This is a genomic window from Erysipelothrix piscisicarius, assembly GCF_003931795.1.
In the GTDB taxonomy this organism is placed as follows: domain Bacteria; phylum Bacillota_I; class Bacilli_A; order Erysipelotrichales; family Erysipelotrichaceae; genus Erysipelothrix; species Erysipelothrix piscisicarius.
On sequence record NZ_CP034234.1, the window covers coordinates 1,555,232 to 1,612,902 of the forward strand.

Genomic DNA, 57,671 nt, shown 5'->3' on the forward strand with positions numbered 1-57,671 from the left:
TTGATCATTTTTAACAAGAATTGTTGTACCATTTTCATAGCTTTCTAACTTATACGCACCTACTACAACAGTTGGTTTGTATCGTTCAGTTGTTGAAACATATTCAACAGCTCCTTGAATTTCTTCAGGTGTGTTGTCGAATGCGTTTCCTTCAGCATTTAATTTAGCATCCTTAAACCAAACATGCATTGGTTCAGGTGAGATATCAGCTTTACTTGCTTCAAAGTAGTATGGCAAGTTTGCTTTATCGATTGTTAATGAGAATGTATTGTCGTCGATTAATTTAACCCCTTCGAAAACTTTTGATTCCCCTGTGCTATATGCGTTATAACCTAAAAGTTCATCTCCGGTACTTTCCATTGATGCAACTTTCATCCAAGCTGGATGTGCACGGAACAACATAGCCATAACGTAGTCTTTAGCTGTGATTTCTGTTCCATCAGAGTATTTATTGCCACCTTTGATTTTGAAGGTATAAGTTTTATTTCCTTCGCTGTCTGCTTTAACTTCATGGCTTTCTACGAAGTTAGGATTTGGCTTGATCTCTGAAGTATCGCGATCAATATAGAAAACGCTTGCACCTAAGTGCATTAAGTTAGTTGCCCATCGGTCATAGGCATTCGATCCGAACCCTTCCACAAAATCACCATTTTGTGAAGCAGGGGCCGCAACCGTTAATGTACTGGATGAACCTTGTGATCCACAACCAGTAAGAACCAATAACGCTGCAACGAATGCAATCATTAATTTTTTCATGGTAATTCTCCTCCTTTTGTTGTCAAACATTGATACAGATAAGTGATACTGTATGAATGTATTATATAGGATACAGAAAATTTGTCAATTGATTTTTCAGTATATTATCAATTTTATGAAAATAAATCATAAAATCTCTGAAACAATTTACATTTGCTGTTATTCTATGAAATATCCACTGTTTAGTGCGTTTAATGACGAATATTTTAAGTTGTATGAATATTTATCATGAAAAGTAATTCTAATATATCACAAAAAATCCATAGTTTGGCGTGAAGCGTCCGAAATACCTGAAACAACTTTCAGAAATTAATACAAGATAATACAAAAAAACTACAAATTCGAATGAATAAAATAAGGATGCTTTCGCATCCTTATTATATAGATTAAATATGAATTGGCAATCCGAGTGAAATTTCAGATGCATCCATAACTGTTTCTGATAGTGTTGGGTGAGCATGGATTGTTAGAGAAAGATCTTCAACATTCATGCGTGCTTCAACAGCTAATCCGATTTCAGCAATAATATCACTTGCTCCAACACCGGCTACTTGTCCACCAAGTAGTAATCCTGTGTCTTTTTCTGATATAAGTCTTACGAATCCTTCAACTGCATTAAGTGAAAGTGCACGACCGTTTGCACCAAATGGGAATTTTGATACTTTAACTATTAATCCTTGGTCTTTAGCTTCTTTTTCAGTTAATCCAACAGTTGCTAATTCAGGGTCTGTGAAACATACCGCTGGAATCGCAACATAGTCGATTTCTGAAGGTTGGCCTGAGATTGCTTCAGCAGCAACTTTTGCTTCGTATGAAGCTTTGTGCGCTAATGCTAAACCTGGAGTTACGTCACCAATAGCAAAGATATGTTTTTGGCTTGTACGTCCTTGTTTATCTACAGTAATAAGTCCACGTTCGTTTGTCTCAACACCGGCAACTTGTAAGCCAAGATCATCTGTGTTAGGACGACGTCCAACTGTAACCATAACGTAATCTGCTTCGATTGTAGCGGGTTTGCCATATACTTCATAACTAACAACAACTCCATCTTTTGTTTCTTTAGCATCTTTTGCCATAGCATTATTTACGATTGTAACGTCTTTTTTCTTAAATTCGTTTTCAACAAGTTTAATCATGTCTTTATCGAATTGAGGTAAGATTGAAGGCGCTCCTTCAAGAATTGTAATTTCTGATCCTAAATTAGCATAAACACCTGCTAATTCTGAACCAATATAGCCTCCACCGATAACAACAAGTTTCTTAGGAATTTCTTTTAAGTTTAATCCACCTGTTGAGTCAATGATACGTTTTCCAAATTTAAATCCTTTGATTTCAATTGGACGACTACCTGTTGCAATAATACAGTGTTTAAATGTATATGATTGAGCTGACTCATCATTTACAACACGTAATTGATGCGTGTCATTAAAGAATGCTGTACCACGGATGATTTCAACTTTATTTTTCTTTAATAACATAGCAATTCCAGATGTAAGTTTATTAACAACTTGCTCATCTTTCCATGCTTGTGTTTTTGTAAAATCAATTTTAACATTTTCGGCTGTAACACCAAATGTTTCTGAATTCATTGATTCTTGGTATCGATGACCTGCATTAATTAACGCTTTTGAAGGAATACATCCAACATTAAGGCAAACGCCACCAATATTATCTTTTTCAATAATTGCTACTTTTTGTCCTAATTGAGCTGCACGAATTGCCGCAACATATCCACCAGGACCTGAACCAATAACAATTGTATCTAATTCAAGAGCTAAATCTCCTACTACCATGTACTATTCCACCTTCCAATTAAGATTCCATCAATAGAAGCTCAGGATTGTTTAACAATCTCTTGAGTTCGTTCATGGCATTTTGTGCTAGGGCACCATCGATGATACGGTGGTCGAAGCTTAATGATAATGCTAACATATTTCCAACGCCGATTGTTCCATCTGCTAGAACAACTGGTTTCTTATCAATACTTCCTACACCCAAGATCGCTACTTCTGGGTAGTTGATGATTGGTGTAAACCAGAGTCCACGTGCTGATCCAATATTACTAATTGTAATTGAACCATCGCGCATATCTGCTCCAGCTAATGTATTATCATTTGCTGCGGCTGCCAATGTTGAGATTTCTTTAGCAACTGTAAAGATTCCTTTTGAATCAGCATTTTTGATATTTGGAACATATAAACCGTGAGGTGTATCTGCTGCAAAACCAATGTTAATGAAGTTTTTGTAAACAATTTCTTGTGTTGAGTCATCAACACTTGAATTTAAGATTGGGTATTTACGCACAACTGCAGTTAGCGCCTTAACAATGTAAGGTAAGAATGTTAGTTTAACATCTTGTGCAGCTGCAATTTCTTTGAATTTCTTACGGTGATTTACAAGTTCTGTAACATCCACTTCGTCAAATAATGTAACGTGTGGTGCTGTTGCCTTACTTGTAACCATTGCTTTAGAAATTGCTTTACGTGTTGGTGTCATTTTTTCACGTGTAGTTGATCCTGTAACAACAACTGGAGCTGGTTTAGCTGCAGGTTTTGCTACTGGTGCTGTTTCAACGGATGGTGTAGCTTCCACGACTGGAGTTTCAACTGCTGGTGCAGCTGCGCCGCCTGCGATAAATGCTTCAACATCTGATTTACGGATATGTCCGTGTTTACCTGTTGCTGTAACAAGTGTTAAATCAACATTATTTTCACGTGCAAACTGACGAACCGATGGCATTGCTAGAACGCGTCCAGCAATTTTATTTTGTGCAAACGATTCACCATTTCCCGCAACAGCATGGCTTGCAGTTGCAACTGGAGCTGCTGTTTGTGCAGGAGTTGATGCTGGTGCATGTCCTTCTGCCGCAAATTCAACGAGTGGTTGTCCAACTGTTGCCACTGTACCCGCTTCAATCATGATATTCATAATTTTTCCAGATACTGGGGATGGGATTTCTTGAACAAGCTTATCATTTTGAACTTCTAATAGTGGTGCATCTTCTTGGATGTCATCACCGACTTTAACGAACCATTGTACAATTTCACCTTCAGCGATACCTTCACCCACATCTGGCATATTAAACACAAATGATCCGGCAGCTGCTGCAGGTGCAGGTGCTGCTGTCTCTTCTTTAGCAGGTGCAGATGCTACTGCGCCTTCTGCTACGATTTCAACGAGATCGTCACCAACTGTAGCTACAGTTCCTGGTTCGACCATAATTTTTGTAATTGTGCCTGATACTGGGGATGGGATTTCTTGAACGAGTTTATCGTTTTGAACTTCTAATAGAGGTTCATCTTCTTTAATTGTGTCGCCTTCTTTAACGAACCAACTAACGATTTCTCCTTCAGCAATTCCTTCACCTACGTCAGGCATTTTAAATATAAATGACATTATGCACTTCGCCTCCTAAATTAATCAAAGTTAACAATTTCACGTACTTTATTAGTGATGTCTTCTTCGTTTGGTAACCAATCGTTTTCAGCTAAACCAAATGGGAAAATTGTATCTGGTGCTGCAACACGACCTACAGGTGCTTTTAATGTAAGAATTGCGCGTTCTGCGATTTCCGACATAACATGTGCGCCTACTCCGGCTTGACGTTGTGCTTCTTGTACAACAACTAAACGTCCTGTTTTCGTTACAGATTCGATAATTGTATCTAAGTCAATTGGTGAAACTGTACGTAAGTCGATTACTTCTGCAGAAATACCTTCTGCTGCAAGTGTTTCAACAGCTTTCATTGATTCACGAACCATTGCACCATAAGTAATAATTGTTACATCATTACCTTCTTTAACAACATTCGCTTTTCCTAAAGGAACTGTATAGTATCCTTCTGGAACTTCCTCACGGAATGAACGGTATAATTTCATGTGTTCTAAGAAAACAACAGGATCGTTATCTTCAATAGAAGCTAAAAGTAAACCTTTCGCATCATATGGGTTTGATGGGATAACCACTTTAATTCCAGGTGATTGTGCCATTAGACCTTCTAAGTTATCTGAATGGAGTTCAGGGGTGTGAACTCCACCACCAAATGGTGAACGAATAGTAATAGGCATGTTACGTGTGTTTCCTAAACGGTAACGTGTACGTGCCATTTGTGCAACAACTGAGTCCATTACTTCGAATACAAAACCGAAGAATTGGATTTCAGGAATTGGACGGAATTTTTCTAATGCCAATCCGATTGCTAATCCACCAATACCTGATTCAGCTAATGGTGTATCAAATACGCGGTCTTCACCGTGTTTTTCTTGAAGTCCGTCAGTTGCACGGAATACTCCACCGTTTTTCCCAACGTCTTCACCGAAAATCAATGTATTTTCGTCACGTTCAAGGGCAATATCAAGCGCTTCAGTAATGGCTTGAATCATTGTTAGTTGTGCCATTATTTGTTACCCTCCTTGTTTTCAAAATATTCAATTTGTTCTGCAATAGTATTTGTTGGTTCTTCGAACATATTCTTCAAGAAGTCAGAAACTTTTTGTTTTGGTGCTGAATCAGCAAGTTTAACAGCTTCTTTGATTTCATCATCAATTTGAGCAATCAATTCAACTTCTTTTTCGTCGTCCCAAAGACCTTTTTCTGTTAAGAAATTACGCATTCTGATCAATGGATCTTTTTTATCCCATTCATCAAAACTTGCTTGCGTTCTGTATCGTTTTGGATCATCACCTGAAAGTGAGTGAGGACCGAAACGTGATGTCAGTGTTTCAATTAACACTGGACCATTTCCTTCAATTGCCCAATCACGTGCTGCTTTTGTTGCACCATAGACTGCTAGGGGATCCATACCGTCTACTTGAACACCAGGGATACCCGCAGCTGCTGCTTTTTGAGCAAGTGTAGGTGCTGCTGTTTGGACGTGACGTGGTGTTGAAATCGCATATCCATTATTTTGAATAAAGAACACTACAGGTGCTTTAAATGCTCCCGCATAGTTAAGACCTTCATAAGTATCACCTTGTGATGATCCACCCTCTCCTGTATATGTAAATGCTACTTGTGCTTTTCCACGTTTTTTCAGTGCAATTCCAGCTCCTGCAGCTTGAATAATTTGTGCACCAATAATAATTTGTGGTGGCATTGCATTGAAATCTTCTGGATAGTTGTTTCCTTCAACGTGTCCACGGCTCCATAAGAATGCCTTATGTAGTGGTAATCCGTGTTTTACTAATTGAGGAATATCACGATATCCTGGGAATAAAATATCCCCTTCATTAAATGCAAAGTGACTCGCCATTTGACTTGCTTCTTGTCCAGCTGTAGGAGCGAAGAATCCAAGACGTCCTTGACGTGCTAATGTAGTTGAACGGTCGTTTAATGCTCGTGACCATAACATATTTTCAAAGAGTTCTACTAACTCCTCATCTTTTAAGTCTGGTAACATTTCTTTGTTAACAACTTTCCCAGTTTCATCAAGAATCTGGAATGTTGGGTAAAGCTTTTCAACATTTTTCAGTTGAGCAGCGAAATCCAACGCTTTATCTTTCTTAACTTGTGCCATTGAAATTTCCATTTCCCTTCTATATCTTGCTTAGGTCATTAAGTGGTAATGCCTAATTACAGTTTAAATGTAACACGTAAGCGCATTTCATTCAACGATATTGCTACTTTCGAGCAAAATTCAGTTGATGTTTAAATCTAATCAAACATCAACTCTAATAATTCCTCTTTTGTGATATTACCAAAGTATTTTCGTAAATCCATTTCCGAAAGCACGGCGTCGACATCGCTTTGTTTGAAACGAGCACCTTGAAGGCGCGCTTCGACATCCGCGACATCTTCTAATCCGAGGTAATCTCCAATAAATCGAACGTGATCGATATGGCCTTCGCTGACATCCATCAAGACTTCAACACGTCCGCCCGCAAATCGTTTACTGTTTTTAAGATTAAACTCTGGTGATGCACCATAAATCCAATCCCATGTGCCAAATCGGTTGATTGCCTCATACTCGATTTTCGCAATTTCTTCAGGTGCGAGAATAATTTCTTCATCTTGCCCCTTATTCGATAAAAAGTATTGTAACTCATCCCAAAAGGTTTTAAGATCAGTCCCTTCAGGTAAATGTTCCTTAATATTGGTTACACGTGATCGCACTGATTTTACACCCTTTGATGTAATTTTATCAGGATCAACATTTAACGCTTGAACCATATCCTCAATATTAACATCAAACAACAACGTACCATGGTGCATGAGCTTTCCATTTGCCATGCGTTGTGCATTTCCTGAAATCTTAAGTCCATCAATTAAAATATCATTACGTCCTGACGCCTCCGCATTGATACCCATACTTGCAAGTGCATCAATAATTGGCTGAACATACTTTTTATAATTGACTTTTCCTGGGTCATCCACATTAATCACAAATGTAAAATTAAGATTTCCAAAATCGTGATACACTGCACCACCACCTGAAACACGACGTGCAACTTTGATTTTGTTATCCTCAATAAATTTCTGATTAATTTCTTCGACGGTATTTTGATTTTTCCCAATAATTACCGCTGGCCCATTTTGCCATAGAAAGAAAAAATCCTCATCACAATTGATGTGCTTCATCGCATACTCATCAAGTGCTAAATTAAAATAAGGATTTGTTGATGGATTTTTTAAGTATCTCATACTTGTTACCTCACTCTCTATCTCCCACATCCACTTTCATTTTAAAGACCATTGCGATATAATTCAACTAAAGTGAATTTATATTTCACATTCACTTCGTTATCGTTTTGACAACTAAAAAGGAGATTAAATTATGGAATTCACATTACAAACACCCGCTATGATTTTTCCTGCAATTTCTCTGCTCATGCTCGCTTATACAAACCGTTTTGTCGTGCTTGCTGGGCTGATACGCGATCTTTACGAAAAACATCAAGATTCCCCAAATAAACAGATTCTCGCTCAGATAATTAACCTTCAAACACGGATGAAATACATTAAATCCATGCAGGTCCTTGGAGCTATGAGTTTTATTGGGGCTGTGCTTAGCATGCTCCTTACGCTCTTTGTACAATATAACGCAGCCATGGTTACGTTCTCTCATATAGTATTTGCACTCAGTTTAGTTCTACTTGTTATTTCATTGGTCTATTTACTAAAGGAACTTTCTATATCAATAGAAGCACTTACCATTCAGTTACAAGATATTAAAAATAAGAACGAAAACAATTAGCACTTATGGAGTAGTAAACTAAAAGTAGACAAGTAAAAAAGACTTGTCTACTTTTTTGTGTAATAATAAAATCAGAGATAAAACGGAGGTATTAATGATGGGAAGACCCAAAGGTGGATTAAATAATAAATGGACTTATGAGGATCGTATTAAAGTCGTTACACGTCATATTGATGAACATATAAGTGCTGCGAAACTATCACAAGAAACAGGAATACCTAAAGGAACGATTAATGGTTGGATTGATCGATTCATGCGTGATGGTAAAGAGGGTTTAAAAAACAAGAAAAAGACAGGAAATCATTTTTCTGCGCTTCATACGAGTAAATCATTAACTGAGCTCGAACGACTTCAACTCGAAATTCTAAAACGAGATATTGAGATTGCACGATTAAAAAGGGTACCAGGTGAAAGGAGTTGGTGTAAACAAGGAGTTCGTTACTTTAAAGACAAGAATTCCAAATAGCACATGACTTATCTTTTAAACATCCGATTACGTTCATTCTTAGATTTATGAATTTGAACCGATCTGGTTATTACAAGTGGTTAAAGCATAAGAATGATCTCAATATTTATGAACAAAAGAGCGATTCTTAGCTTTGTGATTAAAGACTGGCATCGCCGTTTTCCAAGTTATGGTTATCATGATATCGCTGCAGTCATGAGAAAGCAAAGTGATTTAGGGATTGAATTTTCCGATAATTTAATCCACAAGTGTTGCAAGTTTTAAATATTAAATCAAAAGTTAAACACTATTCCTATAAAACCTGGAACACAAAGTCGAATTTATCCTAATATTATAAAGAATCAATGGAGGCAACCAAACCTTTAGAAATTATTGTTTCAGATATGACACATATTCGAAACAAAGGGATTAATTATGAATGGACTTTAATGGTTGATACCTTTAACAATGAAATTATCAGTTCTGCATTATCGCGTACAACTGGTGATCCTAAGCCTTACTACAAGTGTCTCGAGGATCTCCTTGCGCTACTTAAGGATAATAAAAAAACAGCTCCCACGATTCTTCACACAGATCAAGGAGCTGTCTACCACTCTAAAGCTTTCGCTAAAGCGCATGAAAATTATAACATAATTAGATCTATGTCGCGAGCTGGAACACCTACAGATAATCCAATTATCGAATCATTAAATGGATGGATTAAAGCAGAAATGGCGTGTGATTATCAATACTGGTCCGTAGATAACTTTGAAAATTTTATCGAAGAATATGTACATTATTTCAATTTTGAAAGACCTGCTTACTGTTTAAATTACAAAACCCCTATCCAATATAAAATGGATAAGGGTTTCTAGTCTTTTATTAATGTCTACTTTTGTTTGACAACTCCACATATTATGATCAGCTTTTCTTTTATCCAAATACTACATTAACAATTTGTTCTGTAGCATTACCACCATAGGTGACATGATTTTCTTTCATTACCTTAGTTTTCGCAACTTGTTCTTCATAATTCATCGATTTGATGTGTTCGATAAGATGCGCTTCATCACGAATGATACCACTAGGAATCACTGTCTCTAAGTCAATATAAAATCCACGTTTTTCAGAATACGCTTCATAGTCATAACCAAAGCAGATTACAGGTCTTTCAAGGACACAATAATCAAAGATAATACTTGAGTAGTCTGAGATAAGGATATCTGAAATCATCATCAAGTCGTTTACACGAGGATACATCGTTCCATCATAGAAGAAATCATCAAAGGTAACTCCCATCAATTCATTGGTATAAGGATGCGTTCTTAAGATAACAACATATTCATCACCCAAGGCCTTTTTCCAAACGTCACAGTCAATGGGTGGTTTAATTTGATAACTCTTACCGAAGTCTTCACTATCCCGCCATGTCGGTGCATAGAGAATCACTTTTTTATCTTCAGGGATGTTTAAACTTCGTTTAATTTCGATAACTTTATCCGAATCCACATGGTACAATTCATCATTACGAGGAAGTCCTGTAGGGACCATTGACTCTGGACGTGCATTAAAGTCTCGATAATAGATGGGTCTTTCATTTTCCGCACTATAACAAATATAATCCGTATCGGACCAATCAAAATCGGTTCGACCCGCTACCGCATTGCCCATCTCATTAATTGCTACACCGTGCCATGTATTGAGAAAGACCGTCTTTTTCTTTTTAAAATGCAAGCCGCGTTCAATATTAACACTTGTAATCCAATACTGTGCTTTCAACGCAGTTTTAAAATATTGCCACGTGTCCGCTTTAACAAGATCGGCACCGTCGATTGTTTGTGTAACATCATCAACCGCCCATACAAAACGATACTGTGCGTATTTCGAATCTTTTTTCATATATTCATAAATGGCACGGGGACTATCGTTATAGCCGCGAGAGTTTGCAGATATTAAGATTAAATTTTCTTCAGTACGAATAAACAAACCAATAAATCGGAAGACCATGGACAGGGTCTTTGTAAATACGATTAACAAGACTTTATTGTGTTTTAATATATAATCAAGTTTTTTCTTCATTCATAACCTCCTTGAAAGGTTTTATATACATGGGGTATTATACTATAAATAATCAACAATTCCTATTCTCTTTGAAATAAAGAAAAGGTGCATCACACACCTTTCCCCAATTAAATTAACTCGATTGTTTGAATGATTTGAGGCTCAAGTGGCTTATCATTTCGATCACGTTTAACATGAACGATTTCATCAACCACTTCAATACCATCCACAAGTTTACCAAAACTTGCATATTGACCATCTAAATGTGGTGCATCCTCAGCCATAATAAAGAATTGACTTCCAGCACTGTTTGGATCCATAGCACGTGCCATCGATAGAACCCCTTTACTGTGTTTTAAGTCATTTTTAAAACCATTTGATGTAAATTCACCTTCAATTTCATATCCAGGACCACCCATTCCTGTTCCATTAGGGCAGCCTCCCTGAATCATAAATCCAGGAATTACACGGTGAAAAATTAATCCATCATAAAACTTTTCTTCGATGAGCTTCACAAAGTTTGCAACCGTTTTAGGTGCAATGTCTTCATAGAGTTCAGCAGTCATGGTTTTACCACTATTCATTGTAATTTTAATTGTTTGTGTCATAAAAATACCTCCGTGACAATCATAGCAAAAGTGCTATACTTTTACTAGGAGGAATTCTTGAAAGGTTTAAAACCACATCTTTACAAAATCGGTTCATCGCAAGTCTTAGACTTACCTTTCGAAGTCAGGTCATCATAAACCCCTAAAGGACGTTCGCGTTACTTTTCTTAGTCCATGTTATAATTGAGATAAAGGAGCACATTATGTCACATAAGTATCGAATAATTAGTACTATAATTGAAGATCGTATTATGGATGGTATCTATCCTTCTAATACAAAAATTCCAACCGAAGAAGCTTTAATGCAGGAGTTTGATGTTAGTCGAAATACCATTCGAAAAGCCATTGGCCTCTTATCACGACAAGGTTATATTATCTCCGTTCAAGGAAGTGGTATGTTTGTTCGTGATGTGGATCATATCAATGCAATTAATTTAGAAAATTTTCATGGCTTATCCTCAAATCATAAAAAAAATCGAATCGAAACCAAAATCTTAGACTTTCAAGAGATTTCAGCCAATCGAGAAATTGCCATTGAGATGAATTGTGAAGTTGGAACCCAATTGTATTTTGTGAATCGATTACGAATCGTCGATGGCAATCGATGGGTTGTAGAGTATTCATATTTTAATCGTAATCTTATTCCGTATTTAAATCGAGAAATTATTGAAAATTCGATTTATTCTTATATTCAAGAGGGGCTAAGACAAGAAGTTGGGTATATTGACCGCTTAATTGAAGCGGGTTCTTTAGATAATACAAATGCGGAATTACTGGGACTGCATCTCGGTGATCCGGCTTTAAAAACAACAAGTAAGGCAATGCTTAAAAACGGAGAAATTTTCGACTATTCGATTGACTACCATCATTATAAGTATGCACGATTCTTAAAATTATCCAGTCCAATTTAAAAGGGAGCTATGCTCCCTTTTCTGCTTCAATCATCAATTTAATTTGTTGGAGTCGTCCCTTAAGTTGTTTACGAACTTTTTGTTTGATAAACGGAAGACGATATAACATTTCACCCTTACTCTTCTCATCATATGAAGAAATAAACGTGCCATCTTTGTCTTCAAAAAATTCATAATGGGTTGTAACGGTCTCTTTAGGGTTCTCGGATACAAATGCGAAATGTTTATAGCGGTCATGAATGATAACACGTTGCTTTAATTCAATATCACGACCATTCATGGTTTTAACCTTAGCCTTCATTTCACGATTCAGCATCTTTTTAGGGCTACACTTGAAAAGCTTTGCGAACTCAAGTTCGAAACGTTCCAATGCTTCTTCTAAAGGCGCCTCAATAAAAACTGTTTCTTTAAGCATACATTACCTCACTTTTCTTTATTATAACCGAAAAAACGATAAGTCTACGACTTATCGTTTTGAATTTAGATATCAACGATAGCGAAAGAAAAATCATTGGATGAAAGGGCATGATTTTTTGCGCTTAAACGACATAAACCCATCAAATTTAAAATGCTACGACTGAATTTGAAAAATGAAAGAAACTATGCTGTCTCTTTTTTTAGTATTATTTTTCGACCCATAACAAAACAAAGATAAAAAATAAAATAAACGGTCACAATTATATTTGAGTCCGGTTTCTCTATATAGAGAATAATCGGAAAAATTAATAAATAAATCGCGTTGGTATATTTGAATAGTTTTCTATTCCAACACCCTTTGGTCTCATTTACTATTAACACTAACATAATCATTATTAGCAATAAACACAGTATGCTTACGATGGTAAAAAACACATCATGATTGTGAATCATCATAACCCTCCCCCAAAATTAGTTATACAGAGAATATCTTGGTATCATTGCGAGCAACTAAGCAATATCGAGTCCGAACTGATGCATCAAATGCGCCCTACTAGATCAACCCGTTTTATTTGACAGAGCATCCAAATCAGCCATTATCACAACCGTTTTGACGAATGATTTTTATTTATTACTGCAGCTGCGTACTTCTACAATTTTTAAAGATGTTCCCCTTCAATAATTTAAATGTACCATATCTTATGATTAATACAAGCTGATTGAAACAGAACAAGGCCTCTTTGTCAGATAAAATCGCATCTTATCGTTCGAGTTTGTGAAAGGATATAACGATCATTCGTCGTTAAGGCTACAGTCAAGACAAACCGAGAAATAAATACTCAAAGCTTACTCGATATTAAGACGTCTCGAGTAAAAGAAAAAGATAAGTCATAGACTTATCTTTTGTAGTTTTGTAAGGATTCAAGCACATCCGCATCGCATCGTTTACAGAATTCAGTAATGAGAGCAACTGTATCTGCGTAATCTTTACGATGAATAATACCTAAGTGTGAGTGAATGTAACGCGCAGGAATTGAAAGGGTTAACGTAATAACACCATCATGAACTTTATGGATTTCCCCAGAATCCGTCCCTCCAGCAGCCAGGATTTCAAATTGTGTATCAATATTCATCTCTTCAGCAAGATCCTGAAGGTAATAGAGAAGTCCTTTATGACCAATAACAGAACCATCCATCACTTCTAAAGTTGCACCGACACCCATTTTAATACGGTTATCTTCACCTGGTGTATCGGTAGCGATAGTGACATCAACAGCAAATGCAATATCTGGATTAATTGTTTGTGCTGCAGTACGTGCACCACGTAATCCAACTTCTTCTTGTACAGTTCCCACTGAGTAAATATGGGATGCTGTTTGTACATCTTTAAGCTGTCTCATAACATCGACAACAATAGCCGCACCAATACGGTCATCCCAAGCCTTTGACATTAAGAAGTTTGGGTTTGCCAACACGTGGAAGTCAGATTTTGGAGTTACGGTATCACCAACTTGAATTCCTAATAATTCAACTTCATCTTTTGATGCTACACCAAGATCAACGAAAACCTCAGTGATGTCCATAACTTTATTACGTACCGCCGGCTTCATTCCGTGCGGTGCCTTAGAGCCTGTAACACCAACATACATTTTTCGATCACGTGTTTGAATTGTAACTGGTTGAGACAGCAAGACATGTGGCCACCATCCGCCTACTGGGTGAATTCGTAAAAAACCATTATCATCGATGCTACGAACCAAGAAACCCACTTCATCGATATGACCTGCTAACATAATCTTAGGTCCATTTTCAGCACCTTTTTTATGAGCAATAATTGATCCTAAATTGTCAAAACAGATATCATCCGCACTCTCTTCAACCCATGATTTAAAGACATTGGCAACATCTTTTTCGTGACCTGAGATACCATTTGTAAGCGTAAAATCAGCAAGCATTTCTAAATTTACATCACCATATGCTTCTTCAAGTGTAATATTTTTCTTCATATCATTCTCCTATTTCTAGACCCTCACTATAATCCAATAATCTTACAGTATTAAGACGCTAATTATGATGTAATACGACACCCTACAAAGATGCGACCGAATCATCTAAAATCAATGAATCCCTTAAACACATGTAACGTCAATTGGTGGGAATCAGAGAGCCTCTTTTTTCTAAACTATCATATCACAAACATTTCGTCAGAACACGAATTATGATAGCGAATATTCAAGATGACAAGAATAGCGACAAAAACACCTATTTGGAAATAGGTGTTAACGTATTCATTATTTTTGTTTCATTTTTCTCGTTAAACTGGTTCATATAGAGTTCATAATATCGACCTTTTTGGTTCATAAGACTCTCATGATTACCATCTTCGATAATGGTTCCTTTATCAATAACAAGGATGCGATCTGCACTCACAATCGTCGAAAGACGATGCGCAATAATGAAACTTGTTTTTTCTTTAAGAACGGTTTCAACTGCGTTTTGAATAATCGCTTCCGTTTCAGTATCAATTGAGGCTGTAGCTTCGTCGAGGATAAAGATTGATGGATTTACAAGAATTGCCCGAGCAAAGGAAATCAATTGTTTCTGCCCTGTCGACAATCGGCTTCCGCCTTCACCTACATCTGTTTGATATCCATCTTCAAGTTCTGTGATAAAGCGATGTGCATCAACAAGTTTTGCAGCCCGTATGACCGCTTCATCAGAAGCATTGGGTTTCCCATACGCGATGTTATCACGAACCGATCCAGAAAAGAGGTGGGGTGCTTGTAAAACATATCCAAGATGTGAGTGGAGCCATCCAATCGATCGTTCTCGATAGTCTACCCCATCAATCCTAATCGAACCTGAAATGGGTTCATAAAAACGACAAATAAGGTTTACAATGGTTGACTTACCACTTCCCGTCTCTCCAACTAAAGCGACGCGTTGTTTGGGTTCAACGGTTAAATTAAAGTTTTTTAATATCGGTTCCGATGCTTGATAATAAAAATCAACATCTTTAAATTCAATATTTCCAACGATCGGTTCATAGACCGATTCTTTGGGATTTAAGATTGTTCCATATTTTTCAATAACATCTGGACGATCGATGAGTGATGAATCTTGTTCCAATAATGAAAGAACACGCTCTGCAGATGCTTGGGCCATTTGTAACTGTGCAAACACATTACTAATATTACGGAGCGGTTCAAAAAAACGTTCCGCATATTGTGTAAATAGGATTAAAGTTCCAATTTGGATAACACCTTGTAACGCCATGTTCCCACCAACATAAATAATACCCGCATTGCCTAACGAAGAAATAATGGTAATGATAGGCATATACAGTGCACTGAGTATGACAGCATGAATGGACTTTGATCGCATGGCCATGGTGTTGTTTTTAAATTCACTGTAATGAATCGACTCCAATCCCATTGACTTAGTAGTCTTTGCTCCGGTAATCCCTTCACTAAATCCATGGGTGATTTTTGAATTCTCCGCACGAACGTTTCGATAGTTTTTTAGGATACGTTTTTGAAACCACGAGCTTACAAAGTAAACCATAGGTACAATCACAAGAATGATTAACGCAAGTTTCCAATTGACCGTAAACATGACCACCAACAACATCATCATGACTAAAAATCCCCAAACTAAATCATTAAAACTCCAGGAGAGGATTTCCGACAACCGTGAGACATCACTGGTCATTCGAGCCATAATTCATCCTGTAGGCGTTTTGTCATAATATGAAAAAGGAAGATTTTGAAGTTTTTCCATAACATTTTGACGGATTTGATAACTAATATCCATCTCAATAAGACCACTTCGATAAATAAATTCATAAATTAGAAATGCTTGGACCGCAACCAAACCTCCATATAAGAGCGCAAACTTCAATATGGCTTCTGTTGAACCTTGACCTTGATAGAAAACATCAATGGCATATCGATTCAAGATGGGAAGGATAATCCCAATAACCGCTTCAAACAGAACAAAAAACAGCGCTAAAAACAGATTCTTTTTGTTCTCAAGCAGCATCATTAGGATTTTTTTCCAAAGCCCAACATCTAATTTTTCAGAAGTAAACTGCTCTTCTTCTCTATAACTCATCGACAAATCCTCCTTTCTGATTGGTTTGAATATCATAAATATTTCGATACAGTCCATCAACGTTCAATAGCGAATTATGTGTACCAATTTGCTTGATTTCGCCATCAAGAATAACAATAATTTTATCCGCATTTTGTGCACTGTTAATACGATGGGTAATGATGATGGATGTGGCATTTTTAGTATGATTTAATGCTTCTCGAATGGAAGCATCAGTTTGAGAATCTAATGCAGATAATGAATCATCAAAAATTAAAATCGGTGTATTTGCGATAAGCGTCCGGGCAATCGCAACACGTTGTTTTTGTCCACCGGATAGGGTAACACCTTTCTCACCAACGGGTGTTTCATACCCTTGGTCAAAAGAAGTTATAACATCATGAATCGAAGCAATTCGAGACGCGTCATAGACGTCTTGCTCCGAAGCGTGTGGAATGGCAATACGAATGTTTTCAAAAAGGGTTTTTGAATAGAGATAAGGTTCTTGTAAAACAAGTCCTACTTGCTTACGGAGAGAACTTTTCGCGATCTCGTTTATGTTAATCCCGTCAATTTTAATGGACCCTTCAGATACATCATAAATGCGCGTAAGTAAATGAACCAAACTTGATTTACCACTCCCTGTTGGTCCCATAATCGCACCCGTCTCTCCCGGTTGAATGGTAAAATTCAAATTTTTAAGAACGGGGGTGGATGCATCATCGTATTGAAACGATACATTTTCAAAAATAATTTCACCCTTAATTTCAGGCTTTAATCCTGACTCAAGATCTTCAATCGGCAGGTCTAAGATTTCGTTCAAACGATCAATACTTACACTAACCTTTCCCATATCGGATAAGCCATATCGGATAAGGTTCGGCCAACATTACGTATTGGCCACAACACCATATTTACATAAGAAATAAAGACAATCGCATTCCCAATGGATAAATTGCCCGCACGCACTTCAAAAATACTTGCGATAAGCACAATTAATGTCTGCATAAAACAAAGTAAATCAGAGGTCCCCCAATAGATTCCGAGAAGTCTGATCATTTCCTTTGTTATGGAGGCATAGGCTTGGTTTTTAGCTTCAAATTTCGTAACTTCAAACTTTTCTTGATTAAATGCTTTCACAACTCGGACGGCATCCATGCTTTCTTGAAATGTATTCGATAATGCTGCTTCCGCTTCATCACTTTGCTTAAACACTGCCTGCATTTTTTTAAAGAATAGAAACGCAAACCCAAAAATAAAGGGAAAAGAAATCATGGTAATCCAGGTCATCGTTACATTAATACGGAATAATACCGTCAATGCGATTACAACCATGGTAAAAGCATAAACAAGTTCCTGAATTTTTGATTTGAGAAAACGTCCAATCTGATCGACATCACTGGTACAACGTTGTATTAAATCACCGGTTTTTGCTCGTACATGGTAGGCGTATGGAAGTTTCTGTAGGTGATCAAACACATCATTACGTAAACTTTCTGAGAAAAATTCAGAAAAAGAACCAATTGAATAACCTGCACAAAAATGTGCAACACCACTTAAGATGTTCAGCACAACAATTACCACACCAACATACCATAAATGTTCACGAACGGAATGCATTCCACCTAAAAAATTCGTAAGTGTGTTCATCCATGATGTCGTTATGGGTAAATCATTTAAAACATGATCAATGGTGTATTGAAGTAATAAGGGATTGACTAAAAGCACTGCACAATAAACTACTACCGAAAAGATCATCACAATTATTTTTTTTCGATGACCCTCAGTATATTTAGAAATAAATCTAATATTTTTCATATTCACCTCGATATTATTGTATCTTCTCCTTTAAAGCTTAAAAAACACATTTTCATGTGTTTTTATGAATATCTATGCTGAAAAATAAGTGGGCTAGGAGACACTTAAAGAATCACACAGACAATCATAAGTATTTTGTTCAAAACAAAATGCGACGCTCGATAATGCAACATTATCATTTTTATTCACTTGGGTTAAAAGGTGCTTACTATTTCTTGGAGACACAAAAGCCCCTTGCTGATTAAAAAAGTCAAAAACTATCTCTGCCATAATCATTAGAAATAAAACAACACACATTAAACATTTATCTGAGCGATTCATAAGTTCCTCCTTTCATTTGTATATATTTTATCATATATTTCAAAAAAAGTAATCAATACCCAACATCGTGATAGAGATTTGGTATAATAGAAATGGTGATAAAATGAAACTTAAAATCGTCGTCACAACGGACGTCCATGGAAATATCTTTCCAACAAATTATACAAGTCGTGAAAACCTCGAAGATTATGGGCTTGCACGCATTAGTACTGCAGTAAATCAATTCCGAAAGGAAGGAAATGTTTTACTCTTAGATAACGGGGATGCTTTTCAGGGAACTCCGTTATTAACTTACGCACATCAACATGCGCAATCCGTACCCAATCCTATGGCACAATGTTTTAATGCCATGAATTATGATTTTATTAATTTAGGAAATCATGATTTTAATTATGGACCTGAAATTCTCCAAAAATACATAAGCGAAAACAATGCACCCCTACTTACTTCAAATCTTGAAATAGATGGGTCTGTACCGGGCCAAACTCAAATTCTTACTTATGAAGGTAAAACGATTGCACTTATTGGTGTTTTAACGAAATATATTCCACATTGGGAACGTCCTGCTCATATCGAAAACATGGTTTTCAAAAGTGCTTTTGACCAGCTCCAACAAGAAGTTCAACGTGTACGAAATGATGTCGACTATGTCATTGCTATGTACCATGGTGGTTTAGAGCGTGATCCGCAAACGGGTGAACCGACTGAACGGCTTACTGGTGAAAATGAAGGATATGCTATGACTGAGATTGAAGGGTTAGATATTCTAATTACAGGACATCAACACCGTTCCTTTATCGAAACCGTTAACGGGGTTTTAGTAACTCAAAACACCTTTAAAGCAAAGGAATTGATTACGATTGATCTTGATTTGGAAACCGGAAACGCCTCAGCAAAACGACTCAGTGCCTCCGATTATGATGTAGACCAAAATTTATTGGAACCACTACAAGGCTTACAAAACGAAACACAAACATGGTTGGACCAACCCGTTGGAACCTTAGAAAACATGGATGTGATGATTAACGATGCATTGGATGCACGCCTTCATAAACATCCGCTCGTTTCACTCTTAAATCAAATACAACTTGAACGATCGGGTGCACAAATTTCTTCTGTAGCCCTTTTTAACGGGGCTCAAGGATTTAGAAAATCAATCACAATGCGTGAATTAGTAAGCACCTACCTATATCCGAATACGTTGGTGGTAAAGCGAATGAGTGGAAAAGCACTTCGTGAAATGATTGAATTTAGCGCCCATTATTTTACCGTCGATGCCCACCAACACATTGTTCCCTCACCGGAATACGTTGAACCCAAGCCACAACATTATAATTACGATATGCTTGATGGCGTGGATTACACCCTTGATATCTCAAAACCGAGAGGTTCACGTGTAGTGAGCCTAACGTATCAAGATAAACCAGTTCAAGATAGTGATGAATTCACCGTGGTTGTAAACAATTATCGAGCAATGGGGGGCGGAAACTATACCATGGTTGCGGAAAGTGAAACTTTAGAAGATATCCAAGAAGAAATGGTCGATATCATTATGGATTATTTTATTCAACATTCCCCAGTTTACGTCAATCATCGTGATAATATTAAAGTAATTGCATCAAGATAAAAACCAAAAATACAAAGCTTCGAATACTTAGAAGTTTTGTATTTTTTTAATTCAATCGAAAAAAAATCTTGACACTCGAAAAAAATAAAAGTATTCTAGTTCGTGTACAGTGAGACACAATGGTGTCTCATTTTGTATTTTCAGGAGGTAATTATGATTAAAGCTATAGTAGGTGCCAACTGGGGCGATGAGGGTAAAGGAAAGCTCACAGATGTATTCGCAAGTGAGTCTGACATTATTGTTCGGTTCCAAGGGGGCAATAACGCAGGTCATACAATTATTAATGATCAAGGAAAGTTTGCGCTAAAGATGTTACCATCCGGTGTTTTCTATAAACATACGATTAATGTTATTGGTAATGGTGTTGCGTTAAACATTCCTGCATTCATTCAAGAGTTAGAGGAATTAAAGACTCGAGGTGTTCATCCTCAAGTTATTGTAAGTGATCGTGCTCAAATCGTGATGAGTTACCATAAGAATTTTGATGTTTATGAGGAAGCACGTATGGGTAAAGATCAGTTTGGATCTACCAAATCGGGGATTGCGCCTTTTTATTCCGATAAATACGCAAAAATCGGGTTCCAAGTCTGTGAGTTATACAACGAAGACTGGTTACGCAGTAAAATTGATCGTGTTCTTGATATCAAAAATACTTTATTAGTAAATTTATATCATCAAGAACCGCTGTCAGCGGATGCAATCTTTGAAGAATTAATGCAATACCGTGATTTAATTGACCCTTATGTTCGCGATGTCTTCACCTTTTTAAATGAAGCGCATGATCAAGGTAAAAACATTCTCTTCGAAGGGCAACTTGGTGCATTACGTGATCCCGACTTTGGAATTTATCCTTATTCAACCTCTTCATCTACTTTAGCTTACTATGCGACCATCGGAGCAGGATTGCCACATCCTATCGACGAAGTATGGGCAGTCACAAAAGCTTATTCAAGTTGTGTTGGTGCTGGTGCATTTGTCTCAGAAATTTTTGGAGAAGAAGCCGAGGCATTGCGAAGACGTGGTGGTGATGCGGGTGAGTATGGCGTTAATACTAAACGTCCTCGTCGTGTTGGCTACTTTGATGCGGTCGCAACACGTTTTGGATGTAAAACCCAAGGCGCAACTCATGTTGCACTCACAAACATTGATGTTCTTTCCTATCTAGATGAAATCAAGGTTGTAACGGCATATGAGTATCAAGGACAACAATCCATGCGATTTGGAAATATTACAGAATTAGAACATACAACCCCTGTAATTGAAACATTCCCTGGATGGAAAGAAGATATTACACACATTACATGCTATGATGACCTTCCTGAAAATTGTAAAAACTATATTAATAAACTTGAAATGCTCATTGATACAAATATTGCACTTGTTTCAAATGGTCCAAATCGAAACCAAATTATGAAGCGTACGCCTTTACGGTAAAAGAAAAACGAACAGAATCTGTTCGTTTTTTTCTATAATCTTCCCTCATCACTACATTTATTGCGTATTGTACGAGCAGGAATGCCTGCAACAATATCACAGCGTGCGACATCTTTAGTCACAACACTCCCCGCACCAATTACGGCTTCATCATGAATCATAATATTACCAAGTACCTGTGCTCCAGCACCGACGTGTACTTTATTTCCTAACGTTGGATGTCTTTTGCCCGGTTCGCGTGATTTACCACCTAAAGTAACCCCATGATGAATTAAACAATCATCACCAATAATTGCAGTCTGTCCAATGACAACACCGCTTCCATGATCAATAATAAAACGTCGCCCAATCTGTGCTCCTGGATGAATCTCGATTTGTGTCAAAAAACGTCCGAGTTGCGAAATGAATCGTGCTACAAAGTAAAACTTAATACGATAGAAACAATGTGCGATTCGATAAAACCCCATCGCATGGTATCCTGGATAGAGTAAAATTACCTCCAGAACTGATCGTACAGCAGGATCTTGTTTTTTATATGCACGTGCTGTCTCTAAAAATCTCATAAAATATTCCTTATTTTAATTCGAGTAACGCTTCATTGATAAGTTTTAGAACATAAATTCGATCGGCTTCATTATTTTCAAAATCAAGATGATCAACATTAATCTTAAGCATGGGTGAAAGATCGTAATTATCAAAATAATTACTGTATTCACGATTGAGTTTTTCCCAATATTCGCGTTCAACAATTAATTCATAATCTCTCCCACGTTTCTTAATGCGGTTCATTGCCTCATCAACACTTATTTCAAGATATACCATTAATTTGGGAACATGAACATGTTCAAGCATATTTTGTAATAACTCAGAATAAATTTGAAATTCTTCGTCACTCATTTCTCCACTTAAGTTTAACATACGGGCGAATATTGCGTCCCCATATATGCTTCGGTCCATAACCGCTTTGATTACGTCTTTCGCTTGTTTGATATGCTCAAAACGCTTATTTAAGAAAAACACTTGTAATGGAAATGAATAGCGACAACGGTCATGATAAAACTTATCCAAAACAGGATTATCAACTACCGGTTCTTCCAACTCTTCATAGCCCCCTTGACCAAGAATACGCATTGATGAACTTTTCCCAACACCTACAACCCCTTCAATAACTATCATGTCATAAACCTCTTTCCGTGATACATAATTTAATATATCGCTATAATTAAATCCCATAACTCACCACCATCTCATGTCCCTAAGAGACACTCTATTCATAAGTTTAGCTTTGTAATGACAAAAAAGCAAGCCTCTTAACGATAGAGTTTCGTAATTTTATGACATTCATCAACAATCCATTCGCGAAGCCACTCCGGTTTTAAAACCGTAATATGAGAACCGCCTTGTAAAATAAAATCTTTAACGGCAAGTTCATTCGAAAACTCGACTTTTAGAATAAAGCGATGATCATCCAACCACGTAATTTCTTGGTGTTCACCCCAGATATACTCACTAATATAATCTTGCTCAAAAACTTCCAATTCTGCGAAGACGGGTTTTATTTTATAGCCGAATTTTGAAAATACATGCTTGCTTGAAGTTTCGTCATCAAACCGAAAAACCTCATCACGTAACGATAATTCATGAATGCGATTTACTTTTAGGCTCAAATAGCGATTCTTTTCATCATAACCCAAAAGATACCAAAATTTATTGACAATCACAAGCTCATAAGGCTCAAAGACATAAGAACGCTTCTCCCGATGATTTTTACTATAAACAATATCAATACGCAAATGATGCTCAATGGCGTTCTCAAGCAGCTCTATATGTTTTTGATAGAGATTTGGATCAACATTAAGCTTAACCGATTGAAAAGCAGATACAGATACATTCCCACTATAATCCAACTGGTGTGATAATTTTGAAACAACAGCTACAAAGTCATTTCCGAGTGTCGGGTTATCCTGTGATAACAAAACCGCAAAAGCTTGCTTTAACATCTTGCGTTCATTACGTTCAAAAGCGAGCGGTTGTATTTGCGTTTTAGATTCTAAAACATAACCCCCACCTGGACCCATGACCGTAGTTATTTCATACCCTACCGATTCAAGTTCTGCTTTGAGTCGCTGCACACCACGCTCACTGATTTCCAAAAGATCCGCCAGCTCTGAAAGGGGAACAACAGAGCGTGCGGATAATACGTCTAACATAACCAAAGCATTGCTTAACTTACTCATAGATCGTTTGACCTTTGATAACATAACAGCGTGTTAAAAGATCATTAAATTCAGATTCACTTCGGGCTATTTGACATAGTCCACCTAGTGAGAGTTCCGGAAGCAAGTCACTCACTTCAACGATACACTGACGACTTAACAATTCCCCTCGGTGAACCGCACCGGGAAATTCGGTTCCGGTATATGTCTGGATAAATGAAATTTCAAAATTTAAGTCTAGATCACGACTCACCGTTAATAGATTCGGTTCGTTGGACCCAAAATAATCATAAAGTGTTTGCGCTCCCGATACCGTTAAATAATTCGCACCACGATCTGATGAAGCAACCGAATAGTCGTTGGAGTAATGCGTATTGAATTTTAACTCATTATAGAAATCCTGTGCATCCTCATGAGAAACAAACTTTAAAGTCACGGAAACACTGTCTTCAAATGAGAGACCAAAGGTTTCTGTAAAACGAAGTGCCTGATCATTAATAAATGAGCTCACATCATTTCCTTTCATTGCAATCATCAAATCTTTTAAATTAAATCCTTTTTTCATCATGTATCACCTCTTGACTCAAGTATACCAATAGTATACGACAATTTTGGTCGTATATTCAAGAAAGCGAAAAAAAGTGGATTTATAATCCACTTTCGATTTAATTATTGCCAGATTGATTGTAAAGAAGTTTTGTATGACTCCATAACAGATTCTGGTGTTTTTGATGTGTCAGAAAGTAATTCTTCCATCTTCACAGTTGCTTCTGTATAAGCAGCATCTGAGTTAGCGGATACTGGAATTGTAAACACATCTTTTGTGATTTCTTGAATTAATGGCGCAATCATTGAACCACTTTCTAAGTATTCTTTGCTTTCGATAACACTTGTACGTACTGGAATATAACCTGTTGATTTAGCCCAGTATAATTGTGAATCGGCAGATACTAAGAATTTCATGTACTCAAATGCTGCAGTTTTTTGTTCTGGTGTAGCGGATGAGAACATGTATAAGTCAGTACCTTGTTGTAAGCTGATTTTTTCAGGACGTTTCACAACGCCAATTTCGAAACGACCGTCTACACCTTTAAGTACGTGTGATTCTCCTGCTGTACTTCCAACGTTCATTGCAAGTTGACCATTACCAAATGGTCCTGATAAGTATTTGTCAGTTCCTGCGATACGTAGGTAACCATCTTTTACACCTTCTTGGTAGAATGATGCAACTTCAAGACTTTCTTTACTTGTAGGATCCATATCCTTATTGAATTCGACGCCTTTATTGATTAATCCTGTAGCATAGTAGTTATTGAGTTAGTCAAAACCTGCTCCCACAATATTTTTCTTTTCATAAACTGTTTTACTTACTTCTTTTAATTCTTCAAGAGTTGTAGGTGCTTTAAGACCTAATTCATCAAGAAGTGTTTTATTGTAGTAAAGAACCTCTGTTGATTTGTTAAATGGCATACCATACGTTACACCTTCGATTTTACCACCTTCACGGAATCCTTCAACAATATCACTATAGTCTTTCATTCCGATTGTATCGTTTTCGATATACGGTGTTAAGTCTGTAACGAGTTTATCTACTGACGCATTAAACATCCATGCTGGGTATGCTTGTGTCATGGTTGGTAAGTCTTTAGGACTTACAAGTGTAGCAGATAATTTTTGACGTAAATCCGGATAACTTGATTGGTTTTGTAATACAACTTTAACCTTTGGATTTGCTGCCATAAAATCTTCAGTAAGTTTTGTTAATGCTTCTTCTTGTTTACCATTCATTGCATGCCAGAAACGGATTTCTGTTTCTTCTGTTAGTTCTGTAACGATATCAGCAGATGCTGTATCATCACCTTTATTTGAACATCCTACAAGAACAAGTAAAGCAAGTAATGCTACTAAAATCTTTTTAATATTTCCCATATTTGTTTTGTGTGTCTCCTTTAGATAGTTTCCCCACGGGTTGGTAAATGACGCATTCCATATTTATTCTCAAGTAAATCTGGTCTTAAGGAATGAATAGGAACTAATAACTTCGGTTGAATTAAGCTCACAATACGATCTAAATCTTCAGGGTAAGCATGTCCAGAACACGCTATACGATTAAATTCAATATTGCAATCCTCCAACAACTGAATAAATGGTAAATATGCTGGATCAAATTCTCCTAGCGGCGAAGCGTCGCTATGGATATAGACACCACCTCCTTTAAGGTTTTCGTGATGATCAACAACCTGCCATAGATAATCTCCCTCATCTTGAAGTAGAGTGTTGTAATCGACCTCTAGATTCTTATCAAGGTTAAAGCTGTTGTCATTTGCATTGTAATACTTACACTCCATATTTAAACACTCTTTCAAGATATTTGCAAAGGATGCTTCAAGCACCACTTCACGTGGACTTTGTTTTACAATCTCAGCTAATCGTTTTACATTCGCCGGATAGCAATTAAAAGTCACTTGTTTATTTGGGTTGCTGTTTACAATATTCACGATTTTCTTAAGTAAATCTGCTTCGGTCTCAATACGACCCGTTGCGCGGTCTTCTTGAGGGAAACTAATTGATACACCCTCAATAATGAGCATATCTGTATTTTTTGCTTGTTCACAATAGTGAAGTGAATCTTCCACATCAAAACCATGGAGACGAAGATCATCTGTGTAAGCAATATGCATATCTGGGGTTGTGATTAAAAGACCACAGGCACCATAAGCATCATGATCAACACGACTTAATTCTACTTTAATGCTTCCCACTTCGATAACATCATGATTATCACACCCGATAATATCGCGTGTAAATGAATCTGAAGGGTTCGCTTTTGGTAGAATAAAGTCATTTTGCGCATTTAAACTGTTTAATAAAACTTTGGTTTCTTTAAGTGCATACATTGGAATGTTCGGATCCAAATAGTTAACCATACGCGTATGATCTAAATGACAATGACTTAAAAAGACAGCCGTATGGGCATAGTCAGGTCCTTTTTCAAATGGATACGTATATCCTAATTCGGGATCATAAATATTCTCTAAATGGGGCACTAAACGATGTTCAATCAATTGTTGCAATGATTCATTTTTAAGATTCAACTCTGGTTTGAATTCTGTACCAAAGTCAAAGAAAATATGTGAATCTTCATATGCAATTTCAATAACAGTACCACCAATTGTCAGGACACCGCTATGAAATGTAATTTTTGTTTTTCTATCCTTTAAGTCCACTCTTCGACACTCCTTTAATAATTTGATTTCTAAAGATAAAGTAAATAATAAGTACCGGAATAATCGTTAATGTTGCAGCTGCCATTTGAAGATGAACATCCGTTCCACTCTCAGTCGCAAATGCACTTAAACCATTGTTTAATAGACGCATGCTTGAATCATTTGTAACCAACAATGGCCACAAGAATGAGTTCCAATGCGAAATAAAACTAAGAATACCGATTGTTACAAGCGCAGGTTTGGATAAAGGTATCATAATTTTTCGAATAAATTCTAAATCTGTACATCCATCAATTTTAGCCGCTTTATAGTATGAAATTGGAATACTTGTTAGATATCCTTTTAAATAGAATATATAGAATACACTGGCAAGTGATGGAACAATCAATGCAGTATACGTATTTAATAAACCAAGACGTGCAATCGTTTGGTAATTTGTAAAGACTGTTGACTCATACGGTACCATTAATAGTGATACCATCACTAAGATAATTAGACCCTTATGTTTAAACTCTAACTTAACGAGCGCAAAGGCTGCAAGCGTCGAGGTAATTAAAATTCCAAGGGTACTAATCCCTGCAACTACCACTGTATTAAAGAAATACCGAACAAACGGTGCCGTTTGAAATACTTCCACAAAGTTGTGGAACTGTGGGGCTGATGGAATTAGCGTCGGCGGAATACTTGTCGCCTCTTGATAAGTCATCAAACTTGCAAGAATCATGTAGACAAATGGAAATAAGGTAATAATTGCCATAAAGACAATAAAAATTGTCGCAAGAATTTTAAATATTTTTGTTAGTACTATTTTTAAATTTGGTGAAAATTCAGATTTTTCGTTCACAACTATCTCTCCTCTATCTTTTTCAACACTTTATTCTGAATAAGTGTTAATACGAGGATAAACACAAACAGAAGTATTGTTGCGGCCATTGCCGGACCATATCGATTATCGACATGGAAGGTAGTGAATATATAGAATACGGCAGTCGTGGCACTGTTGGCGATTCCTGCCTTACCATTAAAGATCGCAAAGACTTGAGTATAAACTTTAAAGGCATTAATTAGGTTGACCGTTAACAAGAACGTTAACGTTGGAATAAGCTGTGGTAAAGTAATTCGGAATAATTTTTGAAGTTCCGTTGCACCAAACATATCTGCAACCTTGTAGTACTCGCGATCAATATTTCGAAGACCTGATAGTAAGATAATGATATTAAACGCCAAACCATTCCAAATTCCAAAAATGACAAGGGTGGGTAAGCTCATCATAATATCATATAAGAAGTTGATCGGTCCAACATTTATAAAACTAAGTAGAAAGTTTATAAATCCATAGGAACCGTTAAAGAGATAGCGGAATACAACCCCAATCGCAATAACACTTGTTAGATAAGGAATAAAGAAAATCGTTTCAAAGAAGCTCTTATTTTTAATTTTTTCAAAAATAAGAAGTGCAATAAACATTGAAATGATTAAACAAATTGGCACCACAAGAAAGGCATAAACATCTGTATTTCGCTCGCAATATGGAACTTTGGATCTTGTAGCACAAATTGATAATTACTAATTCCTGCCGGTTTAAGATTCGTTAAAGTCCCGGATTGAAACGACATAATTAATGCACGAATTAATGGATAAATATTAAATAAAGCAATAATTACCAAAGCAGGCAAAAGAAACAACCATGCTTGTCTTTGATTTTCAGCGCTATACTTAAACTTTTTCATTAGTAGACCCTCTCGCCAGATTCTTTAAACATAAAGATACGTGGGTAATTAAACTCACAATTAACGATTGTCTCTGGTTCAATGAGAGCTTCAATACTTACAATACCTTTAGCATTCTTAGATCCGATTTTGAAATTAAGGATACCTTCTCGACCAATGAGTTCCACAGTTTCAATTTCTGTATTGAAAATCCCTTGTTCTCCAAAAATAATATCTTCAGGACGAACACCTAAAAGATAAGTTCCATCAATGATGGTTTCTTTAATACGATCTTGGACGAGGGTACTTTGACTAAATTCAAAATTCTCACCAACAATCATGCCATTTTTTACTTCAATAGGAAGAATGTTTATGACAGGGTTACCAATAAATTGAGCAACAAATAAATTATTAGGTTCTAAATAAAGATTTTGTGGGTCATCATATTGTTGAATCACACCCTCATTCATCAGAACGATTTTATCGCTAATGGATAACGCTTCTTCTTGATCATGCGTAACGAAAATTGTCGTAATGTTAATTTCTTTAACAAGGCGACGAATTTCTTCACGGATTTTCAAGCGCAAACGTGCGTCGAGGTTACTTAGTGGTTCATCAAGTAGTAAAATTGAAGGATTCTGAACTAAAGCACGTGTAATCGCTACACGTTGTTGTCCACCGGACATAGTCCCTGGCTTTTTATTTGCTAATTCTTCAATATCTGTTAATGCCATGTATTTACGAGCAATTTTTTCAGCTTCTTCTTTAGGCATTTTTTTATCTCCAACACGTAGTGGGAACATGACATTTTCTAATACTGTCATATGTGGGTAGAGTGCATAGTTTTGAAATACAAAACCAATATCACGATCTTTCGGATGCTTATCAACCATTGAGATCCCTTCATTGTGAATTGTACCGTCGGTAGGATCAAGCAATCCAGCAATTAAATTAAGAATTGTTGTTTTACCACAACCACTTGGTCCAAGTAAGCAAACCAAATCACCTTTCTCAATTGAGAATGTAACTTGTTTTAATGCTTCAAAACCATTATCAAACACTTTCCGTCAGTCCTTGACTTCAATCATTCATCTTCCTCCTATAAACACAATATTACGTAATTTTAATATATTCGATATTATTTATTTCGTGAACACCCACGAATTTTACGTACAGTTGTTACTTCATTATTATAACAGTCAATACACGTATTTGTGTTAAAAACCATTAACAATATTAAATAAACATGTGAAAAAAATATAAACCGTCACATAATTCTGTTTTTTTACGCATAAAAAAAGACACTCTAAATAGAGTGTCAAATTACCTGGCGATGAACTATCTTCACTAGCGCTTGGCTAGATATTGTCGCCGCTAAAGTGCTTAACTTCTGTGTTCGAGATGGGAACAGGTGTGACCACTTCGCTAAAACCACCAGATCTTAGTGCTTTAGAGAGATGAACTCTCAAAACTGAATAACAGAAATTTGATCTTTTTCGAATCGTTGTATCTTTTGTGATTAAAACCTCGACCTATTAGTATCAGTCAGCTCCACATATCACTATGCTTCCACCTCTGACCTATCAACCTGATCGTCTCTCAGGGGTCTTACTACTTACGTATGGGAAATCTCATCTTGGAGTTGGCTTCGTGCTTAGATGCTTTCAGCGCTTATCCAGTCCATACTTAGCTACCCAGCGATGCCCTTGGCAGAACAACTGGTACACCAGCGGTATGTCCATCCCGGTCCTCTCGTACTAGGGACAGCGCTCCTCAAATTTCCTACGCCCACAACAGATAGGGACCGAACTGTCTCACGACGTTCTGAACCCAGCTCGCGTACCGCTTTAATGGGCGGACAGCCCAACCCTTGGAACCTAATTCAGCTCCAGGATGCGATGAGCCCACATCGAGGTGCCAAACCTCGCCGTCGATGTGAACTCTTGGGCGAGATTAGCCTGTTATCCCCAGGGTAGCTTTTATCCGTTAAGCGACGGCCCTTCCACGCGGAACCGCCGGATCACTAAGCCCGACTTTCGTCCCTGCTCGACTTGTAGGTCTCGCAGTCAAGCACCCTTCTGCCTTTACGCTCGTCGATTGATTTCCAACCAATCTGAGGGTACCTTTGGGCGCCTCCGTTACTCTTTAGGAGGCGACCGCCCCAGTCAAACTGCCCACCTGACACTCTCCCGGTACCGGATCACGGTACGCGGTTAGAACTTCAAACATACAAGAGTGGTATCCCAATGGCGACTCCACATATACTAGCGTACATGCTTCATAGTCTCCCACCTATCCTGTACATGTAGGCTCAAAGTTCAATATCAAGCTACAGTAAAGCTCCATGGGGTCTTTCCGTCTAGTTGCGGGTAACCGGCATCTTTACCGGTACTAAGATTTCACCGAGTCTGCTGCCGAGACAGCGCCCAAATCGTTACACCTTTCGTGCGGGTCGGAACTTACCCGACAAGGAATTTCGCTACCTTAGGACCGTTATAGTTACGGCCGCCGTTCACTGGGGCTTCAGTTCAATGCTTCGAACGAATTCTAACATATTCCTTAACCTTCCAGCACCGGGCAGGTGTCACCCCCTATACTTCGTCTTGCGACTTTGCAGAGAGCTGTGTTTTAGTTAAACAGTCGCTTGGGCCTCTTCACTGCGGCTCTTACGAGCACCCCTTCTCCCGAAGTTACGGGGTCATTTTGCCGAGTTCCTTGGCAACAGTTCTCTCGCTCACCTTAGGATTCTCTCCTTGCCTACCTGTGTCGGTTTTGGTACGGGCCAATACATAATTAACGCTAGAAACTTTTCTTGAGCTGGCATCAGTTACTTCGCTACTTCCTCACGGGGTCACTCCTCATAACGCCTTTGCTTTGCATGGCGGATTTGCCTACCATACAGCTCCTTCGCTTAAACCAGCACTTCCAGTCGCTGGCTTAACCTAGCCTTCTCTGTCATTCCTTCACTTATGTATCGGGTACAGGAATATCAACCTGTTGTCCATCGACTACGCTTTTCAGCCTCATCTTAGGTCCCGACTTGCCCAGGAGGACGAGCCTTCCCTGAAACCTTAGGCAATCGGTGTGTCAGATTCTCACTGACATCTCGCTACTCACCGGCATTCTCACTTCTATACACTCCACTGCTCCTTACGGTACAGCTTCAACGCAGTATAGAACGCTCCCTACCATTTATTGAAACAATAAATCCATAGTTTCGGTATCATACTTAGCCCCGGTACATTTTCGGCGCAGGGTCACTCGACTAGTGAGCTGTTACGCACTCTTTAAGGATGGCTGCTTCTGAGCCAACCTCCTAGTTGTCTGTGCATCCCCATCCTTTCCACTTAGCATGAATTTTGGGACCTTAACTGATGGTCTGGGCTGTTTCCTTTCGACTACGGACCTTATCACCCATAGTCTGACTGCCAACTACTATCCACTGGCATTCGGAGTTTGATTATATTCAGTACCCCGAGATGGGGCCATCATACATTCAGTGCTCTACCTCCAGTGGCCTTACATTGACGCTAGCCCTAAAGCTATTTCGGGGAGAACCAGCTATATCTGAGTTCGATTGGAATTTCTCCGCTAGCCACAACTCATCCGCCAGCTTTTCAACGATGGTCGGTTCGGTCCTCCATTTGGTTTCACCCAAACTTCAACCTGGTCATGGCTAGATCACTCAGTTTCGGGTCTACCACAATGTACTATATCGCCCTATTAAGACTCGCTTTCGCTTCGGCTCCGTCTCTTCAACTTAACCTCGCACATTATGAGTAACTCGCCGGTTCATTCTACAAAAGGCACGCCATCACCCATTAACGGGCTCTGACTTCTTGTAAGCATACGGTTTCAGGATCTATTTCACTCCGCTTCCGCGGTTCTTTTCACCTTCCTCACGGTACTGGTTCACTATCGGTCACTAAGGATTTAGCCTTACCGGGTGGTCCCGGTTGATTCCGACAAGGTTTCACGTGCCTCGCCGTACTCAGGATACCACTAGAGTATCTTACGCTTTCGTCTACAGGGTTTGCACCTTCTTTGACTGGCCTTTCAATGCCATTCGACTAGCTTCGATATCCCACGTTGTGGTCCTACTACCCCATCACGAAGATGGTTTGGGCTTTTCCCGTTTCGCTCGCCACTACTCAGGAATCACTTTTGTTTTCTTTTCTCTTGCTACTAAGATGTTTCAGTTCGCAAGGTTGCCTCATCATAAACTATGTATTCATTTATGTGTAATACTGCATAACCAGTATTGGGTTTCCCATTCGGATACCCCGGATCGTTGTGTACGTACCACTCCCGAGGCATTTCGCTGTTAGTCGCGTCCTTCATCAGCTCTTAGTGCCTAGGCATCCACCGTACGCCCTTACATATTTAATCACATGTAATTTCGCGCCTAATTCTTAAAATCAGGTTTTACGCTTATCGCTTGATAAGCTGTGTGTTCTTTGATTGCTTACTTAATTGCTTAAGTTACTGTTTTGTTTAACTTGATGTAAATCTAGTTTTATACAACTATTCGAAAAGATCATGTTGATAACATTTATTTCTTTGTCTATCTCTTTTCTTTTCTGTTATTCAGTTTTCAAAGATCATTTTCTTGAGATTCCAACGGACTCTCAAAACTAAACAGGAAACTTTAGGTGTCAACTTCACGTCTTTCTAATTACTCCTTAGAAAGGAGGTCCATCCCCACCTTCCGGTAGGGATACCTTGTTACGACTTAACCCCAATCATCGATCCTACCTTCGACGGCTCCTCCTAGTAAACTAGGTTAGCCACCGGCTTCGGGTATTACCAACTCTCATGGTTTGACGGGCGGTGTGTACAAGGCCCGAGAACGTATTCACCGCGGCATTCTGATCCGCGATTACTAGCGATTCCGACTTCATGGAGTCGAGTTGCAGACTCCAATCCGAACTGAGACGTACTTTCTGAGATTCGCTCCGCATCGCTGCTTCGCTGCCCTCTGTATACGCCATTGTAGTACGTGTGTAGCCCAGATCATAAGGGGCATGATGATTTGACGTCATCCCCACCTTCCTCCGGTTTATCACCGGCAGTCTCTTTAGAGTCCCCAACTTAATGCTGGTAACTAAAGACAAGGGTTGCGCTCGTTGCGGGACTTAACCCAACATCTCACGACACGAGCTGACGACAACCATGCACCACCTGTATCCGCCATAACTATTACACATCTCTGTGCTTTTGCGCGGTATGTCAAGACCTGGTAAGGTTCTTCGCGTTGCTTCGAATTAAACCACATACTCCACCGCTTGTGCGGGCCCCCGTCAATTCCTTTGAGTTTTACGCTTGCGCGCATACTCCCCAGGCGGGATACTTATTGCGTTAACTACAGCACTGAATTTCTCCAACACTTAGTATCCATCGTTTACGGCGTGGACTACTAGGGTATCTAATCCTATTTGCTCCCCACGCTTTCGAGCCTCAGCGTCAGTTACAGGCCAGTTAGCCGCCTTCGCCACTGGTGTTCCTCCATATATCTACGCATTTTACCGCTACACATGGAATTCCACTAACCTCTCCTGCACTCTAGTCTACCAGTTTCTATGGCATCACGGGGTTAAGCCCCGAACTTTAACCATAAACTTGATAAACCGCCTGCGCTCCCTTTACGCCCAATAATTCCGGATAACGCTTGCCACCTACGTATTACCGCGGCTGCTGGCACGTAGTTAGCCGTGGCTTTCTGGTAAGGTACCGTCATATAAAAAGCATTCCCTCTTCCTATCGTTCTTCCCTTACAACAGAGCTTTACAACCCGAAGGCCGTCTTCACTCACGCGGCGTTGCTCGGTCAGGGTTTCCCCCATTGCCGAAAATTCCCTACTGCTGCCTCCCGTAGGAGTCTGGGCCGTGTCTCAGTCCCAGTGTGGCCGGTCACCCTCTCAGGTCGGCTACGCATCATCGTCTTGGTAAGCCGTTACCTTACCAACTAACTAATGCGCCATAAGCCCATCTCGTTGTGATGTATCCCATCTTTAATTAATCTAAGATGTCTTAGATTAACGTATCCGGTATTAGCAGAAGTTTCCCTCTGTTATCCCAGGCATCGAGGCAGGTTGCTTATGTATTACTCACCCGTTCGCCACTAAGTTCCAAGGAGCAAGCTCCTCTTCACTTCGTTCGACTTGCATGTATTAGGCACGCCGCCAGCGTTCATCCTGAGCCAGGATCAAACTCTCCATTTGATTCTTTCTCTTTTTAACTCTGACGAGTTTTGTTTATTTATCCGTATTTCTTTTTGAAATTGACGTTTCCTGTTTAGTTTTCAAAGACCATTTTCTGCACTCGGTTTCCCTTAGCGCTTCTATATAATACCACCCTCTTTATCCACCGTCAACACTATTTTCACTTTATTTTGTTTTATTTTAATTCGGTCTTTTACATCACGAATCATAAATTTTTTCTTCCTTATATATATGCAACCCGGATATATAGGCAACCCGGTGATTAATGAACTATAAGTTAAAAAAGGCATTTCTGCCTTAAAGTGTTTCAATATAAGCATCATCATAAGACGCAAACATTTCTAACAAATCTTTTTTTGTGAGGTGCTCCTTTTCGGGATGAGCGATATCACGAATTATATTTCCATTGTGAAACATCAATAAACGCGATCCATAATCAAGTGCGTGCTGTAAATTATGCGTCACCATGATTGTCGTAATGTTTCGTTCAGCAACCATATTTTGCGTGAGTTTTATAATCGACTCTGAACTTTTCGGATCTAAAGCAGCGGTGTGCTCGTCAAGTAATAAAAGATCTGGATTATTCATCAATGCCATCAACAAGGACAGTGCTTGTCGCTGTCCACCTGAAAGTTGACCCACTTTCACATGAAGCTTATCTTCAAGTCCGAGATTCAATGATCTCAATAAATTGACAAACTCTGCTTCATGTTTATGATTGATTGCTTTCGTTAAACTCATAAGTTTTCCTTTATTCGAGGCAAGCGATAGATTTTCTAAAACTGTGAGCGAAGGTGACGTTCCAGCCATCGGATCTTGGTAAACCCGAGAAATGGTCTTAAAGCGCTGATGATTTTTCATTTTTAAAAGGTCACGATTTCCAAATGTTAAGGTGCCTTTATCAGGATTAATTTGGCCACAAATTAAGTTTAATAATGTAGATTTACCACTTCCATTCGAACCAATTATCGTGATAAACTCCCCCTTCTCAACACTTAAATTTAAATTATGATAAAGCGTTGTTTCCATTGGGGTACTTTGGTTGAATGTTTTTGTTATTTTATTGAGTTGTAACATCGTGTTTCTCCTTTGCATTTTTCCATTTTGGAAGCCTAATTTTATTCAACATTATTGCACTAATAAAGATCACAACTGTGATGAGTTTCATAAACTGAGCATCAATTCCCATTCGAATTGCAAGTGCTACAATCAAGCGGTATACAATCGCACCAAAGATAACCATGGTGGTCGATTTCAATTTTATTCGCCCCAAGATTGTCGTACCTAAGATAACGGACGAAAGCCCTAAAACCACCATACCTGTCCCTAATGAAATATCAAAATATTTATTCACCGAAACTGCCAAACCACCACTGAAAGCGACGATTGCGTTTGCCAATGCCAAGCCAAAAATTTTCACAAGTCCAACATTGTGGCCCAATGTGGTCACAAGTTGCTCATTATCTCCCGTTACTTTAAGTAAGTAACCTGTTTTAGTCGTGAGAAGTTGATCAATAATTACTTTGATGCCTAAAACGAGAATAACCATTACAATTAATTGGAAATTATTAATTAAAAACGGAGGTGCACCGAGTTTTTCCAACCATTGAGTTGAGAAGATGGTTTCAAATTTAAAAAGGGGAATGTTGGGTTTCCCTCCAGCAACTACAAGATTTATAGAATAAAGTCCCGTCATCACTAATATACCACTGAGTAGTGAGGAAATTCCAAATTTAACATGGAATAAACCAGTAACAATTCCGGCCGTTGCACCCGCTATGGTTGATATTAAAAGAGCCATCCATGGATTCAGGCCATTAAGAATCAAGATTGCACTCACCGCTGCACCTAATGGATACGTTCCGTCCACCGATAAGTCCGGGATATCCAAAATTTTATAAGAAATAAGAACTCCCATGGACAAAATACCATATAGAAATCCTTGAATTAAAATATCAGAAATAAACGTTGAGTTTAGAACACCCATTATTGATTTACCGCCCTTTCACGTATCGAATCAGGTATCTGAATACCCAATTTTGATGCTACAGCCTCACTAACATACAACTTCGTTTCCTCAGAACCATAAACAGGGAGTGATGCAATGGTCACGTTATTTACCAAAATTTCATAAGCCATCGCCCCTGCTTTTTCACCAAGATGTTTATAACTTACAGATTCTGAAGCTAAAACACCTTGATCAAACTGCCCAACCTCAGCCATAAAGACTGGTTTGTTTACACTATTAGCAGTGTCAACAACTAATCCAGTAGCCGAAGCAATCATATTGTCATTGACGATATAAATCACATCGGTTTCTTGAACTAATTGTTGTGCAGCAATTGCGATTTCATTCGCTTGACTTACACCTTTTTCATTGACCTTCATACCTAATTTAGCGGCAATGTTTCGCACCTCATCAATTTGGTTTCTACTATTAATTTCGCTCGTATTGTATAATATCCCAATATTTTTGGCATTTGGCATTATTTCTTGAATCAACGCTACTTGTGTATCCAATGGGGGTAAGTCACTGACGCCCGTTAAGTTTCCACTTGGGTGAGCGAGATCATCCACCAATCCTGCCTGTTTCGCATCCGATACCGCGCTAAAAATCACAGGGATATCGGTGCCGTCTACCGCATTCATAGCGGCTTGAGCAGCTGGAGTTGCAATTACAAAAATTAAATCAACAGCATCTCGTACAAATTGATTTGCGATAAGGTTGGCCGTCCCAACATCTTCATTCGCATTTTTCACTTCTAAAGAAACTTTCTCTGTTAACCCAGTAGCATCCAACCCCATCTTAAATCCATCCAAAGAATCCGAAAGTGCCGGATGTTCCGCCCACTGTATCACACCAATTCTAATTTCATTTTGTTCACCACTCATACATCCCGTAAGCAGCACTGCACTTATTATGATCATTAATACTTTTTTCATATTTTCTCCTCCATTGTCCAACAAAAAAGCCATGTACATAAATCTACACGGCTTTGTTAAAATGGTATTAGATTAATGGGAGCCTGTAGATTTTAGTAACACAAAACAGCTAATATCCACACGGCATATTAACTGATTAACTAAAATAATAATAGCAGCTCCATTGTTGGGCTTGATTGATTTTACTTATATTGTTCATTGGAATACCCAACCTTTCTTAGCAACCATAACACTGATATTTTTGAGATGCAAGTAGTTTTTTCATATTTATTCATTTCTTACAGAATGATGAATATTGTTTCATTTTAGCTCATTTCGATTTTCAAGGTCAGATGGAATTTCTATTCCAAACTGACTAGCGACCTTTTTATTTATAAATAATTTTGTCTTGTTTGACGTTAAAACCGGCAACTTATTCAGATCGCTTTTCTCCACAAGAATTTGATATATTAATTCTGCTGCATGCTCGCCAAGGTTATCGTAACTCAAGGATTCAGTAGCTAGAATCCCTTCGTTGATTTGTCCATCTTCTGATGCAAATACAGGTACGTCGTATTTTGACGCAATATCTACAATGTTCGCAGTTGAAGCCACAACCATATTATCCGTTATATTAAAAATAACATCGACTTTTTCGGCTAATTGTTGAGTTGCAATCGGTAATTACTGCATGTTTGTTATTCCAACCGCAACCACTTCGAGTTCTTTCTCTAACGAGGAAATCACCTCAACTTGCGTTATGGAATTAATTTCACCCATGTTGTAAACAATTCCCATCCGTTTCGCTCGAGGTAAAAGCATCTTTATCAACGCTAATTGTTCTTCAATAGGTGCTTGATCACTAACCCCTGTGACTGATGATCCTGGATAATCCATAGAATCGACCAGGCCTGCCGCAACCGGATCGGTAACGGCATTAAATACAACCGGAATACTTGTACCTTCTGTCGCATTTTTCGCACTTTGGGCCGAGTTTGTTCCAATGGCATATATCAAATCAACGTGTTGCGATACAAACCCATGAGCCATTAATTCATTATTGCTATTTTCACCCTGTGCATTTTGATAGATAATACGATAATGCTCCGACCCTATCGTCTTATCAAGGGCTTCTTTCATCCCTTCATACGTCGCATCCAAGGAAGGATGATCCGCAAACTGTAAAACACCAATCGTATATAATTTTTCTGGATTTGCATTCACACACCCACTTAATAAAACTAAAAGCATACAGATAATCATCGATTTTTTCATCTTTTCCTCCTTCAAACAAAAAAAGCTGAGAATGCAGCTTTTTAAAGGTATTCAGCTACATTCTACTAACCAAGACTAAAGGGTTAATATCGTGTAGCGATATTAACCTTTACCTAAAGTTAAAGAAAGTGCTGTTTTGTTTATGATTTGCGTTGGTCATAGGACACCAACCTTTATGTAAAGAAACTTTAACATAATATGAAAATGGTTTCAATATTTTTCTGATAATTTAACCTGTATTTTCATAAATATGTAACACCTTTACATTATTGTGGTATAATTTTGGTATATTTTAAAGGAGAACCATATCACTATGTATACATGGAATTTAGATGCTCTATACAAGGGCTATGATGCAACCTACACTGCAGATGTAGAAAAGCTCAAAACAATTATTAAGTCAATGAACGACCTCGCACCCAATTTAAAAGATTGTGAAGATCTCGAGTCATTTTTAACGCTTGACTCAGAACTCAACTCCCTCGCTAACTCATTAGTGAGTTTCGCCAGTTTGCAAATATCAGCAAATGCAAGCGATAATGAAAGCAATCGTTACATGGGGCAACTTCAGAATATTCTAAGTGAAACATCACGCGCTTATGCGTTATTTAGTCAATTTATGGCTGATTCAAAAGACGTTTTCCCACAATGGGTTAAAGCAAGTGCCTTAGTTAAAGAACACGAATTTATCTTGCAAGAAATGATTGACCTCAGCAAACACAACTTATCCCCAGATGTTGAAGAGGTAATTGCTAAGTTGAATATTAATGGTGCCAGTGCATGGAATCAATTGTTTGGACATTTAACATCAATGACGACAATTGAGTTTAATGGTGAAAAGCACACTATGGCTTCAATTCGAAATCTCGTATACTCACATGATCCAAAGATTCGTAAGGATGCCTATTATAAAGAACTTGAATTGTATGAAAAAATGGATGATTCGATTGCATTTGCACTTAATAGCATTAAAGGAACCGTGAATACTATTTCTGATTTACGAGGTTACGAATCCGCATTGGATAAAACACTTTTCGATTCACGGATGAGCAAGGCCACCCTCGATGCATTGATGGAAGCAATCGAAGCGTACCTTCCAGTCTTTAGAAAGTATCTTAAACATAAAGCGCACCTTATGAATTATGAGAATGGATTGCCTTGGTATGATCTCTTCGCACCTTTTGAAACCACAAACCCTAAGACTTATACAGTCGAAGATTCTAAGGAAATGATTCTTACTAGTTTTGCGGAATTTTCCGATGATCTTGCAAACATGGCAAAAACAGCTTATGAAGATGCATGGATTGATTTCTTACCTCGTGAAGGAAAACGCAGCGGTGCCTTCTGCAGTAATCAATCTCAAATAAAACAGAGTTATGTCCTTACAAACTTTGATGGTTCTATTTCTGATATCGTAACGATTGCTCACGAATTAGGGCATGCATACCATGGCATGATGATTGAAGACTTGCCTATTCTCAATACAAGTTACTCGATGCCGGTCGCAGAAACTGCTTCAACATTCTGTGAAAATATCGTTTTCAACGCTGCCTTAAAAGTGTCAAGCGACGAAGAAAAACTCGTATTAATTGAAAACTCACTTCAAGATTTAACGCAAATTATTGTTGATATTTTATCCCGCTTTAAGTTTGAATCCGAGGTCTTCGAACGTCGTAAATCCGAATTCTTATTTCCTAAAGATTTAAAAGAAATCATGATTGAAGCACAACGTCAATCGTATGGAGATGGTTTAGACGCAAGTACATATCATCCATATATGTGGGCATGTAAAGGTCATTACTACAGTGGTGGTTTAAGTTATTATAACTTCCCTTATGCATTTGGTGGCTTGTTTGCTCTTGGGCTTTATGCTAAATTTGAAAAAGAAGGGGATGCATTTGTCCCTGCATACCGCAATCTCCTTAAAGCAACAACAACATCATCATGTGAAGATGTCGCAGCACAAGCCGACATCGACGTTACGGATGTTGAATTCTGGAAATCCAGTTTACAAGTTGCAGCTGACCGAATTGAAATGTTTATCGCATTAACGCAATAATATCTTAAAAAATTCTATAAAAAAACCATAATCACATGGAACTGACCTAGTTCCTTGGGACTAAAGAAAAAACCAAGTTAGGATGAAGTTAACCGATAATTTACGGGAGATTGATATCCTAGCTTTTCTTGTATTCGATTTTCATTGTAATATTTTAAATAGTTTATCACAGTTTGTGATACAATTTCAGTAGAACCCTTTAGTTCTGGGTTTAATTCGAATGTTTCACACTTTAGCGAGGCATGAAACGATTCGATAGGAGCATTATCAGCGGGTGTACCCTTACGGGACATACTCATGGTAATGCTTTTATTTTTTACTTTGAGTTGATACTCTTTTGATGTATAGACACTCCCTTGATCAGAATGAAGAATACATGGCTGAACGATATCCGGAAGTTGATTTAATGTATCAACCACACATTCTAGGTTTTGTCTGTCACTCAATGTAGACGCAATAATCTCACCATTATATAAATCCATGATCGTAGATAAATAGAGCATCTTATGGCCATAAGGGATGTAAGTGATATCTGTCACCAATTTCTCTAGAGGACGTAGTGATTTAAAGTCGCGATTAATGATATTGGGCATAATGATCTTCGGATTTTGTTTTCGATACCGTTTGACCTTAACACGGCATTGACATTGGTGTTTCTGCATTATCTTTTGAACAGTGTTCTTATTGATAATTCTTTCTTTCGAATTAATGCAGTTATTTTCGATATCCATAACGAAATTTATTTTCTTTACAAAGTTCAATTACTAATCCTTCATTGACAGAATAATTATTAGACTCTAGTTGCTCTTTTAGTCCAACGGTAATACGTTGACTTAGGTACCCCAAAAGATTCAAGATATCTTTAAGAGATACAGTGTTGCGATACTCTTCAACGAGCTTGATGATTATTTCAGGAACCACATCCTTTCTCTTTCCAAATACTTTTTTAATAGTTCAATTTGTTGCTCCAAAGATTTAATTCTAAGTCTTTGTGTTTCTTCGACCGTGTCTCCTTCAGGCCCTTTTCCAAAAGTATATTGCTTGCCTACAGGTTGAGAAAATCGATAGTGTTCACCATTTCGATACCATCTCCACCATGTTTTGACTTGTGTTACATTTTTTATTCCAAGTTCAGTCTGAATAAACCTGCTTGAGTAGCCTGCCAATTTCATTTCTATAACTTTCATCTTTGTCTCATAGCTATGCATAGTTCGTGTTCCCATATAAAAACCTCCTATATTGAACTATTTTACAATAATTCTCATACAAGAGGTTTTTTTCTTTAGTCCCACGGAACTAGGTCAGTTCCCATACAGCAATTATGGTTTTTTTATACTAGAGCATGCGACCTGAACGATCAAAGCGATAACGCGTTCCATTTATGGTCATTGTTGTATTTGATATCATTACGCAATCACTTGGATTTAAATAATACCAAGAACCGCCCAATTTAATCCAACCCTTTTGAAGTGCACCCGAACCTGTGGCATAATACCATTTTTGATTCAGTTTAACCCATTGATTCGCATACATTACAGAATCTGTACCAAATGCATAACTCGAACCACCAATGCGATGAATGCCGCGAGCAGTTCCGGCATGACTTAAGAAGTAGTACCATTTACCCCCTGACTTTGTCCATTGGCTTGTTAACGCAGCCCCTGATCCTGAAACATAAGACCATGACCCACTTGCATTTTTATACCATTGATTCGCAAGCATTGCTGTACTGGAATCAAAGACGTACCAACTTCCATTGATTTTTTTCCATCCCGTGACCATTTCACTGTTTGCATCAGCATAGTACCATTTTCCACTCACTTTAACCCATGCATTTTTTACAGCAGCACCACTTGAATTGAGATAATGCCATTTTCCTTTTGAATTTTTAGCCCATTTATTGAGTTTCATATCAGCATCTGAACCAAATTCATACCACGAACCTTTTATGAGGTGAAGACCTGATCGAAGCATCTTACCGTCATTAGCTGCATAATACCATTTCCCTGCAGATTTAAACCATTCATTTCTTAATGCCTTCCCATCCGCATTGAGATAACTCCAACGGCCTGATGCATCCTTAGTCCAGGTGTTTGCATACATCACTCCAGTGCTATTATTAAAGAGGTAAAAACTACCACCTATTTCACGCCACCCTTTTACCGGTTTATTGTTTTCATAATAATACCATTTTGAAGCTTCTTTAATCCAACCCTTTTTAGGAGCGGTTGGAATTGATTCAGTCGTTAGATAATCTTGAGAAACATACCCAATCTGATTATTGTAAACAAGTTTAGCCCAACCATTTGTAGTCGGATATGCTTGAACAATCGTTTTTGCCGGAATTGTAGCTAAGATCCGGTTTGATGTCCCCCAACCACTGCGCATGTTAAGATCTTGTTTGACTGTATATTTTTTGGACGTGTCCGCAACAGTCACACGTAAATTTGGGGCACTCGCCTTTTTGACACCATTCGCTTTAAGTTTATTTACCGCATTATTAGCAATATAACCCAGATTTGCAGGTAAATCAACAGGCATCGCCTTTACAGATACCGAACCATTCACAACAGGCATTGAGAGATAAGTCTTCATATAACCCGATTCCTCACCAAGATTGATAACTACTTGATCATTTAGACCCGAGTTCGTCGCATAATAGACCCCCGAATGAGTGTTTGAGCCTTTATATACGGACGTACTTGTTTGATTTTTAATCCGCGCTAAATCATAACCATTATGATCTTTAAAGCCAGCAGCTCGATCTGTGGTATACGCAATACCCGCTACTTTAATACCGTAGAAGGGATCTGATGCATACCTTACTGTGATTCCCGATCCTTTATTTCCAAAACTAAGTCCCGCATTGCGCCACTCCCCAACATCAAAGTAAGAACTTAATTGCTTTGACATATGATAATTAATGCTATTATAAACACCTGTATAGGCCAATGCTTGACTTGGATCAGAATCAACAGCATTCCATCCAAATAAATTAAACTTATTTTTCGCAAGCCACGATGTACCATATGCAGATTCATGCGCAGCCTGTGCGAATAAAAGCAGTGGATTCATTCCATAGAGATGACCACTTTCAATAAATGCTTGTTCATTTCCATACATTATTGAATCAGTTTTATCCAAATAACGAAGACGAGCATTTAAATCGTCGGCCCCTATATTTGAAAAACTTCGAACGGGGAGCCATTGATAATATGCATAAAATTCCCCAGGTTGATTGCCATCCATCATTGGTCGATTCAGTTCTTTGTCACTAAAAAAGTGTACTCCATCTTTTGAGTAATAAGGGTTCCCCGATTCAGGAAGCCATGATGGTGCTTGGGCATAAGTTATCCCCTGTTCACCACTGTTTGCGTACGTTTGAGAGAAGTACAGTGACATTTCACCATTTTTCACCCAATAGTAGTCTGGAGAAACTACTTTACGGTACCCATCATCATTAAGATTCCCACCTAAATAAATAGGAATCTTTTTATCAACATAATACATTGGAATTAAGTCAACTTTATTAAAATCAACATACCCTTCAGCACCTTGAATATTAACACGAATTACGGGTTTCCCTGAATCTGTCAACTCAGTTCCTTTATATTGCATTTTGTAATTGCTTGATATATATGTCATTGTAGATCCTGAAAGATTACGATTATCATAAATTTTAAGCGTCTCACTACTTGCAAGATCTTTAATTAGACCTTTTCGATCTGGAAGTGAATGCGCATATCCAGAACTCATTGCGACAATCCCTAAATGGCTTAACCCATCCTGTGACGTAACAACATAGCCACTTCCCATTTGGTTCATTTTTCCAATCGCCTCAGTCAGACTATTGCTTACAAAACTTGGTTTTCCGGGTGCGATACTGCCGTCATCTTGTATTTTTTTCACTGAATACGTATGTGATGCACTGGTTTCACGAATGAGGTGGCTGGATGCATCAAAATAATAGGCAGAATCCCCCACCTGTTTCCATTGCGATTTCACTGCGCGTCCCTCTGAATCAAGGTAATAAGAATGACCTCCGGACTGCGTCCACTGATCTTTAAGCATGACTGACTTCGCATCAAATAAATACCAATACCCACCAATTTGAGCCCAATCATCTTTGACTGCACTTCCACTTTTACTAAAATAATACCATTCGTTCCCACTTTGGTGCCAAACTTCCGACTTCATCACTCCATCTGGTTTAAAGAAATACCAGAAACCGCCAATTTCTTTCCAATTTTTAATTGGATTTCCATTTTCACAGTAATACCAAGCAGACCCTTTTTGAATCCAACCATTTTGAACACAAAGTTTATCAACAGAGCTCAATGATTGAACAGGAATTTTCGAAGAAACTTCCGGTTTTATTTCTTGAACTTCTGGGCGTTCTTGTTCTTCAACTTCTGATGATGCCTCACCTTCCGTAGTCTCAGACTCCTTTTCAAATTCCATTTTTTGATTTACATCAACTTCTTGGGTGACATCTGTATTTAACCGTTCATCAACAGCAAACGTATTATACGTAACAGACGTTACAAGAATTACCAGCGACAATAACAACGCGAGCATTTTTTTACTTTTCATCACTACAACACTCCTCGGCACTCCTATTATAAACGATTCCAATCCATTAAAACCGTTCTATCCAATAATCATATATTAATTAATCTTAATTTTACCACGAATCCACCAAATAATTAAAAAAGCACTCTTGCGAGTGCTTTAACGTGCGCCACTGCCTGTAAGAACCACACGAATTGTTTTAAAAATAATCACGACATCTTGTTTAAACGAAAACGCATCAAGATACTCACGATCAAACACAAGTTTTTCAGCAGGTGTAATGTCATAACCTCCATTAACTTGAGCCCAACCTGTAATTCCCGGCTTAACAAGGAGTCTTTCTTTAAATCCAGGTATTTCCGATTCAAATTGATCCGTTAAATCTTTACGCTCTGGACGAGGACCAATTATACTCATCTCTCCAATTAAAACATTTAAGAATTGTGGTAATTCGTCGATACGAACCTTGCGAATAAAACGCCCTACTTTAGTAATGCGTGGATCATTCTTTTCGGCCCACACAGCCCCGGTATTGACCTCTGCATCAACACGCATCGAACGTAATTTATAGATTTTGAATTCCTTACCAGCTTGCCCTACACGTTGCTGTGTATAGAAAGCTGGCCCCTTAGAATCCACCTTAACAATAATTGCGAAAATCACAACAATTATAATAATAATTGGTGAAAACAATAGTGTTAAGATAAGATCAAAAAATCGTTTTAAATAAACGTATGGGTGTTTTTTCTTAAACTCTTGATACTTTTCCATTAATTCTATATTTTCACGAGCATCGGAGTTGTTGTTTATCATATTTTTCATCCTCATTATCTTAACAGAATGTTTATTGCTTAATAAACACTGCTTTTTTATATTTTACAAACAGGTCAATTATAGCATATTCGACATATGCTAACAAGGTTATGTGTCGGTTGTAAAATCGAATCAAAGAAAAAGAATCTTTCGATTCTCTCTCCCAAACTATTATTTTTGTTATTTTTTAATAAAAGCCATGATTCGCTCATAGTCTTCAATATAATCAACTTCACCCCAGAAATTTGGCGCAACATTTTTCACATGAATTGGTTGTTCTTCAATCATGGAATATAAAATATTTTCCCACCATAATCCATGTTGTTGCGAATCAATTAAGATTTCTAAACGTTGTAAGAATTCAGGTAAGAAGTCTGAAGATAATTTCGCAATCCCAACATACTCCCCAGTAATATCATCCCCTGTTAATTCCTTACCATGTTTGATGAGGATATCATTTTCATAGTAGAATTTGTAATCACTTTCTTCTTTACGAGTATCATCCGAGAACAATACCGGTGATTTTTTCTCAGCTAAGATAATATCAAGAGTTTTTTGTTCCAAGAATACATCCGCATTCATGATTAATACATCTTCTTCTGGTTGAAAGAAATCTTTCGCAAACCAAATTGAAGCAACACTATTTGTTACGTCATAGAATGGATTATAGTAAAACTTAACATCTTTACCTTTAAGTGCTTCACGAATGTATTGACCTTCATATCCTAATACGATTGCAATATCGTTGATGCCATTTTTATTGAATAATTCAATTGTGTATTCGATAAGTGGTTGTCCCCCGATATCAACAGTACATTTAGGTCTTCCTTCTAAATAACGGCTAATACGAGTTCCTCTTCCTGCTGCTAATAATACTAATTTCATTAGATTATACCTCTTTCTGTAAGTGAATCGAGCGCATTATATAATGTCTCCATATTTTCTTGAGTGATTTCACCAATGTGCGAAACCCTTAAAACAGAATCTGCATAAACACCACCACTCGGTGTTACCCAGATTTCATATTCATCCTTTAGAACCGTAAAAATTTCTTTTGCTGATTTACCTTCTGGAACAAAAAGCGCCGTTACTGCATTCGAACTAGAATTGGTGACACACTTGAAACCGTAATCTTCAATTTTTGATCGAAATGACATTGCGAGTGCTCTTGTATTTCCAATTGTTTGTTCAATGCCATCTTGCTTAACTTGTTTAAGTCTTAGATTCAGTTGTAAAACAATACCAACAGCCGGTGTAAACGGTGTTTGGCCCCGCTTCGCATTTGATAGTGCACTCTTTAAATCTAAGTAATAGCATGGACGTTTGTTCTCATCGACACGTCGTTGAGCATCTTCAGACAACACAAGAATTGAAAGTCCTGGAGGCAATGCTAAAGCCTTTTGAGACCCGGTAATGAGAATATCAATATTGGACTTCTCCATCATAATTTCATCCGCTAAAAACGCACTGATTGCATCCACAATCAAGAATAGATTATTACGTTTACAAAACGCCGAAATTAAATCGATATCATATAAAACACCTGAAGATGTTTCATCTAAATTCACCAGAAATCCTGTAAATCCAGCATTCTCATAAGGTTCTAAATCAGATGATGTCAAACTTTGACCAAAATCTAAATCAATGGATTCAAAATTCACATCATAAACAGAACATATTTCACAAAAACGAGCTCCAAAAGAGCCGCCATTAACAATTAAAAACTTATCGTTTTCCTTTGCGCAATTCACAATTGCTGCATCCATAGCAGCTGTACCCGATCCCGTTAAGACCACTACTTTGTCTTCATCTCGAGCACCGCAAATTTCCTTAACGATTGATTCATTTTCCAACATAACATCTGAAAATTCAGGTGTTCTAAAGTATGGAACAGGCTCAGCACCAACATCCATTATGTCTTGACGCATCATGACCGGCCCAACTGTAAAATTAAGCATATTTCCCTCCTTAATTGTATCATCATATATTTATTAAGCAACATCGACGAAAACAATCAAACTTTATATATTAAACAACACTATTATACCTTATTTTCGAATCTAATAAAATTCTTAAATACAAATTATTTCCGATGAGACCGCATTAATACTAATTTTTATTGAATTGGTATATAATTGAGAGACCGTTAATCCCCATTTTTGATACAAGGAGGTATCACTGTCTTGAAAAAATATATTGTAGTGATTAGTTTAGGTTTGATGTTGATGATTTCAGTTGTCTCAATATTAAGTCCCGATCGATCTCGTTCAGCGTTAGAATATCGAAATCTTGCCCAGTTCCCAACTGCCGATATTCCAACCATAGTCGATGGAACATTCTTCGACAATCTCGAAACATATTCACTTGATCAACTTGTGTTTCGGGATCACATTTTGAAATCAAGTTCCAAAATTGATAAATATTTGTTGAAGTCAATTCGAAAGAATCATTTTATCAGCAAATCTGGTTATCTTTTGGAATTTGAAGATTATCAAGAACAAACTTTAAATTCGTTAGAAGCATCTTTTGAAAAACCCTTATCGAATCTACAAAGCATGAAGGATGCCACAGAACATCAGGGTGGTCGATTTATTTTTATTGATATCCCACAAAAGTTCGATTATCACCATGACCTCTTCCCTAATTATTTTGCAACAAATACTGTCCATAAATTAAACTACAATCACGCACTTCGTACACGTGCCGAAGCGGAACATATTCGGTCCATATCTAGCTCCAATGTTTTTTCTGAAAACAATTTGCTTGAGCCGTATTACAAAAGCGACAATCATTATACCGCCGATGCATCGTTATTAATCTATCAAGAACTCATTGCTACCTTAAGCGACACACGCATTCAAGCAAGACCACTCAATCATTATGAACGCATTGACTACCACAGTCCTTTTATTGGCAACAATTCTCGGACAATGGCCGATACAAGTTATTCACAAGGCGAGGTCCTTTACTATTATAAACCGCTCGATCAATCCCTACCAGAGTATCGACGCTATGAAAACGGTTCGCCATCCGATGAACCCGTTATGATCGAAGATGAAAACATCTCACTTTATAGTAATTTTATGAATGGCGATAAGGCGAATACGATTATCCAGACAAAGCGTGATCATTTACCTAAAATACTCTTTATCGGAGACTCATTCACCAATGCACTCGAATACCTTGCCATTTATGATTTCAATGAAGTTCATTCTCTGGATTTACGGTCTTATAAAGGTAATGTGTTCGAATACATTGAAAAAAATAAGTTTGATGCAGTTGTCTTTGTTCGAAATACACAGCTCAATTTAGTTGAAAAGGAGTAGGAGATACCATGCCCCTCACAAGTTATACATTTTTATTTATATTTCTTCCGCTTGCAGTTCTTATAAACCTTGCTACGCACGGAAAATACAAAACTTCACTGCTCGCAATCCTCAATTTAATTTTTATCAGTTATCTCGGACTTGTTCCGTTGTTGATTATTATCATATCGATGCTAACGTATTTTTATGCAGCATCAATCTTACATAAAAATCCTAATAAGGTTCTATTTATCACCACTATTAGTGTAAATATCCTTGTCTTGGTTTTCTTTAAGTATAAACCACTTTTTATCGCAACAACAAATCTTACATTTTTAGAAGGAATCATGGCTCCTCTTGGAATCTCTTTCTATACATTCCAAGGGATTGCATATCTGGCTGATGTCACTTATCGAAACCGCAAGCCTGAGACAGATTTACTCAAATTTAGTGCTTTCTTTATGCTATTTATGACTATCACTTCCGGTCCGATTTTAAGATATGATGAAACTAAGATCGATGATCCTGCTGTATCCAGTGACATGCTCTATAATGGTTTTACCCGCTTCACAATCGGTTTATTTAAGAAAGCTTATTTAGCTGCTAATTTTGGATTAATCGCCTCAAAAGTTTATAAAGGCCTCTATATAACTGCTTTCTTTACAGGAACAGCATGGCTTGGTTCCATTGCTTTTATGCTTCAATTATATCTCGACTTTTCAGGCTATACTGACATGGCATTGGGAATTGGTGAAATGTTGGGAATTAACCTTCCTGAGAACTTTAATTTCCCCTACCTCGCAACCTCATTTAGTGATTTTTGGAAACGATGGCATATCACCCTTACACGATGGTTCAAAGACTATATTTATATTCCACTTGGCGGCAATCGCAAAGGACCAACACGCACTTATTTGAATATGTTAATAGTTTGGCTCATTACCGGTTTTTGGCACGGGTCTTCCCTTAACTTTATTATTTGGGGATGCTTCAACTTCTTAATTATCATCTTAGAACGCAATGTATGGGGTGATACGCTAAAGAAAACACCACGTGTTATCCAGCATCTTGTTACCTTACTCTTAATTAATATTGGTTGGGTCTTCTTTCGTGCCTCCTCCCTTGAACAAGCATTCGATTTTATCTCGAAAATGTTCATCTGGGATATGAATCAAATCGGCGTTAAACAAATTCTAACGTATGTCCTATCACGCCCACTCGATTGGGTCCTTGCAATTTTATTTTGCACGCCAATCGTTTCAACATTCTTTACGCGATGGAGCGAGAGTGAAATAAAATGGCAACAGATAGCAAGTATGATTCTAATCGTAGGATTATTTATACTCGGAATTATCTTTGTCATTACAAGTTCATTTAAGGCCTTTATTTACCAACAATTTTAACCCTCGAAACAAACAAAAAGACCCATGTGATAGGGGTCTTTCTTTTTTTAATTCTACTCATTAAGTAGATTCATTTAAATTTGGCGGAGAACATGAGATTCGAACTCACGGAAGCTTTCACTTCGCCACCTTTCCAAGATGGTGCCTTAAGCCACTCGGCCAATTCTCCAGTGCTTACTTATTATACATAATAATTAAACAGAAAACAATGTATAATATACAAAAAGGAGGCTTTCTTTGTGCTACTTATCAATCGAATCAAAAACAGTACGCAACTTTCCGATACAGAATCGAAAATTGCGCAGTATATCCTTGAAAATCCGCAACAGGTAAACCAGCTTACAATCCACGAGTTATCAGAAATCACATTCGCAAGCGCATCAACCATTACTCGTTTTTGTCGTAAAATGAAAACAGAGGGGTTTAGTGATTTTAAAGTTAAACTCGCGAGCGAATTAAGTTCGTTTTCAATTACAGAAACACGCATTCGCGACGATGTCCCCTTTCAAAACAATCAATCAAGTGCAGAAATTGTTCAATCTATTTTATCCCTTAATTACCAATCTATGAATGACACCTATAATCATATTGATCTTACACAACTTGAACGTATTGCACATCGCATCTACAACGCACCACACATCTATCTCTATGGGTCGGGACAATCGTTAATTCTCGCACAGGATTTCCAATATAAATTATTCCGTATTGAACTTGATTGCAATCTCGAAACATCTTTAGGTTTCCAATCGCTCAAGGCCCACACCCAACCGCTCGACAGTATTGCACTCATCATTTCCTATTACGGTCAAAACGAGCATAACAAAACGGTTGTCGATTCTTTAGTAGAGCGAAACATCCCTTATATTCTGATTACCGGTCCTTTAATCAACCCTTGTGCGCACATGCCACAGAAGTTGTTCATGTCTCACCACAAGAAGAACTTGTAACCAAGATGGCCTCCTTCTCGTCGCGTACCTCGATGCAACTGGTTTTGGATTTTATTTATGCGCTAATCTTTGCAATTGATTATGAGAAAAATCAAGAGAATATTGAGAAACACCCCTGGTACATAAAAAAAGACTCCAATCACGGAACTGACCTAGTTCCTTGGGACTAAAGAAAAAACCAAGTTAGGATGAAGTTAACCGATAATTTACGGGAGATTGATATCCTAGCTTTTCTTGTATTCTATTTTCATTGTAATATTTTAAATAGTTTATCACAGTTTGTGATACAATTTCAGTAGAACCCTTTAGTTCTGGGTTTAATTCGAATGTTTCACACTTTAGCGAGGCATGAAACGATTCGATAGGAGCATTATCAGCGGGTGTACCCTTACGGGACATACTCATGGTAATGCTTTTATTTTTTACTTTGAGTTGATACTCTTTTGATGTATAGACACTCCCTTGATCAGAATGAAGAATACATGGCTGAACGATATCCGGAAGTTGATTTAATGTATCAACCACACATTCTAGGTTTTGTCTGTCACTCAATGTAGACGCAATAATCTCACCATTATATAAATCCATGATCGTAGATAAATAGAGCATCTTATGGCCATAAGGGATGTAAGTGATATCTGTCACCAATTTCTCTAGAGGACGTAGTGATTTAAAGTCGCGATTAATGATATTGGGCATAATGATCTTCGGATTTTTGTTTTTTCGATACCGTTTGACCTTAACACGGCATTGACATTGGTGTTTCTGCATTATCTTTTGAACAGTGTTCTTATTGATAATTCTTTCTTTCGAATTAATGCAGTTATTTTCGATATCCATAACGAAATTTATTTTCTTTACAAAGTTCAATTACTAATGCTTCATTGACAGAATAATTATTAGACTCTAGTTGCTCTTTTTTAGTCCAACGGTAATACGTTGACTTAGGTACCCCAAAAAGATGCAAGATATCTTTAAGAGATACAGTGTTGCGATACTCTTCAACGAGCTTGATGATTATTTCAGGAACCACATCCTTTCTCTTTCCAAATACTTTTTTAATAGTTCAATTTGTTGCTCCAAAGATTTAATTCTAAGTCTTTGTGTTTCTTCGACCGTGTCTCCTTCAGGCCCTTTTCCAAAAGTATATTGCTTGCCTACAGGTTGAAAAAATCGATAGTGTTCACCATTTCGATACCATCTCCACCATGTTTTGACTTGTGTTACATTTTTTATTCCAAGTTCAGTCTGAATAAACCTGCTTGAGTAGCCTGCCAATTTCATTTCTATAACTTTCATCTTTGTCTCATAGCTATGCATAGTTCGTGTTCCCATATAAAAACCTCCTATATTGAACTATTTTACAATAATTCTCATACAAGAGGTTTTTTTCTTTAGTCCCACGGAACTAGGTCAGTTCCCACCTTTGATTGGAGTCTTTTTAAAATTTGTATTGATCCAGATATTGTTTGACACCATCTTCAGAATTCAAACCACATATCGCGTCCGCAACGTTCTTTACAGCTGGTGTAGCGTTCTCCATTGCAACACCATGACCTGCATCCTCAATCATATGCAAATCATTATTGTTATCACCAAACGTCATAATTTCTTTCGCTGTAATACCATATTTATCCATATAGTATTGGAGCCCTACCATCTTATTAATCCGTGGATCCATAAACTCAATCAACTCTTTTTGGGAGTAAAATGCAACATACCTTGGATCTGGATTCGCAAGAACATGAGCCTCAATACGTGCTAAGGTTTCTGGTTCTCCACTAAAAATAATCTTTGCATGTGAATCTAAAACCTTTGAACGGACGTCCACATATTCCAAATCAATATGGGTTCGGACTTCAATATTATAAAAATCCTCAAACTCTGTGTATAACTTGCCAGGTCCCGTTAATACCGGATTTCCTCCCATTGGCATAAAGGTATCCAAAATTTCACGAATTAAATCTTCGCTTAACGGAAATTGTTCATGAATCTCACCATCCGCAAAATCATACACAAATCCTCCGTTATCACAGATTGCGAAATCAAATAATTCTGCAATATCGGGTATACCAAAGACTGCGGAATCCATGGGTCTGCCCGTCGCAACCCCAAATTTAATCCCTTGGTGACGTAATTCAAGAATCTTTGCTCGCATTGATGGTGTTAATTCATGATTTGCGTCCAAAAGTGTCCCATCCATATCCGTCGCAATTAACTTAATCATATACTTCCTCAACTTTCATAAAAAAACAGAAGGCAATGCCTCCTGTCCATTATAGCAATTTAATTTCTAATCGGCGATGTATTTAACGCCTTGAGCTTCCAGTTCCGCAATTTTATCTGCAAACTGAGGCAGATAAGCTTTATGGGCCACAAGCATTTCATGAAGCATATCTGTCGTATAATGCCCTGCTTGAATCATCGGATTAATTGTAAATGCCTGAACCGCTTTCGCATAATTACCCGTAACTGCAGCTTCGATCACCGTTTCTTCCATTGCTTTCATCATTTGTAATTGACCGCGTGCGGAAGGAGCAAAAGAACCCCAGTTAAACGGTTCTGCACCGTGCGAGGTAATTACACTGGTTACCTCCACAACACAATCATAAGGCAAATCCGTAATGGTTCCATTATTTTGAGTACTTACCGTCATCACCGTACGTAAGTCATTATGGATGGATGCGATTAATTGACATGCTGCATCAGAATAATGCGCACCGCCACGTTGTGTAAGTTCTTCAGGTTTATAATTTAAATTTGGATCTTTATATAAATCAAATAAGGCCGCCTCGGTTTGTTGAACGGTTTCAGCACGTGTCTTATGATTTGACCAATTTTCCATAAACTCTTCTGTCATATTCCGCGCAATATAATAATAGCGGTGGTAAGAACAAGGAATCATCCCTAAATCATGGAGTTGATCAAGATTATACGGTATTGGTGTGATATTTTTTACTTCTTGTACTTTTGAAAATGCACTGTTAGGATCAAACAAACGCTGAATTAATTCTTGCGTTACTTCTGTTCCATCTTTATCCAAAACACGGTGCCAGTGAAAATGATTAATCCCCGCAAATTTTTCAAACAAGATATTCGCGTCTTCATCATATCCCATCGCTTCATGATTAATTTTTGTACATCCAACCGGGATATTGCAAAGACCAATCGTACGTTTCCATCCACCACATTTAATTGCTGCTTCCGTTATAATCCCCGCTGGATTTGTAAAGTTAATAAGCCATGCATTGGGACATAATGTTTCCATATCGTGAATAATATCAAGAATTACAGGAATGGTTCGAAATGCCTTAAATATTCCGCCTGCCCCATTTGTTTCCTGACCCAATGAACCGTATTCCCCGGGAATACGTTCATCACGTTTTCTTGCCTCAAGTTGTCCAACACGAAATTGTGTCGTCACAAAATCCGCATCTTTGAGCGCTTCACGACGGTCAAGTGTTAATTTTACTTTCCAGTCAAGACCTGCTGCCTCAACCATACGTTGAGCCATTGCGCCGACAATTTCTAATTTTTCTTTTCCCGCTTCAACATCGACCAACCACAATTCTGAGATATCGATTTGATCGGATCGTTTGATGAAACCTTCCATTAACTCCGGTGTGTAGCTGCTGCCACCACCTATCGTAACAATCTTTATTTTTTTAGTCATAGCCGCCTCCTAAGTACCCAAATTGTATCTCGACTTAAACCATCTCACAACCAACTGAATCAAAGATGATTTTCAGTTTCATTTAAGTGTTTTTTACGACGTTAAGTATGAAATTAAATTCCAAATTATTATGGTATAATTCATTTAGGAGGGTTTTATGACAAAAATATTACTTGGAACTTATACAAAATCTGAAAGCAAAGGAATTTATGAGATCGATCTAATCAATGATCGTTTACATAATTTAACGCACATTGCGGACGTAGAAAACCCAACTTATCTTGACTACGATCCATCCACGCAAACGCTTTTTAGCGTTTATCAAAAAGAAAATCAAGCAGGAATTGCGACATGGAAGTATCTTAGCGTGAACACCGAGTTGCTTGAGTCTTTCACCGAGCCTGGACCTGCACCGTGTTATGTTGCATACGATCAAAACGAAGATCAAATTTACGACGCAAATTACCATAAAGGACGTGTCAATGTTTATAAGAATCATCAAGTCTTTAAAAAAATTGAGTATAAAGACGGATCGCATGCCCATTTCGTAAACAAGAAGCCCAATACGGAATTTGTTTATGTTTGCGATCTGGGGTTGGATACAGTTCGTAAATACGAACTCATGAATGAAATCGCAACTTATAAGGCACCCGAAGGGTCTGGTCCGCGTCACCTTGCCTTTCATCCACAATTACCACTTCTCTATCTATTTTCGGAGCATACATGTCATGTTACGGTTTTAGAAAATGACGGATTTGATTTTATCGAGCACGGTGTGTTTGATGCATTGCAAGAAATTGATGCAATCCGATCTGCAGCTGCAATTCGAATCTCTAAAGACGGAAACTATCTCTATGTATCCAACCGTGGTCACGACTCCATCACAGTCTTTAAAATCAGTCAAGACGGACTCCAGCTTGAATTCATTCAAAATATTTCAAGCTTTGGTGAACATCCTCGTGATTTTGCCCTTAGTCCAGATGATGAATACCTGGTTTGCGCAAACCGCGATACCAACAATCTCACCTTATACGCAAGAAATCACGAGACTGGCATGCTGACATTACTCCAATCAGATGTTTACGCTCCCGAATGTGTCTCTGTCCTTTTCATCTCATAATCTTTAACCTAAGACATCGTGATCATGCGATGTCTTTTCAACATACAAAAAAATCACGCGGTATAGGCGTGATTTTTAATTGTTGCTTAATTAATTATAAATTAAACCGTTCTTTCGTGAGCCGTTCTCATAAGAACATCAAGTTGTTGTTCTTTTGTAAGTTCGACAAATCGAACAGCATAACCGGATACACGAATTGTTAAGTTAGGGTATTTCAATGGATTGGCCATCGCATCTTCAAGAAGTGCATTATCAAATACGTTAACGTTTAAGTGGTAAGCTCCTTGTGCGAAGTAACCGTCCATAATACCACGTAGGTTTACGATACGTTCGTCTGAAGTTTTACCCATTGCAATTGGCGCAATTGTTTGTGTATTTGAGATCCCATCAAGTGCACAGTTATAGTCTAATTTAGCTGTTGAGTTTAATGAAGCTAATAAACCATTCTTTTCTGCACCGTATGATGGGTTTGCACCAGCTGCTAAAGGAACACCTTGTCCACGTCCATCAGGTGTATTACCTGTA

45 protein-coding genes, 1 tRNA gene, 3 rRNA genes and 5 pseudogenes (2 of these 54 running past the window's edge) are annotated in these 57,671 nt (G+C 37.8%); 12 read left to right on the forward strand and 42 right to left on the reverse strand.

What is annotated here, in order from left to right; genetic code table 11:
- The 6 genes from EEI45_RS07700 to EEI45_RS07725 all read right to left on the reverse strand — a co-directional run.
- Positions 1 to 756, reverse strand: the 5' end (the start) of a protein-coding gene (locus EEI45_RS07700) for an ABC transporter substrate-binding protein (RefSeq protein ID WP_228410325.1). Its footprint begins 960 nt before the window's first position; the window shows 756 of its 1,716 coding nt (coding positions 1-756); its start codon is at positions 754 to 756; the stop codon falls past the left edge of the window.
- Between the two features lie 386 nt (positions 757 to 1,142).
- Complete coding sequence (gene lpdA, locus EEI45_RS07705; protein WP_125164785.1) at positions 1,143 to 2,549, reverse strand: dihydrolipoyl dehydrogenase; 1,407 nt, start codon at positions 2,547 to 2,549, stop codon at positions 1,143 to 1,145.
- A 19-nt stretch (positions 2,550 to 2,568) separates the two neighbouring features.
- Positions 2,569 to 4,152, reverse strand: coding sequence for a dihydrolipoyllysine-residue acetyltransferase (locus tag EEI45_RS07710; protein WP_125164786.1), 1,584 nt, complete (start codon positions 4,150 to 4,152; stop codon positions 2,569 to 2,571).
- A 20-nt stretch (positions 4,153 to 4,172) separates the two neighbouring features.
- Positions 4,173 to 5,153 carry an alpha-ketoacid dehydrogenase subunit beta gene (locus EEI45_RS07715; protein ID WP_125164787.1) on the reverse strand — a complete coding sequence of 327 codons (981 nt, stop codon included), beginning with the start codon at positions 5,151 to 5,153 and terminating at the stop codon, positions 4,173 to 4,175.
- Complete coding sequence (pdhA, locus tag EEI45_RS07720; protein WP_125164788.1) at positions 5,153 to 6,283, reverse strand: pyruvate dehydrogenase (acetyl-transferring) E1 component subunit alpha; 1,131 nt, start codon at positions 6,281 to 6,283, stop codon at positions 5,153 to 5,155. Before pdhA ends, EEI45_RS07715 begins: the two co-directional genes overlap by 1 nt.
- A 125-nt stretch (positions 6,284 to 6,408) precedes the next feature.
- Positions 6,409 to 7,395: a lipoate--protein ligase gene (locus EEI45_RS07725; RefSeq protein ID WP_125164789.1), complete on the reverse strand. Its 987-nt coding sequence runs from the start codon at positions 7,393 to 7,395 to the stop codon at positions 6,409 to 6,411.
- 133 nt (positions 7,396 to 7,528) lie between these two features.
- Here EEI45_RS07725 and EEI45_RS07730 point away from each other — a divergent pair, with 133 nt between their 5' ends.
- From EEI45_RS07730 to EEI45_RS07740, 4 genes are all read left to right on the forward strand, one after another.
- Positions 7,529 to 7,948: a DUF2721 domain-containing protein gene (locus tag EEI45_RS07730; protein ID WP_125164790.1), complete on the forward strand. Its 420-nt coding sequence runs from the start codon at positions 7,529 to 7,531 to the stop codon at positions 7,946 to 7,948.
- A 94-nt stretch (positions 7,949 to 8,042) separates the two neighbouring features.
- Positions 8,043 to 8,414, forward strand: coding sequence for a helix-turn-helix domain-containing protein (locus EEI45_RS07735; RefSeq protein WP_181950057.1), 372 nt, complete (start codon positions 8,043 to 8,045; stop codon positions 8,412 to 8,414).
- A 108-nt stretch (positions 8,415 to 8,522) separates the two neighbouring features.
- Positions 8,523 to 8,678: a hypothetical protein gene (locus EEI45_RS09645; RefSeq protein WP_228410326.1), complete on the forward strand. Its 156-nt coding sequence runs from the start codon at positions 8,523 to 8,525 to the stop codon at positions 8,676 to 8,678.
- 80 nt (positions 8,679 to 8,758) lie between these two features.
- Complete coding sequence (locus EEI45_RS07740) at positions 8,759 to 9,268, forward strand: DDE-type integrase/transposase/recombinase (protein WP_228410283.1); 510 nt, start codon at positions 8,759 to 8,761, stop codon at positions 9,266 to 9,268.
- Positions 9,269 to 9,326: 58 nt separating this feature from the next.
- Here the strand turns inward: EEI45_RS07740 and EEI45_RS07745 are convergent, their stop codons facing one another.
- Both EEI45_RS07745 and EEI45_RS07750 read right to left on the reverse strand, forming a co-directional pair.
- The gene (locus EEI45_RS07745) at positions 9,327 to 10,472 is read right to left on the reverse strand and encodes a CDP-glycerol glycerophosphotransferase family protein (RefSeq protein ID WP_125164791.1); all 1,146 of its coding nucleotides are present in this window, start codon (positions 10,470 to 10,472) and stop codon (positions 9,327 to 9,329) included.
- A 110-nt stretch (positions 10,473 to 10,582) separates the two neighbouring features.
- On the reverse strand, positions 10,583 to 11,062 hold the full coding sequence (locus EEI45_RS07750) for a peptidylprolyl isomerase (RefSeq protein ID WP_125164792.1): 480 nt from the start codon (positions 11,060 to 11,062) through the stop codon (positions 10,583 to 10,585).
- A gap of 203 nt (positions 11,063 to 11,265) precedes the next feature.
- Between EEI45_RS07750 and EEI45_RS07755 the strand changes: the two genes are divergently transcribed.
- Positions 11,266 to 11,973: a GntR family transcriptional regulator gene (locus tag EEI45_RS07755; RefSeq protein ID WP_125164793.1), complete on the forward strand. Its 708-nt coding sequence runs from the start codon at positions 11,266 to 11,268 to the stop codon at positions 11,971 to 11,973.
- A gap of 7 nt (positions 11,974 to 11,980) precedes the next feature.
- On the opposite strand, the gene EEI45_RS07760 is transcribed toward EEI45_RS07755, so the two are convergent.
- From EEI45_RS07760 to EEI45_RS07780, 7 genes and pseudogenes are all read right to left on the reverse strand, one after another.
- On the reverse strand, positions 11,981 to 12,388 hold the full coding sequence (locus tag EEI45_RS07760) for an SRPBCC family protein (RefSeq protein ID WP_125164794.1): 408 nt from the start codon (positions 12,386 to 12,388) through the stop codon (positions 11,981 to 11,983).
- Positions 12,389 to 13,286: 898 nt separating this feature from the next.
- Positions 13,287 to 14,396, reverse strand: coding sequence for a M42 family metallopeptidase (locus EEI45_RS07765; RefSeq protein ID WP_125164795.1), 1,110 nt, complete (start codon positions 14,394 to 14,396; stop codon positions 13,287 to 13,289).
- A gap of 256 nt (positions 14,397 to 14,652) precedes the next feature.
- Positions 14,653 to 15,555: an ABC transporter ATP-binding protein gene (locus EEI45_RS09655; RefSeq protein ID WP_228410598.1), complete on the reverse strand. Its 903-nt coding sequence runs from the start codon at positions 15,553 to 15,555 to the stop codon at positions 14,653 to 14,655.
- A gap of 48 nt (positions 15,556 to 15,603) precedes the next feature.
- Positions 15,604 to 16,560, reverse strand: a pseudogene (locus EEI45_RS09660) (ABC transporter transmembrane domain-containing protein); the annotation flags it as partial.
- Entirely contained in the window at positions 16,493 to 17,335 is an 843-nt protein-coding gene (locus tag EEI45_RS09665; RefSeq protein ID WP_228410327.1) for an ABC transporter ATP-binding protein, read from the reverse strand. The gene EEI45_RS09665 and the pseudogene EEI45_RS09660, both read right to left, overlap by 68 nt.
- Positions 17,317 to 18,300: an ABC transporter ATP-binding protein gene (locus tag EEI45_RS09670; protein ID WP_228410328.1), complete on the reverse strand. Its 984-nt coding sequence runs from the start codon at positions 18,298 to 18,300 to the stop codon at positions 17,317 to 17,319. Before EEI45_RS09670 ends, EEI45_RS09665 begins: the two co-directional genes overlap by 19 nt.
- A 93-nt stretch (positions 18,301 to 18,393) precedes the next feature.
- Entirely contained in the window at positions 18,394 to 18,621 is a 228-nt protein-coding gene (locus EEI45_RS07780) for a hypothetical protein (RefSeq protein ID WP_125164796.1), read from the reverse strand.
- 103 nt (positions 18,622 to 18,724) lie between these two features.
- On the opposite strand from EEI45_RS07780, the gene EEI45_RS07785 reads away from it, so the two are divergent.
- Together EEI45_RS07785 and EEI45_RS07790 are read left to right on the forward strand one after the other, a co-directional pair.
- On the forward strand, positions 18,725 to 20,248 hold the full coding sequence (locus tag EEI45_RS07785) for a bifunctional metallophosphatase/5'-nucleotidase (RefSeq protein ID WP_125164797.1): 1,524 nt from the start codon (positions 18,725 to 18,727) through the stop codon (positions 20,246 to 20,248).
- A gap of 153 nt (positions 20,249 to 20,401) precedes the next feature.
- Positions 20,402 to 21,682 (forward strand): adenylosuccinate synthase, encoded by a 1,281-nt coding sequence (locus EEI45_RS07790; protein WP_125164798.1) that lies wholly within the window; start codon positions 20,402 to 20,404, stop codon positions 21,680 to 21,682.
- A 32-nt stretch (positions 21,683 to 21,714) separates the two neighbouring features.
- On the opposite strand, the gene cysE is transcribed toward EEI45_RS07790, so the two are convergent.
- The 17 genes and pseudogenes from cysE to EEI45_RS07870 form a co-directional block, all read right to left on the reverse strand.
- A complete protein-coding gene (gene cysE, locus EEI45_RS07795) occupies positions 21,715 to 22,245 on the reverse strand; it encodes a serine O-acetyltransferase (protein ID WP_125164799.1) in 531 nt (176 codons plus the stop codon).
- Positions 22,246 to 22,255: 10 nt separating this feature from the next.
- A complete protein-coding gene (locus EEI45_RS07800; RefSeq protein WP_228410329.1) occupies positions 22,256 to 22,858 on the reverse strand; it encodes a deoxynucleoside kinase in 603 nt (200 codons plus the stop codon).
- Positions 22,859 to 22,992: 134 nt separating this feature from the next.
- Positions 22,993 to 23,919, reverse strand: a complete 927-nt coding sequence (locus EEI45_RS07805; protein WP_125164801.1) for a helix-turn-helix transcriptional regulator — start codon at positions 23,917 to 23,919, stop codon at positions 22,993 to 22,995.
- A complete protein-coding gene (locus EEI45_RS07810) occupies positions 23,912 to 24,466 on the reverse strand; it encodes a hypothetical protein (protein ID WP_228410330.1) in 555 nt (184 codons plus the stop codon). Before EEI45_RS07810 ends, EEI45_RS07805 begins: the two co-directional genes overlap by 8 nt.
- Before the next feature lie 101 nt (positions 24,467 to 24,567).
- Positions 24,568 to 25,827 (reverse strand): annotated as a pseudogene (locus tag EEI45_RS07815) (ABC transporter substrate-binding protein).
- 20 nt (positions 25,828 to 25,847) lie between these two features.
- Positions 25,848 to 27,125 carry an MBL fold metallo-hydrolase gene (locus EEI45_RS07820; protein WP_125164802.1) on the reverse strand — a complete coding sequence of 426 codons (1,278 nt, stop codon included), beginning with the start codon at positions 27,123 to 27,125 and terminating at the stop codon, positions 25,848 to 25,850.
- A complete protein-coding gene (locus EEI45_RS07825) occupies positions 27,109 to 27,969 on the reverse strand; it encodes a carbohydrate ABC transporter permease (protein ID WP_125164803.1) in 861 nt (286 codons plus the stop codon). The genes EEI45_RS07820 and EEI45_RS07825 overlap by 17 nt, the downstream gene beginning before the upstream one ends.
- A 2-nt stretch (positions 27,970 to 27,971) precedes the next feature.
- Positions 27,972 to 28,616, reverse strand: a complete 645-nt coding sequence (locus tag EEI45_RS07830; protein WP_228410331.1) for a carbohydrate ABC transporter permease — start codon at positions 28,614 to 28,616, stop codon at positions 27,972 to 27,974.
- The gene (locus EEI45_RS09675) at positions 28,601 to 28,855 is read right to left on the reverse strand and encodes a hypothetical protein (protein ID WP_228410332.1); all 255 of its coding nucleotides are present in this window, start codon (positions 28,853 to 28,855) and stop codon (positions 28,601 to 28,603) included. The genes EEI45_RS07830 and EEI45_RS09675 overlap by 16 nt, the downstream gene beginning before the upstream one ends.
- On the reverse strand, positions 28,855 to 29,895 hold the full coding sequence (locus tag EEI45_RS07835; RefSeq protein WP_228410333.1) for an ABC transporter ATP-binding protein: 1,041 nt from the start codon (positions 29,893 to 29,895) through the stop codon (positions 28,855 to 28,857). Before EEI45_RS07835 ends, EEI45_RS09675 begins: the two co-directional genes overlap by 1 nt.
- A gap of 264 nt (positions 29,896 to 30,159) precedes the next feature.
- Positions 30,160 to 30,273 (reverse strand): 5S ribosomal RNA (gene rrf / locus EEI45_RS07840).
- A gap of 76 nt (positions 30,274 to 30,349) precedes the next feature.
- Positions 30,350 to 33,223: ribosomal RNA gene (locus tag EEI45_RS07845) — 23S ribosomal RNA — on the reverse strand.
- A 294-nt stretch (positions 33,224 to 33,517) separates the two neighbouring features.
- Positions 33,518 to 35,054: ribosomal RNA gene (locus EEI45_RS07850) — 16S ribosomal RNA — on the reverse strand.
- Together the 16S, 23S and 5S rRNA genes form the textbook arrangement of a ribosomal RNA operon.
- 297 nt (positions 35,055 to 35,351) lie before the next feature.
- Complete coding sequence (locus tag EEI45_RS07855; RefSeq protein ID WP_125164804.1) at positions 35,352 to 36,131, reverse strand: ABC transporter ATP-binding protein; 780 nt, start codon at positions 36,129 to 36,131, stop codon at positions 35,352 to 35,354.
- Positions 36,115 to 37,041 (reverse strand): ABC transporter permease, encoded by a 927-nt coding sequence (locus EEI45_RS07860; RefSeq protein ID WP_125164805.1) that lies wholly within the window; start codon positions 37,039 to 37,041, stop codon positions 36,115 to 36,117. The genes EEI45_RS07855 and EEI45_RS07860 overlap by 17 nt, the downstream gene beginning before the upstream one ends.
- Positions 37,041 to 37,997, reverse strand: coding sequence for an ABC transporter substrate-binding protein (locus tag EEI45_RS07865; protein ID WP_125164806.1), 957 nt, complete (start codon positions 37,995 to 37,997; stop codon positions 37,041 to 37,043). The genes EEI45_RS07860 and EEI45_RS07865 overlap by 1 nt, the downstream gene beginning before the upstream one ends.
- 300 nt (positions 37,998 to 38,297) lie before the next feature.
- Positions 38,298 to 39,251: pseudogene (locus EEI45_RS07870) on the reverse strand (ABC transporter substrate-binding protein).
- A gap of 313 nt (positions 39,252 to 39,564) precedes the next feature.
- On the opposite strand from EEI45_RS07870, the gene EEI45_RS07875 reads away from it, so the two are divergent.
- A complete protein-coding gene (locus EEI45_RS07875; RefSeq protein ID WP_125164807.1) occupies positions 39,565 to 41,310 on the forward strand; it encodes a M3 family oligoendopeptidase in 1,746 nt (581 codons plus the stop codon).
- Between the two features lie 77 nt (positions 41,311 to 41,387).
- Here EEI45_RS07875 and EEI45_RS07880 read toward each other — a convergent pair.
- From EEI45_RS07880 to EEI45_RS07900, 5 genes and pseudogenes are all read right to left on the reverse strand, one after another.
- A pseudogene (locus EEI45_RS07880) lies at positions 41,388 to 42,533 on the reverse strand (IS3 family transposase).
- A gap of 112 nt (positions 42,534 to 42,645) precedes the next feature.
- Positions 42,646 to 45,903, reverse strand: a complete 3,258-nt coding sequence (locus EEI45_RS07885) for a glucosaminidase domain-containing protein (protein WP_125164808.1) — start codon at positions 45,901 to 45,903, stop codon at positions 42,646 to 42,648.
- Between the two features lie 138 nt (positions 45,904 to 46,041).
- Positions 46,042 to 46,695, reverse strand: coding sequence for a sugar transferase (locus EEI45_RS07890; RefSeq protein ID WP_125164809.1), 654 nt, complete (start codon positions 46,693 to 46,695; stop codon positions 46,042 to 46,044).
- 180 nt (positions 46,696 to 46,875) lie between these two features.
- On the reverse strand, positions 46,876 to 47,580 hold the full coding sequence (locus EEI45_RS07895) for a phosphocholine cytidylyltransferase family protein (protein ID WP_125164810.1): 705 nt from the start codon (positions 47,578 to 47,580) through the stop codon (positions 46,876 to 46,878).
- Positions 47,580 to 48,653, reverse strand: a complete 1,074-nt coding sequence (locus EEI45_RS07900; protein WP_125164811.1) for a pyridoxal-phosphate-dependent aminotransferase family protein — start codon at positions 48,651 to 48,653, stop codon at positions 47,580 to 47,582. The genes EEI45_RS07895 and EEI45_RS07900 overlap by 1 nt, the downstream gene beginning before the upstream one ends.
- A 225-nt stretch (positions 48,654 to 48,878) precedes the next feature.
- Between EEI45_RS07900 and EEI45_RS07905 the strand changes: the two genes are divergently transcribed.
- The gene (locus tag EEI45_RS07905) at positions 48,879 to 50,021 is read left to right on the forward strand and encodes a DHHW family protein (protein WP_228410335.1); all 1,143 of its coding nucleotides are present in this window, start codon (positions 48,879 to 48,881) and stop codon (positions 50,019 to 50,021) included.
- An 8-nt stretch (positions 50,022 to 50,029) separates the two neighbouring features.
- Positions 50,030 to 51,403 carry an MBOAT family O-acyltransferase gene (locus tag EEI45_RS07910; RefSeq protein WP_125164812.1) on the forward strand — a complete coding sequence of 458 codons (1,374 nt, stop codon included), beginning with the start codon at positions 50,030 to 50,032 and terminating at the stop codon, positions 51,401 to 51,403.
- Positions 51,404 to 51,484: 81 nt separating this feature from the next.
- Here EEI45_RS07910 and EEI45_RS07915 read toward each other — a convergent pair.
- A tRNA-Ser gene (locus tag EEI45_RS07915) sits at positions 51,485 to 51,572 on the reverse strand.
- A 70-nt stretch (positions 51,573 to 51,642) separates the two neighbouring features.
- Between EEI45_RS07915 and EEI45_RS07920 the strand changes: the two genes are divergently transcribed.
- Entirely contained in the window at positions 51,643 to 52,353 is a 711-nt protein-coding gene (locus EEI45_RS07920) for a MurR/RpiR family transcriptional regulator (protein WP_228410336.1), read from the forward strand.
- 183 nt (positions 52,354 to 52,536) lie between these two features.
- On the opposite strand, the pseudogene EEI45_RS07925 reads toward EEI45_RS07920, so the two are convergent.
- The 3 genes and pseudogenes from EEI45_RS07925 to EEI45_RS07935 all read right to left on the reverse strand — a co-directional run bounded on the left by EEI45_RS07925 (position 52,537) and on the right by EEI45_RS07935 (position 56,026).
- A pseudogene (locus tag EEI45_RS07925) lies at positions 52,537 to 53,688 on the reverse strand (IS3 family transposase).
- Positions 53,689 to 53,794: 106 nt separating this feature from the next.
- Entirely contained in the window at positions 53,795 to 54,580 is a 786-nt protein-coding gene (locus tag EEI45_RS07930) for a Cof-type HAD-IIB family hydrolase (protein WP_125164813.1), read from the reverse strand.
- 66 nt (positions 54,581 to 54,646) lie between these two features.
- Positions 54,647 to 56,026 (reverse strand): 6-phospho-beta-glucosidase, encoded by a 1,380-nt coding sequence (locus EEI45_RS07935; protein WP_125164814.1) that lies wholly within the window; start codon positions 56,024 to 56,026, stop codon positions 54,647 to 54,649.
- 157 nt (positions 56,027 to 56,183) lie between these two features.
- On the opposite strand from EEI45_RS07935, the gene EEI45_RS07940 reads away from it, so the two are divergent.
- Positions 56,184 to 57,146 carry a lactonase family protein gene (locus EEI45_RS07940; RefSeq protein WP_125164815.1) on the forward strand — a complete coding sequence of 321 codons (963 nt, stop codon included), beginning with the start codon at positions 56,184 to 56,186 and terminating at the stop codon, positions 57,144 to 57,146.
- Between the two features lie 101 nt (positions 57,147 to 57,247).
- Here the strand turns inward: EEI45_RS07940 and pflB are convergent, their stop codons facing one another.
- On the reverse strand, positions 57,248 to 57,671 hold the final stretch of the coding sequence (gene pflB, locus EEI45_RS07945) for a formate C-acetyltransferase (RefSeq protein WP_125164816.1). The gene runs 1,814 nt beyond the window's last position; the window shows 424 of its 2,238 coding nt (coding positions 1,815-2,238); its start codon lies off the right edge, out of view; the stop codon is at positions 57,248 to 57,250.

What these genes read in the sequence shown, in the direction of transcription:
- lpdA (WP_125164785.1), bottom strand. Translation starts at nt 2,549, where the DNA reads ATGGTAGTAGGAGATTTAGCTCTTGAATTAGATACAATTGTTATTGGT.
- EEI45_RS07710 (WP_125164786.1), bottom strand. Translation starts at nt 4,152, where the DNA reads ATGTCATTTATATTTAAAATGCCTGACGTAGGTGAAGGAATTGCTGAA.
- EEI45_RS07715 (WP_125164787.1), bottom strand. Translation starts at nt 5,153, where the DNA reads ATGGCACAACTAACAATGATTCAAGCCATTACTGAAGCGCTTGATATT.
- pdhA (WP_125164788.1), bottom strand. Translation starts at nt 6,283, where the DNA reads ATGGAAATTTCAATGGCACAAGTTAAGAAAGATAAAGCGTTGGATTTC.
- EEI45_RS07725 (WP_125164789.1), bottom strand. Translation starts at nt 7,395, where the DNA reads ATGAGATACTTAAAAAATCCATCAACAAATCCTTATTTTAATTTAGCA.
- EEI45_RS07730 (WP_125164790.1), top strand. Translation starts at nt 7,529, where the DNA reads ATGGAATTCACATTACAAACACCCGCTATGATTTTTCCTGCAATTTCT.
- EEI45_RS07735 (WP_181950057.1), top strand. Translation starts at nt 8,043, where the DNA reads ATGATGGGAAGACCCAAAGGTGGATTAAATAATAAATGGACTTATGAG.
- EEI45_RS09645 (WP_228410326.1), top strand. Translation starts at nt 8,523, where the DNA reads ATGAACAAAAGAGCGATTCTTAGCTTTGTGATTAAAGACTGGCATCGC.
- EEI45_RS07740 (WP_228410283.1), top strand. Translation starts at nt 8,759, where the DNA reads ATGGAGGCAACCAAACCTTTAGAAATTATTGTTTCAGATATGACACAT.
- EEI45_RS07745 (WP_125164791.1), bottom strand. Translation starts at nt 10,472, where the DNA reads ATGAAGAAAAAACTTGATTATATATTAAAACACAATAAAGTCTTGTTA.
- EEI45_RS07750 (WP_125164792.1), bottom strand. Translation starts at nt 11,062, where the DNA reads ATGACACAAACAATTAAAATTACAATGAATAGTGGTAAAACCATGACT.
- EEI45_RS07755 (WP_125164793.1), top strand. Translation starts at nt 11,266, where the DNA reads ATGTCACATAAGTATCGAATAATTAGTACTATAATTGAAGATCGTATT.
- EEI45_RS07760 (WP_125164794.1), bottom strand. Translation starts at nt 12,388, where the DNA reads ATGCTTAAAGAAACAGTTTTTATTGAGGCGCCTTTAGAAGAAGCATTG.
- EEI45_RS07765 (WP_125164795.1), bottom strand. Translation starts at nt 14,396, where the DNA reads ATGAAGAAAAATATTACACTTGAAGAAGCATATGGTGATGTAAATTTA.
- EEI45_RS09655 (WP_228410598.1), bottom strand. Translation starts at nt 15,555, where the DNA reads ATGGCCCAAGCATCTGCAGAGCGTGTTCTTTCATTATTGGAACAAGAT.
- EEI45_RS09665 (WP_228410327.1), bottom strand. Translation starts at nt 17,335, where the DNA reads ATGGGAAAGGTTAGTGTAAGTATTGATCGTTTGAACGAAATCTTAGAC.
- EEI45_RS09670 (WP_228410328.1), bottom strand. Translation starts at nt 18,300, where the DNA reads ATGAAAAATATTAGATTTATTTCTAAATATACTGAGGGTCATCGAAAA.
- EEI45_RS07780 (WP_125164796.1), bottom strand. Translation starts at nt 18,621, where the DNA reads ATGAATCGCTCAGATAAATGTTTAATGTGTGTTGTTTTATTTCTAATG.
- EEI45_RS07785 (WP_125164797.1), top strand. Translation starts at nt 18,725, where the DNA reads ATGAAACTTAAAATCGTCGTCACAACGGACGTCCATGGAAATATCTTT.
- EEI45_RS07790 (WP_125164798.1), top strand. Translation starts at nt 20,402, where the DNA reads ATGATTAAAGCTATAGTAGGTGCCAACTGGGGCGATGAGGGTAAAGGA.
- cysE (WP_125164799.1), bottom strand. Translation starts at nt 22,245, where the DNA reads ATGAGATTTTTAGAGACAGCACGTGCATATAAAAAACAAGATCCTGCT.
- EEI45_RS07800 (WP_228410329.1), bottom strand. Translation starts at nt 22,858, where the DNA reads ATGATAGTTATTGAAGGGGTTGTAGGTGTTGGGAAAAGTTCATCAATG.
- EEI45_RS07805 (WP_125164801.1), bottom strand. Translation starts at nt 23,919, where the DNA reads ATGAGTAAGTTAAGCAATGCTTTGGTTATGTTAGACGTATTATCCGCA.
- EEI45_RS07810 (WP_228410330.1), bottom strand. Translation starts at nt 24,466, where the DNA reads ATGATGAAAAAAGGATTTAATTTAAAAGATTTGATGATTGCAATGAAA.
- EEI45_RS09675 (WP_228410332.1), bottom strand. Translation starts at nt 28,855, where the DNA reads ATGAAAAAGTTTAAGTATAGCGCTGAAAATCAAAGACAAGCATGGTTG.
- EEI45_RS07855 (WP_125164804.1), bottom strand. Translation starts at nt 36,131, where the DNA reads ATGTTACAACTCAATAAAATAACAAAAACATTCAACCAAAGTACCCCA.
- EEI45_RS07860 (WP_125164805.1), bottom strand. Translation starts at nt 37,041, where the DNA reads ATGGGTGTTCTAAACTCAACGTTTATTTCTGATATTTTAATTCAAGGA.
- EEI45_RS07865 (WP_125164806.1), bottom strand. Translation starts at nt 37,997, where the DNA reads ATGAAAAAAGTATTAATGATCATAATAAGTGCAGTGCTGCTTACGGGA.
- EEI45_RS07875 (WP_125164807.1), top strand. Translation starts at nt 39,565, where the DNA reads ATGTATACATGGAATTTAGATGCTCTATACAAGGGCTATGATGCAACC.
- EEI45_RS07885 (WP_125164808.1), bottom strand. Translation starts at nt 45,903, where the DNA reads ATGAAAAGTAAAAAAATGCTCGCGTTGTTATTGTCGCTGGTAATTCTT.
- EEI45_RS07890 (WP_125164809.1), bottom strand. Translation starts at nt 46,695, where the DNA reads ATGATAAACAACAACTCCGATGCTCGTGAAAATATAGAATTAATGGAA.
- EEI45_RS07895 (WP_125164810.1), bottom strand. Translation starts at nt 47,580, where the DNA reads ATGAAATTAGTATTATTAGCAGCAGGAAGAGGAACTCGTATTAGCCGT.
- EEI45_RS07900 (WP_125164811.1), bottom strand. Translation starts at nt 48,653, where the DNA reads ATGCTTAATTTTACAGTTGGGCCGGTCATGATGCGTCAAGACATAATG.
- EEI45_RS07910 (WP_125164812.1), top strand. Translation starts at nt 50,030, where the DNA reads ATGCCCCTCACAAGTTATACATTTTTATTTATATTTCTTCCGCTTGCA.
- EEI45_RS07930 (WP_125164813.1), bottom strand. Translation starts at nt 54,580, where the DNA reads ATGATTAAGTTAATTGCGACGGATATGGATGGGACACTTTTGGACGCA.
- EEI45_RS07935 (WP_125164814.1), bottom strand. Translation starts at nt 56,026, where the DNA reads ATGACTAAAAAAATAAAGATTGTTACGATAGGTGGTGGCAGCAGCTAC.
- EEI45_RS07940 (WP_125164815.1), top strand. Translation starts at nt 56,184, where the DNA reads ATGACAAAAATATTACTTGGAACTTATACAAAATCTGAAAGCAAAGGA.